Below are 56925 nucleotides of genomic sequence, written 5' to 3' on the forward strand. Positions count from 1 at the left end.
TTCTTCATAAGCAACCTCAAAAGACTTGTTTTCAAAATCTATTTTGTGTTCTAGCTGCTCTTCCATATGGTCTTTTATTTCTACCAAGAGATCTAATGGGAGATTTTTTGCCAATAAATCGTAAATGATTTTTTGTTTTTGTTCTTTGGTAATCATGGTTGTTGTTTTTAAATATTAAAAATTGCATTCAGATTAAATAGGTAAGATTTCATTTCTTCTTCTTGTAAGGCTTGTTGTTTTTTGCCTTTTTCGGTCAGCAAATAATATTTTCTATCTCTACCATTTACTTGTTGCATTTCAGAATAAATAACTCCTTCATTTTCTAATTTGTGTAACAAAGGATAAAGCGCACCTTCTGTCATCTCTAGTTCACCTTTTGTCAGTTCTTTAGCACGTTGCGTCAACTGATAACCATACATTTTTACTTCTGAAGCGAGAAGTTTCAGAATAATATTTTGTAAAGTTCCTTTATATAATGCGTTTTTCTTCATACCTATATAAATTATGCATTACAAATATATACATAATTTTCTTATGTATGATAAATTTTTGAAAAATTTAAAACAAAAAAAACACCTCGAAAATCGAGGTGCTTCCTATGAAAAATATTTAGATTAGGTATAGTTATCTTTCCTTCTGAGAAGGAAATAGGCTACTTTAAAGGCAACTAATCTAAACGTATTCATTTTTTTCCTTTTTTACTTTGAAGCAAAATTAGGCTAAGACTGCCATTTAGTTTTTACAAAATTTTATAGTAACGTTATAGAATTTTCATAAAAAAACGCTCCAAAAAAATTGAAGCGTAATATTTTAAAAATTTACTGTGAATCAAAATTCATTTATTGATAATTCTTCACCAAGCCTTTTACAATTTTAATCACATTTGGCATTGCTTTATTGGCGGCTTGTAAAACTTCTTCATGAGAAACGGTGAAAGCGATTTCTGGTCCGCCAACATCCGTAATGATAGAAATTCCGAAACAATCCATTCCCATGTGTTTTGCTACAATCACTTCTGGAACAGTGCTCATTCCTACTGCATCGCCACCAATTGCTCTTACCATTCCGTATTCTGCAGGCGTTTCGAAAGTTGGACCTTGAAGTGCAAGGTAACAACCTTTGTGAACTTTAATTTCTAAATTTTTAGCCGTTTCTTCTGCTACTCCAATCATTTTTCGGTTGTAAGGTTCACTCATATCTACGAACCTTGGTCCTAATTCATCAATGTTTTTACCACGAAGCGGATGTTCTGGCATCATATTGATATGGTCTTCGATAATCATAATATCTGCAACTCTGAAATTAGGATTTACTCCTCCAGAAGCATTAGAAACGATTAAATTCTGAATTCCCAACAGTTTAAAAACTCTGAAAGGAAAAGTTACTGTTTCCATAGAATGACCTTCATAGTAATGAAATCTACCACTCATCATCAATACTTTTTTGCCTTCTAAAATCCCGTAAATGAGTTTTCCACCGTGTCCTACCACTGTAGTTTGCGGAAAATTAGGAATCTCATGATATTCTAAAGTGTGAATAGCCTCTACTTCTTCTTGTAATTTGCCTAAACCAGAACCCAAAACGATGGCGAAATCAGGAGTTTCTTGAATGATATTTTGGATGAATTCGGCGGTTTGTTTAATTTTTTCTAACATAATCTTGAATGATTTGATTAAATTCTTCTGCGCGGTCTATTTCTACATTAATCGGCCAATAATATAATTTTTCTCTTAAATAATCGAAGCCTTTTAAGCGAACATAATCTTTTTCTGTGGTTAAAATCAATTTATATTCTCCAAGTTTTTCGTATTCTTTTTTGATGAGAGAAATATCTTCTGTTGTGAAACTGTGATGGTCCTTGAATCGCAAGTGTTTTACATTTGAACTGTATCTTTTTACTTCTTCCACAAAGGTTTTTGGGTTGGCAATTCCTGTAATCAGGAGAATGTCATAATAACTCATGTTGTTATCTGGAAGTTTCAATTTTGGGTCAAAACAGAAAATTTCTTCATCATAATTGATGGTTGAGAAGAACACTTTTTGGTAATATCTAGGTTTAATTCTAGAAATATAGAATTGTTTTTTTTCTTCGGTAATATTTTCTGGACACTTGGTTACTACAATGATGTCAGCACGTTTTGCTCCACGTCTTGATTCTCTAAGATTTCCAGCAGGTAAAACAAAATCTTTAAAATAAGGGTCATTATAATCGGTCAAAAGAATATTAAAACCGGGTTTTATTCTGCGGTGTTGGTAGCTGTCATCTAATAGAAGTACATCTAAATCCATGTCTTCGATGATTTTTTTTGCTCCAAAAACACGGTCTTCACAAACGCCGATGACAAATCTGTTTTTAAATCTTTCGAAGAGTTGCATGGCTTCATCACCCACCATTTTAAAATTACTGTCGTAATTTACAATACCATAACCTTTGGTTTTTCTTCCGTAACCACGAGAAAGAACGCCTGTTCTAAAATTTTTAGCAAGATAATCAGCCAAATACATTACCATAGGCGATTTTCCACTGCCACCTACAGATAAATTTCCTACGCCAATCATAGGAGTTTTAAATTTCGTAGAAGAAAAAATTCCCCAATCGTACATTCTGTTTCTGAGGGCAGTAACAAAATGATAAACCAAGGAAAAAGGGTAGAGATACCATCTTTTCATGCAATAAATTTTCTTTCTGACGACTGAAATTCGTCATTTAATAAAGGGGCAAATTTACAAAATTTTTAAGGATTTTTTTGGGACTATTTCATCTACTTATTAACAATAAGAAGTCTTAGCGGTTTTAAGTTTTAAGAAAAAATTAACTTTCAGCATCTTTTCTTATCTTTGTGCTTACATATACACATTATGATTTTATCAATGACAGGCTTCGGAAGAGCCGAAGGTATTTTTGAAGGAAAAAAAATTAGCATCGAACTCAAATCGCTTAACAGTAAATCATTTGACTTGAATCTAAGAATTCCGCTTCGCTATAAAGAGAAAGAATTCGAAGTAAGAAAATTGTTAAATGACACCATTCTCAGAGGAAAAGTAGACTGCTATATCAATTGCGAAACCATCGATGACTGCAATGATGTAAAAATCAATCAAGATATTGTAAAAGCATATATGAATCAGCTTCGTGAGATTTCTCCCAATGCAGAAGAGTTTGAATATCTGAAAATGGCCATCAGAATGCCTGAAGCAATTAACGGAAAGCCTGCAGAATTAAATGAAGAAGAGTGGAAATCTTTGGAAAATTTGGTTAAAGAAGCTTTAGCAAAATTTGTAGATTTCAGAAAGACAGAAGGCGCAATTTTACACGAAGAACTGGCAAAAAATCTTAAAAATATTGAAGAAAATCTTCTCAAAGTCATTCCTTACGAAGACGACAGAATGGTAGCGGTAAAAGAACGTTATCAGAATACTTTGAAAGAATTTGAGAATGTAGACGAAACCAGATTCTATCAAGAACTGGCTTATTATACCGAAAAATTAGACATTTCCGAAGAAAAAGTACGTTTAACACAGCACTTGAAATATTACTTAGAAGTGATGCAAAACGAAACTTTCAACGGGAAAAAATTAGGATTTATCTCTCAAGAAATCGGCAGAGAGATCAATACATTAGGTTCTAAAGCCAATCACCACGAAATCCAAAAACTGGTAGTGATGATGAAAGACGATTTAGAAAAAATTAAAGAACAAACGTTAAACGTATTGTAATGATGAGTTATAAGTCTTGAGTTATAAGTTGTTTTTGTAGTCTTTAAATAACTCATCATTCATAATTCATCACTCATAACTATTAAAAATGAACAAAGTAATTATATTTTCAGCACCTTCAGGAAGTGGAAAAACCACTTTGGTAAAATATTGTTTAGGTGTTTTTTCTGAACTTCAATTTTCCATTTCTGCTACAACCAGAGCATTGAGAGGTGAGGAAATTCATGGGAAAGACTATTTTTTTCTTTCGGTAGAAGAATTTAAAAAACTGATTGCAGAAAATGCTTTTGTAGAATACGAAGAAGTTTATCAAGATAAATTCTACGGAACCTTAAAATCTGAAGTGGAAAGAATTTGGCAAGAAGGAAAAGTAGTCATCTTCGATGTAGATGTAAAAGGTGGCGTAAATCTGAAGAAGATTTTCGGAGAAAATGCCCTTTCTATTTTTATTGCACCACCTTCTATAGACGAATTGGAACGAAGATTGATATCTAGAGCTACAGATGATTTAGAAACCATCAAAACCAGAGTGGCAAAAGCCAAAGAAGAAATGACTTATGCTGAAGAATTTGACCAAATTATCATTAATGATGATTTAGAAACCGCTCAGAAAGAAATTGAGCGAATTGTAAGAAATTTTATTGAAGAATAAAACCAACACCAAATACGATTACCAAATGGAACAAGCATTAGATATAGCAAAAAATAACCTTCCTGTAAAAGGATTTTTGGATTTGAAAGATATTCAAATTCCGCAAGGTCAAGATTTAATTGATGCGATTTTAAAGCTCAAAAAAGAAAAAAATGCCGTGATTTTGGCACATTATTATCAGCCAGGAGAAATTCAAGATATTGCAGATTACTTAGGAGATTCCTTACAATTAGCAAGAGCTGCAAAAGATACAGATGCAGATATGATTGCTTTTTGTGGGGTACATTTTATGGCTGAAGCTGCAAAAATCCTTAATCCTACAAAAAAAGTAGTTCTTCCAGATACTTTGGCTGGTTGTTCACTTGCAGATGGTTGCAGTGGAGAAGGTCTTAGAAAAATGCGTGAACAGCATCCTGGAGCTTTGGTGGCAACTTATATTAATTGTAATGCAGAAACCAAGGCAGAATCTGATATTATTGTTACCAGTTCTAATGCGGAAACCATTATCAATGCATTGCCAAAAGATCAACCGATTATTTTCGCACCAGATAAAAATTTGGGAAGATATTTGATGAAAAAAACGGGAAGAGACATGATTTTGTGGGACGGAAGTTGCATTGTTCACGAAGCATTTTCTATGGAAAGAATTGCAAAACAATTGGCAGAAAATCCTGATGCCAAATTAATTGCACACCCAGAATCTGAAACTCCAGTACTAGAATTGGCGCATTTTATTGGTTCTACTTCAGCTTTGCTGAATTATGTGGAAAAAGATGATTGTCAGAAGTTTATCATCGCTACAGAAGAAGGAATTCTTCACGAAATGAAAAAGCGTGCTCCTCATAAAGAATTGATTCCGGCTTTGGTTTTTGACGAAAGTTGCAACTGTTCAGAATGTTTCTTCATGAAGAGAAATACACTAGAAAAGTTGTATTTGTGCATGAAATACGAATTGCCAGAGATTACTATGGACGAAGAACTTCGTTTAAAAGCTTTAAAACCAATCGAAGCGATGCTGGAGTTGAGTAAAACTATTAAGTAATTTAAAAAATAATAGAGCGTTCGGAGATTTTCTGAACGCTTTTTTTATATCTAATTACATTTTTTCAATTGTTTGCAATTAATTAACACGATTTTTCGCAAAAAAGTTTTCGTTTTTAAAATAAATTTATACATTTGTCTTGCAAAAGATGGAATACTCTCAAAACATACCTGTTTTTTTAACTTCTGAAATCAATTTTTCAGGAGCATTTTCTTGCATTATTTCTACAATTACTACAACTACAATTATTACCCCGTAATTGGGGTTCATTACTACATATCAACATTCGCAATGTTGCTCTTGGATGAAGAGCAAGAACAATCAGTTATTTAAATTTCCTTAAAAAAATACATTATGAAAGTCCTAAAATTTGGAGGAACTTCGGTGGCAAACGCCCAAAACATACTTTTAGTAGAAAAAATAGTTAAAAAAGAATCGTTAGAAAATAGAGTAGTAGTGGTAGTTTCCGCTTTGTCTGGCGTTACCGATGGTTTAATTTCTGCCGCAGAATTGGCTTCTACTAAAAATGAAAAGTACACCGAAACCATTAAATCTCTAGAAGAAAAGCATTTAGAATTTGTTAAAAATCTACTGCCAATTACAGAACAAAGTTCTTGGTTGAGCTTCGTGAAAAAGAATTTCAATGATATCGAAGATATTTGCAACGGAATTTACGTTTTAGGTGAATTTACGCCAAGAATTAAAGATAAAATTACAGCTTACGGAGAATTTTTGTCTTCAAATATTATCGCTGCGAAGTTGAAATCAGATGGTTTAGATTGCGTTTGGTTAGATTCTAGAAATTACATCAAAACCAACAGCAATTTTACAGATGCAAAGGTAGATTTCGAAAAAACAAATGCTAATTTTCAAAATTATTTTAAGGAAAACAAACAACAAGTTACGCTTGCTCCGGGCTTCATCGCTTCGGATGTTGATGGTAATATTACCACTTTAGGACGTGGTGGTTCAGATTATACGGCTTCTATTATTGCAGCTGCTGTAAATGCTAAAGAATTACAAATCTGGACTGACGTTTCCGGAATGATGACGGCAGATCCTAGATTGGTTTCTAATGCCAAAATTATTCACAAAATTTCTTACCAAGAAGCGATGGAATTGTCGCATTTTGGCGCGAAAGTGATTTATCCGCCTACAATTCAGCCTATTATGGATAAAAATATTGATTTGTGGATTAAAAATACTTTTGCAGCCGATGATTTTGGAACGCTAATTTCTCATACAAAAACTGAAAATGACAACAACGTAGCAGTTGGAATTTCAAATCTAAGCAAAGTAGCACTTCTTACTTTAGAAGGCAGCGGAATGATTGGTATTCCAGGTGTTTCTGCGAAATTATTTCAATGTTTGAGCCAAGAAAAAATCAATGTTATTTTAATTACTCAGAGTTCTTCAGAGCATTCTATTACCGTTGCAATCAACGAAAGTGATGTGGAAAAAGCTCAAAAAGCTTTGAATTACGCTTTCGAAGATGATTTAAAATTACACAAAATTGATCCTGTAAAAGTGGAAAAATCTTTGGCAATCATCGCTTTGGTTGGAGAAAATATGAAGAGCAGAAGCGGTGTAAGTGCGAAACTTTTTGGCGGTTTAGGAAATAACGGTGTGAATGTGAGAGCTATTGCGCAAGGTTCTTCGGAGAAGAATATAAGTGTGGTAATTTCTGATAAAGATGTAAAAAAAGCGGTAAATGTTCTTCACGAAGAGTTTTTTGAATCAGAAATTAAGCAAGTTCACCTTTATATTTGTGGTGTCGGAAATGTAGGTTCTAAACTGATACAACAAATTTATTCTCAAAACAAATATTTGAACGAAAATCTTTTAATGAATCTTAGAGTTGCTGGTTTAACGAATAGTACCAAAATGGTTTTCAATGATCAAGGCATTCAAGAAGAGGATTTTAAAGACGCTTTACACAATGGCGAACCTTCTACTCCGCATAAATTTGCAGAAGAAATTATCAATAGAAATTTAAGAAATTCAGTATTTGTAGATGTTACGGCTAATGCAAAAGTGGTGGATATTTATGAAGATTTATTGAAAAAAAGCGTAAGTGTAGTTGCTTGTAATAAAATTGCTGCTTCTTCAAACTACGAAAATTATAAAAATTTAAAAAATTCTGCAAAAAATCATAACTGTAATTTCTTCTTCGAAACCAATGTAGGTGCAGGTTTGCCAATTATCGGAACGATTAATGATTTGATGAGAAGTGGTGATAAAATTACATCAATTCAAGCGGTTTTAAGTGGAACTTTGAACTTTGTTTTCAATAATTATGACGGAAGCAGAACATTCTCGGAAGTGGTGAGACAAGCTCAAAAAGAAGGTTTTACAGAACCAGATCCAAGATTAGATTTAGCAGGAACAGACGTTGCGCGTAAAATTTTGATTTTAGCACGTGAAGCTGGCTATCAGTTACAATTTGATGAAATAGAAAACGAAGCGTTCTTGCCAGCGAAATGTATGGAAGGAAGCGTGGAAGATTTCTATCAATCGATGACGGAATACGAAGAGCATTTCAAAAAATTATTAGAAGAAGCAAAAGCAGAAGGTAAAATCTTGAAATACGTTGCTGATTTCAAAGATGGAAAAGCTAAAGTGGGCTTGCAAAAAATATCTCCTGAAAGCGATTTGTATCACTTGTACGGAAAAGATAATATTGTGATATTCAAAACATTAAGATATTCTGAGCAACCATTAGTGGTAAAAGGAGCAGGAGCAGGAGCAGAAGTTACTGCAAGTGGAGTTTTTGCAGATATTGTGCGTTCGGTATAAATTTTATTCAACCGCAAAAGAAACAAAAGATTTGTAATATTTTTAAGTTGTTCAAAAGAAAAAAAAGGATTTTACTTTTCTTTTTTGTGCTTTTGTAAATCTTCTTTCCAATCATTTCTTTTGTGTCTTTTGCGGTTAAAATAAATTATTTTCAAAAAATAAAAAATCTTAGCGCGATTTGCGTTTAAAAGAAATGAAAAATATAAAATTACAAGTTCCGGGAACGGTTGCCAATTTGGTTTGCGGGTTTGATATTCTCGGAATGGCGCTCAATGAACCGTTTGATGAAATGGAATTCAAATTGTTGGACGAAAGAAAAATCATCATTCGCCACGAAGATGAGTTCCATTTGCCAACCGAACCAGAGAAGAATGTAGCAGGAGTTGTTTTACAGAAAATTTTAGAAAAATTAGAAAATCAAAATATCGGTTTTGAGGTTACCATCAACAAGAAAATAAAACCTGGAAGTGGTTTAGGTTCTAGCGCTGCAAGTGCGGCAGGAGCTGCTTTCGGAGCAAATGAATTGTTGGGAAATATTTTTTCTAAAGAAGAGTTGGTGTATTTTGCGATGTTTGGCGAAGAATTGGCGTCTGGTTCTAGACACGCAGACAACATTGCACCGTGTCTTTTCGGTGGAATTACCTTGGTAAAATCTTCTGAACCAATGGATATTATTCCGCTTTCTTCACCAGATTTGTACGTTTCGGCGGTGCATCCTCAAGTTGAGGTGAAAACTTCTGATGCGAGACAAATTCTCAAAAAAAATATCCAAATGAAAGATGCGGTAAAACAATGGGGAAATGTTGCCGGTTTGGTAGCGGGAATTTTAAAAAACGACAATAAATTGATTTCCAGAAGCTTAGAAGATGTTTTGGTGGAGCCAGTTCGCAGTATTTTGATTCCAAAGTTTGATGAGGTAAAAAAGCAGAGTTTAGTTTTAGGAGCTTTGGGCGGTGGAATTTCGGGTTCTGGACCTTCGATTTTTATGTTGAGCGAAACCAAAGAAATTGCTGAAAAAGTGGCGGAAATTATGCAGAAAATATACAACGAAATCGGTATTGAAAACTATGTTTACGTTTCTAAAATTAATGACCAAGGAATAAGAATAGTCTAAAGACTGAAGTCCGAAGTCCGAAGAAATTTTGGCTTAATTGATTGAAATAAAAATCTAATTTGTAAGGTCTGAAAGACCGAAAATCAACAGGCAAGTGCAAAGCGCTTGGAAATAAATGAAGAAAAATAATGAGGTCTGAAAGACCGAAATCCTAATTTAAAAAAATGAATTTTTACAATTTAAAACATAAAGAAGAGCAGCTTAGCTTCAAAGAAGCAACGATAAAAGGACAAGGGAAAGATAAAGGTTTGTTTTTTCCAGAAGATATTTCAAAATTTAGTCCAGAATTTTTAAAAAATTTACCGAATCTTTCAGACGAGGAAATTGCGTATCAAGTGATGAAGGATTTTGCGGGAGACGAAATTCCAGAAGCTGAACTTAGAAAAATTGTTGCCGAAACTATCGCTTTCGATATTCCTTTGAAGAAAGTAACAGAAAATATTTCGGTTTTAGAACTTTTTCACGGGCCGACTTTGGCTTTTAAAGATGTTGGCGCAAGATTTATGAGCCGTTGTCTTGGTTATTTTCTAAAAAATGAAACTAGAAAGGTAACGGTTTTAGTGGCAACTTCTGGTGATACTGGTGGTGCTGTAGCGAACGGATTTTATGATGTGGAAGGAATAGAAGTGGTGATTTTATATCCAAAAAATAGAGTAAGTCCAGTTCAGGAAAAGCAATTGACGGCTCTTGGAAAAAATATTCACGCTTTGGAAGTAAATGGAAGTTTTGATGATTGTCAGGCTCTGGTAAAACAAGCGTTTTCTGATGATAGTTTAACCGAAAAATTACTGTTAACTTCGGCTAATTCTATTAATGTATCTCGTTGGTTGCCTCAACAAATTTATTATGTTTTGGCCTTGAAACAATGGCTGAAAAACAATTCAGAAAGCCCAGTAATCTGTGTTCCGAGTGGAAATTTTGGGAATATTTGTGCTGGAATTTTGGCGCATCATCGTGGTTTGCCTGTTAAGCATTTTATTGCCGCTTGTAACGTAAATGATGTAGTGCCAGAATATCTTAGAACTGAAATTCTAAAGCCAAAAGAAACCGTTGCTACCATTTCAAACGCAATGGATGTAGGTGATCCAAGCAATTTTGTGAGAATTTTAGAATTATTCGACAAAGAATTTAATCAAGTTAAAAACAAACTTTCGGGTTATACAATTGATGATGAGGAAACGCTTAAAACCATCAAAAGAGTAGAAAAAGATTATGGTTATGTTCTAGATCCTCACGGCGCAGTAGCATTTGTAGCTTTAGAAAAATATTTGGCAGAAAACGGAGGGAAAGGATTTTTCTTAGAAACGGCACATCCTGTAAAATTCCCAGATTCTGTAGAAAAGGCAACGGGAAAATCGGTAGAAATCCCAAAATCATTAGAAGAATTAATGAAACAGGAGAAATTTACAACAGAAATTAATCCTCAATATGAAGAATTGAAAGAGTTTTTGTTGAAAAAATAATACTTATTTAAAACGGATTTTTAGTCCGTTTTTTTTTATTTTTGTTAAAAACTTTAACTAGAAAAATTATAAAAAAATTGTCTAAAATGTCCTCAAAAATTATACTAGAAAATATTAAAATTTATGCCTATCACGGTGTTTTGCCAGAAGAGAAAATTTTGGGAACTTATTACATTGTGAACGCAGAGATTGTAGCAGATATTACCAAAGCTGCAGAGACCGATGACTTGAATGATACCATTAACTATGCTTTAATCAACGATATTATTCATGCTGAGATGAAAATTTCTTCAGAATTATTAGAACATGTAGCAGGAAGAATTATTAGAAAAATAAAATCAGAATTTGCTCAAGTTCAGAAGGTTAAAGTAAAAATAACCAAAACCAAACCGCCAATGAAAGGCGAAATGAAAGGAGTAAGTGTAGAATTTGAAGAAAATTTTTAAAAAATCTATTTCTAAAATTTTTAAAAATCTGAAAAATCCCTATATTTGCACTCCGAAACACATGGTACTTTGGCCGAGCGGCTAGGCAGTGGTCTGCAACACCATCTACAGCGGTTCGAATCCGCTAGGTACCTCAAAATCCTGAAATTTTAAAATTTCAGGATTTTTTTATGAAATAATTCTAAAATTATACACTTTTTTCTTTTTACTTTTTCCTTGGCTCTTAAAAAGTATTATCTTTACTTTAATGTTAATCATTATACTTTCCATAATCATTATTATTCCTGTTTTAGCAGGTTTTGGCGAAATTTTTCAAAGAATTTTTGGGAAAATTTGGTCAGGACTTTCTGCTCAGTTGTTTTCAGGGGTATTTTTCTTGGCAATGATTTGGCAAGTTCTTGCTTTTTTTATTCCGCTGAATATTTGGGTAGAAAGTATAAGTTTAGGAATAGGAATTTTGGCATTTTTTTATTTTAAAAGCTACCAAAATTTTACTTCATTTACTAAAAATGAGATTTTTAAAATACTCTTACTTACCATAATTGTTGCTTTCGCAGGGAGTTATTATCCTTTTATTTTAGATCATTTTGGTTATTATGTTCCGAGTGTGAATTGGCTCCATGAATTTGGTTTAACCAAAGGTTTGGCTAATTTAAATTTGATTTATGCACAAATGTCGGTTTGGCATATTTTTCAGGCTGGGTTTTCTAATATTTTGGATGTTCTTCTAAGAATAAACGTTGTTTTTCTGGTGATTTATCTGCTCTATATTTTTGAAAAAAAAGCATGGAGTTTACTTTTTATTTCACCTATTTTTCTGCTTTTTCTTCAATCTCCTAGTCCAGATTTACCAGCAATTGCGCTTTCGCTCATTATTTTAAATGAAATTCTCAAAGGAAATCAAAATGCTAAACTACTTTTTGCGTTTTCGGTTTTTGTTTTCAGTATAAAACCTACGATGGTGTGGTTGCCTATTTTTGTTTTTTTATATTTTTTAAAAAGAGAGCACTTCAAATTTTTGGGATTAGGACTTGTAGTTTTAGGAATTTATATTTTCAAAAATATTTGGGTTTTTGGCTATCCTTTTTTTCCAGTTCAGCTGTTTGATATAGGAGTTTCTTGGTTGCCTAATGCAGAGATTTTGAAACAATCTTCAGAAGTGGCTATTTTGAAAACCTATGATTTGAAATTTACCATTTCAGAGATTCAACAATTCACGATTTGGGATTACATTTACCATTGGTTCACACTCCATTCATACAAAAAATATATACATATTGCCTTTGTTTTATTGATGGTGATTTACACAATTTTTACTTTTGTGAAAAAACAGAAAACCCTTTATTTATTGTGGATTGCAATGCTTTTGAAAACGATTTTTGTGCTCTATTTTTCAGCACAATTCAGATTTTTTATTGATGTTTTTTTTGTGGCATTTGTAGTGATGGTTGGTTCAAAAGTAAAAGAGAAAATATCATTATTGAGTTTCAGTTTGGGCGCTGTAATTATTTTGTTTTTGATGAGTTTTCCTAAAATTTTGCAATCTCAAGTCCGTAGTTTCAAACTTGGACATTATATGCAAGGTTTTACCGTTACGCAATTGTATAAACCAGCGGTTTTTGAACTGAATTCTTATCAAACTTTCAAAATTGGAAATTTGGACTTCAATGTTCCGAATTACGATTTGAGTTTTGATACGCCTCAACCTTCAATTTCTCCTTATTCTGTAAAAAAATACTACGAAGCAGAAATTTTTCCTCAAAAAATCTCAGAGAATGTACAAGATGGTTTCGTTTGGAAAAAACTTTCGCCCGAAGAAAAAGAAAAATTGAAAAAGATTATCTCTAAATTTTGATACGTGTTACGTGATACGAGTTCTTACGTTACAAAAATCTCGCAACTCGCAACTCACAACTCGAACCTTTTCACTAACTTTGCTTTTATGAACAATTTAGGAAATTTTCTCACGCTTTCTACCTTTGGCGAAAGTCACGGAATAGCTTATGGTGGAATTATCACCAATTTTCCAGCAGGAATTGAAATTAATTTTGAAGAAATTCAGCATCAACTTGACCGCAGAAAGCCTGGTCAAAGTTCCATCGTTACCCAAAGAAAAGAAAGTGATACCGTACAATTTCTTTCGGGAACTTTTGAGGGGAAATCTACAGGAACTCCGATTGGATTTGTGATTTATAATGAAAATCAAAAATCGAAAGATTACGAACATATTGCCGCTGCCTACAGACCTTCTCATGCAGATTTTACCTACGACCAAAAATTTGGAATTCGTGATTACAGAGGTGGCGGGAAATCTTCAGCGCGAGAAACCATCAATTGGGTTGCAGCAGGCGCTTTGGCGAAACATATTTTACCCTCAACTATAGAAATTCACGCTTATGTTTCTTCGGTGGGAGATATTTTTTGCATGAAACCTTATCAGGATTTAGATTTTTCTAAAATTGAAAGCAATGATGTTCGTTGTCCAGACGAAGAAACCGCTGAAAAGATGATTTCTAAAATCAAAGAAATCAAAAAAGAAGGAAATACCATTGGCGGAACCATTACTTGTGTTATCAAAAATCTTCCTATAGGAATTGGCGAACCAGTTTTTCTAAAATTACAGGCAGAATTGGCAAAAGCCATGCTGAATATCAATGCTGCAAAAGGTTTTGAGTACGGAAGCGGATTTTGTGGAGCAACCATGACTGGAAAAGAGCATAATGATTTGTTCAATGAAGATTTTACTACGAAAACCAATCTTTCTGGAGGAATTCAAGGTGGAATTTCAAACGGAATGGACGTTTATTTCCGTGTCGCTTTTAAACCAATTGCTACGATTCTTAGACCTCAAGAAAGTGTAGATAAAGACGGAAATTTAGTTATTGTAGAAGGAAAAGGAAGACATGATCCTTGTGTTTTGCCAAGAGCAGTTCCCGTAGTGGAAAATTTGGCAGCATTTGTTCTTGCGGACTTGTTTTTGATGAATCAGATTAGAAAAATTTGATAAGAGTCGCGAGACACGAGTTTTTTACGTACAGTTTGTCATTCTGAAATAATCTAAATTTGGATAAAAATGAATAGAGTGTTTGATAAAAATCTTTTTATTCTTGAAGAACTTTTTGGTAAAGAAGAAGTTTCAGTGAAGTTGGATAGATTAAAATATATTTTTGAAAATACAGAAGAAAAATGGGCGGAAAATTTGAAGTTGTTGAAAAATTCCGAAATAAGATATTTGTTAATTTGTGAAGCACCACCTTTTAGCGAAATAGAACCTCCAAAATATTTTTACAACTATCATAATAAAAATTTTAATAAAGAAATATGGAAGACCTTTTATCCAAATGAAATATTTCCAAATGATAAAGAATATTATTTTAATAAATTAGTAGAAGTAGGTTTTTTAATTATTGATACTCTACCTTTTTCAATGTTTTTTCAAAATAAGAGGAAGAATAAAAATTATTATAACTTATTAAAAAATTCTTTTGAATGGTTTATTGAAAAATTAAATCAAGAAGAATTGAAGTTGTCGAAAAATTTAAAAATTGCTTTTGGATTTAAAGTAAATGCTGAAAGATTCATTGAAATTACTAAAGGAAATCTGAAATTAAAAAATAATATAACTTTAAATTTTAATAAAGATAACATTGCTTATGATGGTTCAGGAGTTCCTCATGCTAAAGTTCTAAGAAAGATTTTTTTCAGTGAGAGTGAGTATTCAATTTATAAATATTTCAATGGTGAGGAAGAAAACCCTTATAAATTGGAAAATGATTTTGAGTTGAGTTTTCTAAATCCAAAATCTCTTTTTTGGCATTATGAAAAAAATCATTTTGTAGGTGAAAGAAATGGTGATAATGAAGATTATAAAAATTTTATTGAAAATTTAATACATAATAAATTAAGTGAATATCATAGAAGTGATTATGAATTATGGCAAATGTATTTTGAAAATGCCGTAAAATAATCTCTGTCAAAAAAAACAATCTATATTTAAAATGAAAAATTACTGGCAAAACGCAGTCACTTTTGACGAATATATCAAAGAAACGGAACGCAGAATTGAGGTTCAAAATCCTGAAGACGACCATAATGAATATTATGAATTGGGGCTTCAGAGAATGAACAGAACTTTGAAAACTTATAAAGCAGATGAAGAGCAATTAAAAACGCTTAAATCTAAAAACTTCAATGGTAAAATCCTTATCATCACAGAACCTTGGTGTGGAGATGCAAGCGCAACCGTTCCTGCGGTTTCTAAATTTTTTGAAGGACATAATGATGTGAGAATTTTCTATCGTGATTCTGATACTTCTTTAATTGACCAATTCCTAACGAACGGAACCCAATCTATTCCTAAAATTTTAATCTTGAATGAAGATTTTTCGCTGAAAAATGTTTGGGGACCAAGACCGCAATATGGAACAGAATTGTTGAAAAAATTCAAGGAAAATCCAGAAACATATCCTCGTGAAAAGTTTTATAATGATTTACAAGTGTATTACGCTAAAAATAAAGGTAAAGACGCAATTCAAGAAATTTTAGAACTACTGTAGTTAGAATAGTTTCCCTCTTTTAGAGGGGTGGCTTCGCAAAGCGAAGTCGGGGTGTCAAAATAAATATTATCACATCAACAAATTATCACATCAACACATCAATTTATGAACTTTTTAAGAAAAAACTGGCTCACGTTATTGCTTTCGGTGTTTCTGGTTTCTATGTTTCTGTTTCCAGATTTTAGAGCGTTTGTTCAGCGACAAATTTTGATGAAACCTTCTTTAGAAAAAGTAGAAAAAGACGTCACTTTTTCAGCTGAGGAAATGAATATTCAACTTAAAGGAGTGAATGTTCCTGATGCGAATTTGGCAGATTTTAAGGACAAAGTTGTTTTCTTAAATTTTTGGGGAAGTTGGTGTCCACCTTGTAGAGCAGAATATCCGAGTATTCAAAAATTGTACGATGCCAAAAAAGATAAAGTGGCTTTCGTACTGATTGCTATGCAGGATGAGGAAGAAAAGGTGAAAAAATTCTTAGCAGATAACAATTATACTACGCCGGTTTATTTTGCGACATCGCCACTTTCTGAAAAAATGCTGCCAAAAGTATTTCCTACGACTTTTATTTTGGGCAAAAATGGAAGGATTTTGATGAAAGAAGATGCTGCAAAAGATTGGAATTCTGAGTCTGTGCATCAGTTTTTGGATTCTGTAAATCCTTAAGAATTATTAAATAAAGTTAAAATCTATTAAAATAAAATATTGTGAGCGTTTTTAATTTAAATTGGCAAAGATTTTGAAATCTAAATTACAACACACCTAAAAAACTCAAAATATAAAAATGAAAAAAATAACATTGTTGTTTCAAGCATTTAAAAAAGACGGATTGCTTTCTAAGTTTCCGAAAATTTTAAAAATGTTTAAAGCGTACAAAAAAGGCGAATTTCAAATGGACCTTAAGAATGTAATCATTCCACTGGCAGCATTTGTATATATCATTTCGCCATTAGATTTTTTACCGGGAATTTTCTTAGATGATTTAGGAATTCTAGCATTGGTTTTACCGATGGTTTTAAAAGAAGTAGACCGATTTATCATTTGGGAAAACGAAAAAAATGCGGTAAAGAAAGATAATAAAGTTATCGATGCAGAAATAATAGAGTAAATAAAATAATTTCATTTGTGTTTTTTTAAATCGTTCCGAGATTTTCTTGGGACGATTTTTTTTGAATAAATTTGCACTATGCAGAAAACACTCATTTCTATCATTGGCTCTACAGGAATTGGCAAGACAAAACTGGCCATAGAAATGGCAAAACATTTCGGTACAGAGATTATTTCTTGTGATTCTAGACAGTTTTTCAAAGAAATGAAAATAGGAACTGCAACTCCTACAGATGAAGAATTAGCACAAGCTAAACATCATTTTATTGGTCATCTTTCGGTTCAAGATTACTATTCCATAGGTCAATATGAAGAAGATGCTTTGGGAAAAATTGAAGAAATTTTTGAAGAAAAAGATTTCGCAGTTTTGGTTGGAGGAAGTATGATGTACGAAAAAGCAGTTGTAGAAGGACTGAACGATTTGCCTGAAGCTAATGCGGAAAATCAAGAAAAGTTACAGAAAATTTGGGATGAAGAAGGTCTGGAAAAACTCCAAGAGATTCTCAAAAAGCTAGACGAAGAATATTATAATGTAGTTCATAAAGAAAATCCCAGAAGATTATTACGAGCCATTGATGTGATTTGGCAAACAGGCAGAAAATATTCTGAAATTATTGCAGAACCTAAGCATAAAAGAGATTTTAAAGTAATAAGAATAGGAGTTACCGCACCCAGAGAAATCATGTACGAAAGAATTAATCTTCGAGTAGATAAAATGCTGGAAAAAGGTTTGATAGATGAGGTAAAATCTTTGACGGAATATCAAAAACTTGTTCCGCTACAAACCGTAGGTTACACCGAAATTTTTAAATATTTAGAAGGAACTTGGGACTTAGATTTTGCTATTGAAGAAATCAAGAAAAACTCTCGCAGATATGCAAAAAGACAAGAAACTTGGAATAGAAAAGTAGAAAATGTAACTTGGCTTCCGTATGATTATTCAGAAGAGCAGCTTCATGAGATTTTATCGAAGATAGAAAAATAAATTCCGTAATTTTGCAGTCAATAAATTAATGATAAATCCATAGTTATGGCAAATACACCTTCAAATATGCTCGCTTTAGGAACTAGAGCTCCTTTTTTTGAGCTCCCAAATCCTTCTCATAGCAACGAAATTCAATCTTTAGAAGATTTAAAAGGAGAAAAAGGAACATTGGTGATTTTCATGTGCAATCACTGTCCGTTTGTGTTACACGTTATCGATAAATTGACGGAATTATACGAAGATTATCATACGCAAGGAATAGAATTTATCGCTATTAACGCAAATGATATAGAGAAATATCCAGCAGATTCTCCAGAAAAAATGATAGAATTTCAAATCGAAAAAAAATTTGAATTCCCTTATTTGTTTGACGAAAGTCAAGCAGTGGCAAAAGCTTATGACGCAGCTTGTACACCAGATTTTTATTTCTTTGACGAAAAGTTAGATTTGGTTTACCGTGGTCAAATGGATGATTCTAGACCAGGAAATCAAAAAGAAATTACAGGTGAAGACTTAATTATCGCTTTCGAAAATCTATTGTCAGGAAATCCACAAGAAGAATTACAAAAACCAAGCATGGGTTGTAATATCAAATGGAAATAATTAAAATTACCTCATAAAAAGTAAAAGAGTCAAGCATTAAACTTGACTCTTTTTTTATTTTTTAGAAAAACGGATTGTGTTTTTTCTCAAAGCATATTTGTGTTGCGTTTCCGTGACCGCTATACACTTCTGTTTCTTCGGGTAAAGTGAAAAGTTTCGTGCGAATGCTTTCTAGCAATTGCTCATGATTTCCTCTGTATAAATCTGTTCTGCCAATGCTTCCTTGAAAAAGCGCATCGCCAGAAATTACAAATTTCTGCGCTTCATTGTAGAAAGCCAAACTTCCCGGCGAATGTCCTGGAACATGGAAAATTTCAAAACAATCTTCGTCTATAAAATACTTTTCGCCTTCGTTTAAAAGTTCTATGTCGCCAACAAAAGGTTTGAAATCAAATCCATAATTTCTGGCAGACATTGGGTTTCTGTCGAGTACATCTTTTTCTTCTTCGTGCATTTTTATGGCAACTTTATACATGTCAAAAGCCCATTGTAAGCCTAAAACATGGTCTATGTGAGCATGAGTCAGTAAAATATTTTTGATAGAAATCTCTTTTTCTTTGATGAAATTTTCTAGAATTTCATTTTCTTTTTCGTTCCAATTTCCTGGGTCTATAATGACGCCATTTTTTTGGTCATTAAACAAAACATAAGTGTTTTCTGAAAAAGGATTGAATCGAAAAATATGAATATGGAGCATGTTTTGAAGTTTAGATTTTAAGATTTCAAATTTAATCATTTCAGCGTTTTAATTTTCAATATTTTGGCTCGATTTTCGTTATCTTCGTGATATGAAATTTCTAAAATTTACTTTTTTATTGCTTTCTGTTTTGGTTTTTGGTCAAAAAATTAAAAGTATTCAGCTTTTTAATCCTCAGACCAATGATGAAACACCTGTAATCAAATTTGGGGAGCAATTGGTTTTGAATTTTGATGATTTAGAAAATAAATCTACCGTTTATCGATATACATTTAAACATTTTGATAGAAATTGGAAAGACGACGGTTTGTTTTTTACGGAATATGCAAAAGGTCCTGTGAATTCTTATATTCAAGATTTTAGATACTCTTTTAATACGGTTCAAAAGTATACACACTACACTTTAAAATTCCCGAATGAAAAAACGCAACTGAAAATATCTGGAAATTATGAAATCATCGTTTTTGATGAATCGGTGAATAAACCGCTTTTTAAGAAAAGGTTTTGTGTAGTAGAAAATGGTGCGAATTTAGGGATTAATGTAACCAGATTTGCAGATAGTAAAGCGCAAAATCTTAATCAAAGAATAGAAGTTTCTGCGATTTCTAATCAAGCAAGTTTGTTTTCTAACCTCAATTCTATTAGCTTGAATGTGATTCAAAATAATAATTTTGGACTGGGGATTTATAATCAGAAACCCAATGCTGCGATGGGAAATAAATTGCTTTTTCAGCAGATGAATTTGGTTTTTCCGGGAAATAATGAGTTCTATTATTTTGATAATAAAAACATGAGTCAACCTTTTGATATGGTAGCTGCAATTAATAATAATGACGAAGGAAATCATACCTATTTGCATTCGGTTTGGGCTTTTCCGCTTAACTATCAATATCAGCCAGATGTAAACGGAGCGTTTTATTTCAGAAGAAATGATTTAGGAATTGAAAGAAATGCAGATACAGAAGCGGATTATTCTTGGGTGTATTTTTCTTTGGATTCAGAAAAAACAGAAAAGGAAATTTATGTTTTAGGCGCTTTTAATGATTTCATTCCTTCAGAAGAAAATAGAATGTCTTATGATGAAAATGCTAAAAAATACATTGCCAGAATTTATTTGAAACAAGGTTTTTACAATTATATTTTGGCTACCAAAGATGCGACAGGCTTTATTGATTTAGGTGAAATTAATGGTAATTTTTGGCAAACCGAAAACTTGTATCAAGCATTTTTATATTACGCTCCTTTTGATAGAAATTATGATGGTTTAATTGGTTACGGCGAAACCAGAAAAAGATAAATTTGTTTATTGTCTCGAAATAAGTGCGAAAAATGTAAAATCCTTGCGAAAGGATTTTTTTTGTTTTAAAAAATTTAAAATTTTTCTAAATATTTGTTAAAATTTTTTATTGGTCGTTGTTTTGGTTTGTTTTTAATAATCATTATTGGGGTGAAAATAAAAATAAATTAAATAATTGTTAAATAAAAATTAATTTATTTGTGAAATATTTCTATATTCGTACTGTTAATTAAAAATATAGAAATATGAAGTCTAAAATTACTCTTGCGGCTAGCTTTCTAGCTGTCTCTTTTGCGTTTGCGCAAAACACTCCTTCAAAACTAATTTCTGGTAAGTCAGACATGTTTGCAGAACATGTAAGATTTGATGCTTCAAAAGCTCCCGATTTCAAAGGTAAGCCAATGGTTTATGATGAAACGGCTAAACAAATGAAAGAAGTTTCAGGTCTTAAATTAAGTTCTGATAAAGATGCTTTGGGTTTTGAAAATCACAAATTTCAACAAACAGTTAATGGGATTCCTGTAGAGTATGGAATGATTAATATGTTGGTAAAGAAAGGGAAGGTGGTTAGTCAGAATGGAGTTTGGTTTAAAAATGTTCCAGCTACTGTTGAGAAAAGAGCGGGTATTTCTGAAGCTAATGCATTAAACAGTGCTTTAGCTTATGTAGGAGCAACTTCTTATAAATGGCAGAATGCTGATGAAGAAGCGTTCTTAAAAAGCGATACAAAAGATGCAAATGCTACTTTTTATCCAAAAGGAAAATTGGTGTATTATAATGATCCAGCGGATGTAAATGCGAAAAAACTTACGCTGGCTTATAAGTTTGATGTTTATGCTTCTGAACCAGTAAGTAGACAAGAGGTTTATGTAGATGCTAAAACTGGGAAAGTTTTGGGAACAAATGCTTTAATTTTAGAAACAAATGCTCCAGGAACAGCAGTTACGGCTTACAGTGGGAATCAAGCAATTGTGGCAGATCAAGTAAGTGCTACTTCTTATAGATTAAGAGAAACCGGTAGAAATGGTGGTACTGCTGTTGAAACTTATAACTTAAAGCAAGGAACCAATTATTCTAGAGCAACTGATTTTACAGATACGGATAATACTTGGAATAATGTAAATACTTCATTGGATCAATATGCTACAGATGCACATTGGGGAGCTGAAAAAACAGTGGATTATCTTAAAGCACAATTCAATAGAAATAGTATAGACAATAATCATTTTGCAATTAAATCTTACGTACATTATTCTAGAAATTATTTCAATGCGTTTTGGGATGGGTCTAGAATGACTTATGGAGATGGAAGTTCTACTAATGGAAATAAACCATTAACAGCTTTAGATGTTTGTGCTCACGAAATTGGTCACGGTATGACTACTAAAACGGCTAATTTGGTTTATCAGAAAGAATCTGGAGCATTAAACGAAGCGTTTTCTGATATCTTAGGAAATTCTGTGGAGTTTTGGGCAAGACCTACAAAAGCTTCTTGGAAGTTAGGAGAAGATTTCAATTACGTAATTAGAGACATGGCAAATCCTAACGCTTATGGAGATCCAGATACTTATGGTGGAACATATTGGGTAAATCCTAACTGTACGCCATCTTCTACTAATGATTACTGTGGAGTTCATACCAATTCTGGAGTTCTTAACTTCTGGTATTATTTGTTGGTAAATGGAGGTTCTGGTACTAATGATAAAGGCTTTGCGTATAATGTAACTGGAGTTGGTTTAGATAAAGCGGCTCAAATTGCATACAGAACACTTACCACTTATTTAACTTCTACTTCTACTTATGCGAATGCTAGAACGTATTCGCTTCAAGCTGCTGCAGATTTATATGGAGCTGGAAGTGCAGAGGTTACTCAAACAACCAATGCTTGGAATGCTGTAGGTGTAGGTGGTGGAACTTCTCCTGCTGGAAGAGTTGCTGCAGATGCTACTACTGCGCCAGTGTATAAAGTTGCTGCGAATGTAGATAGAGTTTATATAAATTTTGAAAGTGAAAATGCAGAAATGAGAAATGTAGAATTGGTAAGCATTACAGGTAAGAAAGTTGCTGCTAAATCTGCAAAAGTGGTTCAAGGTGCTAATAATGTAGAAGTAAATATTCCAGCACAAGTTCATCCAGGAGTGTATTACGTATTAGTAAATGGACAAAAAGTTGGTTCTTTTATCAAGAAATAAACCCCAAAATAGCTTTTTGAAAGCCTTTTTATATTGCCTCGAAATTTATTTCGGGGCGATATTTTTTTTGAAAACAGCGGTGATGAAAATAGTCTCTGTTTCTTTTTCGAAAGTGTAATGCAAATTAATAGGGAAGCTGTCGAGTGCTATGATTCTGATGTTTTCGTAGATGATTTCAGATTGTTCTGGATTTTCAGAAATTTGGATGGCTTTTAGTTTTATTTCTTCCAGAAATTTTTGACCTAATGAAGAATCATCAGATTTATATTTTCTGGCGTAAAGTAAAATGTCGTTTTTAGCGATAGATGAAAGTTGTATTTTCATAATGAAGCGTAAAGAGAATGTTCTAGTTCTTTTATGTTTTCAAAAAAATCTAGTCTACTTTTAGGGTTTTCTCTATGAAATTCTAACCTTTCTTTTACTTCGTCTATTTGGTAAGTGCAAATGCCTGTATTTTTTTTAGGTTCTAGGTTTTCAAAGTAATTTGAAATCATTTCTAAAAACTCAGCAGGAAGTGAGTTGATTTTGCTTTTTAAAGAATCTAAATTATTTTCCATTTTTATTAATTTTTTTTATTACCCCTTATTTTTTTTGTCAAAATTAGGAATAAAAAATGTAATAAAATAAAAATACCCCTATTTTTTTTAGGGGTATTTGTTGAAAAATGTATTTATTTTTATAATTCTTCTTCGCAAAGTTGTTTTACGACTTCTATCCATCTGTCTTCGTCGTTAAGACAAGGAACGTAATGGAAGTTTTCTCCACCTGCATGTAAAAACTCTTCTTTTCCTTCTACGGAAATCTCTTCTAGTGTTTCCAAACAATCACTTACAAAAGCTGGACAAACAATTGCTAGATTTTTTACGCCATTTTTAGGTAGATTTTCTAAAGTTTCATCTGTGTAAGGCTCTATCCATTTGTCTTTTCCTAATCTAGACTGGAAAGTAGATTTCACTTGACTGTCTTCCAAACCTAATTTTTGTCTTACCAATTCGGTAGTTTTCAGACATTGGTGTCTATAACAATATTGATGTGAAGGATGATCTTCTTTGAAGCAACAATCGCCTATTTTACAAGTTTTGGTAGGGTCTGTTTTGTAAATATGTCTTTCTGGAACTCCATGATACGAAAACTGAAGCAAATCAAAATTTTCTGGCAATTTTTCTTTAATGCTTTCAGCCAAACAATTGATGTAAAGGTCTCTATTATAGAAAGGTTTTACATAATTGATTTTGATATTTGGGAAAAATTTCGCTTGAACTTCTTTCGCTTTTTCTACTACGGTTTCTGTAGTACTCATCGCATATTGCGGATAAAGTGGGAAAAGTACAATTTCTTCTACGCCTTTTTCTACCAAGTTTCTGATTCCGGTTTCAATGCTTGGTTCAGCGTATCTCATTCCGATTTCTACAGGAATATCCACTAATTTCTGCAATTTTTGTTGAATCTGTTTCGTGATGACAATCAATGGCGAACCTTCATCTGTCCAAACGGTTTTGTAAGCTGCTGCAGACTTTTTAGGACGAGTATTAAGGATAATTCCTTTTACTAAAAGCGCTCTAAAGAACCATGGATAGTCTATCACACGTTCGTCCATCAAGAATTCATCTAGATATTCTTTTACGTCTTCTACTTTTGTAGATTTCGGCGAACCAAGATTTACGAGTAAAATTCCCTTTTTCGAGTTTTTAGCGATATTATTTTCCAAAATTTTTAATTTTTTTAATTTTTTAAACGAAGTTCAATTTTTTTCGAATTTCGCAATTCTTTTTATCCGTTTACAGCTTCTACTTTTTCTACTAAATCTGGCAAGAAATTTTTAAGCACTTGTTCTATTCCTCCTTTTAACGTAGCTGTAGAACTTGGACAACCGCTACAAGCACCTTGTAAAAGCATTTTTGCGGTTTTATTTTCTGCATCATACTCTAAAAGTGAAATTTTCCCACCATCGTTTTCTACAGCCGGTGAAACGTATTCAGTTAAAATATCAGAAATTTTTTGCTCAACATCTGTATACTCTCTATTGATGATTTTTTCTACAGGACTTTCGTGTTTCTGAGGTTCTTTATTGGTGATTTTGTGGCCATTTTGTAAAAACTCGGCAATAACATTTCTCACTACAGTCATCACTTCATGCCATTGTACAGAATCATCTTTGGTTACTGCTACGAAATTTTCTGAGACAAAAACTTCTTTTACAAATTTAAATTCATCATAAAGTACTTTTGCTAAAGGAACTTCATCTGCTTCTTCTCTAGATTTTACTTCTACGAAACCGTCTAATAATAATCTGTTTCCACCGAATTTCATCACAGCAGGATTCGGAGTCATTTCAGCGAAAATTTCATATCTCTGTTGAGGTTTTTGTCTATAAATTCTAGGATTTGCTAGAAGCTCGTCTTCGATGACGTTTTTAAGACTTTCTGCAATATGCTCCCATTCTACGTGGTCTTCTTTAGCAACTGCTACAAAATTAGCAGAGATAAAAACCTTAGAAACAAAAGGATAATTGAAAAGTTCTTGAGCCAATGGAATTTCAGAAATATCAGAAGTTCTATCAAGTTCTAATGAACCTGGAATCAGTGTATAATCAGCCACAAACTTCATTACATTTGGGTTTGCAGTAGGTTCTATAATAATTGTATGCATTTTTTACTTAAATTTGAGAGTACAAAAATAGGGATTAGGTTTTAGGTTTTAAGAATCAGATGTTAGATTTTCTCTATCTATGGAATTTTTTAAATACATTTTCAATTTTCAACTTTTAATTTTCAATTAAAATATGGCTTTAGTAAGAGAACTTTTAGGAAAAACTCCCAAAATCGGGGAAAATACTTTTTTAGCAGAAACAGCAGTAATCATCGGTGATGTAGAAATGGGAAAAGAGTGTAGTATTTGGTATAATGCGGTTATCAGAGGAGATGTACATTATATAAAATTAGGAAACAAAGTAAATGTGCAGGATAATGTTATGCTGCATTGTACGTATGAAAAATTTCCTTTAGTGATTGGCAATAATGTTTCTATTGGGCATAACGCTTGTGTTCATGGTTGCACGATTCATGATAATGTATTGATTGGGATGAGTTCTGTAGTAATGGATAATTGTGTTATAGAAAGCAATTCTATTGTGGCTGCTGGTTCTGTAGTTACCCAAGGAACTCACATTAGAGCAGGTGAATTATGGGGAGGTGTTCCTGCAAAAAAAATAAAAGACGTTTCACAGGAACTGATTTCTGGTGAAATAGACAGAATTGCAAATAATTACGTGAAATATTCTTCTTGGTATATAGAGGAGAAATAGAGTGGTAGAGCTGGAGAGTGATAGAAAAATAGAGAATCTTCATCATGCTACAATTTGTTAAAATATTAAAAAATATCGGAACTCGGAACTAAAATGCAAAATTTCCCCACGTTTTCCACAGTCAGATTAGTGCTTTCTTTGCCTACGATTTCAGATTTGGAGGATATTATTATTCATGCCAATTCTACTTCGGAAATTGCAGGAAACACCATTACTTTTCCTTATCCTTATGAAGAAAAGCATGCTCATTTTTGGCTAAAAATGACTGAAGAGGGTTTTGCTAAAAAAGATGCAAACATTTTTGCTATTCGTGAAAAAGAAAATTTAAAATTAATAGGTGCGATTGGTCTTCATGTAGATTTGGCAAATCGAAAAGCAGAAGTTGGATATTGGCTCGGGAAATCTTTTTGGAACAAAGGCTATGTTTCTGAAGCATTACAAAGAATTCTACAATTTGGTTTCGAAGAGTTACATCTAAATAAAATCTATGCTTCTCATTTTCCGCACAATCCTGCTTCGGGAAAAGTTTTGCAGAAAAACGGTTTTGAATTTGAAGGAATTTTGAAGCAAGAAGTTCTTAAAAATGGTCAATTTTTAGATTTACACCGATATGCTATTTTTCAAGAAAAATATTTAAATTCAGAAAAATAAAATCAAAAGCCTGACTCGTGGAGAATCAGGCTTTTTTTACTGTATTTTCTTTGTCACAGAGTGCCAACTAAATTTGAACAAAGGATAGAGTAGCGCTATCAGTGCCAAAAGAAGTACAGCGCCGGAACTGGTGAAAATTTTGAAATAAATGCTTAAGGCGTTAATCATGTCATAAAAACTCTTGTTTTGCAATTTTTCAGAAATTTTTTGTAGTCCCATTCCGACTAAACAAACCCAAAATATAACCAATGATAAATTGAAGACTAAAAGACTCCAATTGTATCTTTTCCAATTTAAAAAATGCGGCGCCACATCATCTACAATTAAAGTGATTGAAGCTAATAACAGTAAAGTATTGATGCCAATTGTAGAACCCATTGCATGCGCCACTGTAATATGTGTTCCGTGCGTATAGAAATTTATAGCAGGGATAGATATAGAAATAGAAAGAACCAAGTTGAGTAAAATCCAGATTTCTGCATAAGTAAGAATCTTAAACGAAAGCTTGTGATTTTGGTGGTTCGCTTTTAGATAAGTTTTTCTAAAAGAGTAAATAATATTCGCCAAAATAAGCAATTCCGTCATACTAATGCTGTAAGCAATCAGTTTCACCGTTGGCGAAGCAGGAACAATGTAAGTATGGTGTCCCCAGTTGAACATAAGATTCGTTAAGCCAAGAAAATAAAAGAAAAATGCAATTTTAGATTGATTGATTTTTTGGTCTCCAGAAATTTTTTCCATTGCAAACATAGCAGTTCCGTACACCAGCATATTCCAAGAACCTACCATAGAACCCATAGCTTTCCACTGAATGGTTACATCTCGAATGATATTGTTATTAAAAAATGATAATTGCCAAAGTTGAGCTTCTACAGTAGTAATCAAAAAGAAAATTAAACCCGTGCTCCAACTCCAGATATAGACAGGAACAGTTTTGTAATTGGGTTTTACCGTCATGAAGAAATTATACATGAAAATCAACCAAGAACTCACAATCAAAATCACGATATATGGCGGGAATTCTAAATATTCTCTTCCTCCGAATTTTCCTAGTACAAAGAAAACCGTTACCAAAACTAGTATTAAAATTTGTAAAGCGATTTGTAATTTCGCCAGTTTCTCAGAATAAATTTTTCTACCCGAAACTTCTGGTAAATAATAATAAATAATTCCTGTAGCTGCTGTAAAAATCCAGTTGATAGAAAGATAAGTATGAAGCGGTCTCATTTTTTGGAAAGACAAAGTATCTTTCAATAAATCAGGATAAAGATGTTGCAATCCTCCTAAAACTCCAAAAACAAGTCCTAAGAAAAGCGAAAAAATGGCAATGATAATGAACCAACTTCCGATGATGTTATTTTTCAGTTTCATTTGGTGTAGTGTTTTTATAAGAAAAAGCGTTTGCGTCTACATATTTTAAATAATCTACCAATGCTTCTGTTTGTTCTTTACTGAAATGAAAATTAGGCATTCTGGTTCCGCCACCATTTTCTATAAAAGCTTTTACGTAGGCTTCTCCACGAGTTTTATCTGAAATAGCAGTAGTAAGTTCTGGACCTAAATAACCTCCTAAACCAAAAATCTGATGGCAAGATTGACAATTGTACTCTTGATATATTTTTTTACCCAATTGTTGTCGGGTAGTCATTACGGTTCCGTAGTCTGTTGCGCCTGTATAAATCCAAGAAGAATAAGTGGTAAACGCAAAAAAGAGCGTCAAAAAAATCCATATCTTTTTCATATGTAGATATTTATTGTTTTTTTAGAGGTCGTATGCAATCGCTTAATCATGATTAGCATTGGTGTTTTCTAATCATGGCGATTTCATAAGATTTTTCTTAAAAATTCTGGTGCAAAGTTAATTTCTTAGTCAATATCTTTTTTATGATTTGTGTCATCTATTGACTTGATAGTTTTTGTTTATCATTAAATCTTTCTCCATTTTTTACATCAATAATTTTAAAAAATTAGATTTAAAATCTTCAGAATGCTAAATTTTCAAATCATCACATCTTGATTTTTTTTCACTATTTTTGAACCTAGAATGAATAACCAACTTTTTGACCTTGTAGAAAACACTTCACGAAATATTTTCCTCACAGGGAAAGCAGGAACTGGTAAAACCACTTTTCTGAATAATTTCGTTAAAAAAACACGTAAAAAACACATTGTAGTAGCGCCAACTGGTATTGCTGCTATCAATGCTGGTGGCGTAACCATTCATTCTATGTTCGGGTTTCCTCTCAGAACTTTTATCCCAACTTTAGAACGAATTAATGAAAATCTGGCGATGAATATTCCAGATTTAATGCAGCATTTTAAGTACAGAAAAGATAAACTAAAATTGCTCAGAGAAGTAGAAGTCATCATTGTAGATGAGGTTTCTATGCTAAGAGCAGATGTACTGGATATGATGGATTTTTCGCTGCGCCATATTCGCAGGAATCAAGAAAAATTCGGAGGTGTTCAGATGCTTTTTATTGGGGATTTGTACCAACTTCCGCCTGTTGTGAGAGACGAAAATGAATACATCATGAAGCAATTTTATGCTTCGCCATTTTTTTTCGACGCTTTTGTTTTAAAAAACACCAATCTTCTCACGGTAGAACTGACTGAAGTTTTCAGGCAAAAAGATGAAGATTTTCTTGAAATTTTAAATGAAATAAGAGACGGAAATCTTTCACGAGAACATTACGAAAAGCTTCACGAAAGATACATTCCAGAATTTGAACCAAAAGAGGAAGCCTACGTTTATCTCACTTCTCATAATAGAATTGCAGATGATATTAATACAAAAAAACTCAATGAATTAGGAGGGAAAACGTATCAGTTTAAAGCTAAAATTGTTGGTGATTTTAAGGAATCTCAATTTCCAAATGAAGAAGTTCTAGAGCTCAAAGTAGGCGCGCAAGTCATGTTCATCAGAAATGATGCTACTCAAGAAAAAAAATATTTCAACGGAAAATTAGCAGAAGTGGTGGACTTGTCTGCAGATGAAATTTGGGTAAGAATAGATGGTGATGATGAAGATTATAAACTGAAAAAAGAAAACTGGGAACAGAAAAAATACTCTCTCGATGCAGAAAAAAACATAGAAGAAGAAGTATTGGGAAGTTTCGAGCAATATCCTATTCGTTTGGCTTGGGCGGTGACGATTCATAAATCTCAGGGGCTTACTTTTGATCGATTAATTGTAGATGCTGGGAAATCTTTCGCTTCTGGTCAGGTTTACGTGGCGCTTTCGCGTTGTAGAACTTTAGAAGGAATTGTTTTGAAATCTAAAATTTCTAGCGATGTGATTTTCAGCGACAGAAGAGTGGCGGAATTTCAGGATGCTACTCATGCAAATGACCGATTAGAAGAAATTTTGCATGCCGAAAAATACGATTACAGCATCAGAAAAGTGCTTCGTTATTTAGATATTTCTTGGACTAAAGAATCTTTGGAAACTTGGAATAAAGCTTCTAAAGAAAGCAAATTTGTAGACAAAGAAAAAACGCAGAATTTATATTATCTCATCAAAAAATCGGTGGAAAATCTCACGGATATTTACTTGAAATTTGAAAAAATCATTTGGCAAAAAACCAAAAAATTCATTCAAAATCAAGAAAATTGGCAAGAAATAGAATCTAAAGCTGAAGGTGCAGTTAATTTCTTTTTTGGGAAGGTAAAAGAAGAGGTTTTCAAACCTTTTAAAGATTTTTACGCAGAAACCAAAGGTGTAAAAGGAATGAAACAATACAATGATGACACCAGAACTTTTCTAGACGATTTAGAAGAATATCTCAATGATTTAAAAAACGTACATTTGTTAGAAAAACCACTTTTTGACCAAAAAAACGACGAAAAAATTTCGGTAAAAGTAGTTAAAATTCCTACCCAAAATATTACGTTTCAACTCTTCGAAGAGGGTAAATCTATTGGCGAAATTGCAAAAGAGAGAGGCATTTTGGTGCAAACTGTTTTTGGGCATTTAGGGAAATTTGTAGAAAATGGACAATTAGAAATAGAAAGAATTATTGCCAAAGAATATATACAAGATTTTGAGATTTTCTACAAAACTAAATTCATAGAGAATCCAGAACAATATGAAAGCCTTAATGAATTAAAACGCGAATTGCCTCATATGGAATTTCACGAATTAAGGGTTTTGAGAGATTATTTTAAAAATAATAGTTAGAAATTAGACGCTTATACTTCGTTCAGCGTGAAAAAAAATAGAATAAAACACGAATAAAAAATTTAAAAATTATGAAAATTGCCATTTTAGGAGCCGGAAACATGGGAGTAGCTTTTTCTCGTTCATTTTTAAAATATGAATTGGTGAAACCTCATCATTTACAATTGATTATAAGAGGCGAAAAAAAAGTTGGGAAAATAAAAAAAGAGTTTCCCGAAGTGCAAATTTCTAATTTTGAAGAAGCTAATGTAGAAGATGCAGATTTAATTGTTGTTTCGGTGAAACCGCAAGATTTTCAGTATGTTGCGGATAATCTTCCGTTTCAGTTAAAAGACCATCAAATGGTACTTTCTATAATGGCAGGTGTAAAAATTGAAAAAATTCAAAAAGCTTTGAATCATAAAAATGTAGTGAGAGCAATGCCAAATTCTCCTACTTTAATTGGAATGGGAATTACGGGTTACACCGCTGCAGAAGGCATTACATTTAACCAAATTTTACAAATTGAAAGATTGCTCAACAGTACTGGTAGAGCTGTTTATCTGGAAGAAGAAGATTTGCTAGATTCTGTTACAGCGCTCAGCGGAAGCGGTCCTGCTTATTTCTATTATTTTGTAGATGCAATGATAAAAGCAGGTACAAAAATGGGAATTAACGAAAATCTTTCGAAGCTTTTTGTGAAACAAACCATGGTTGGCGCTTATCACCTCATCAATAATTCTGATAAAAATCTAGACGAATTGATAAAAGAAGTTGCCTCAAAAGGCGGAACTACAGAAGCAGCTCTAAAAGTTTTTAATGAAAATTCATTAAAAGAAATTGTAGAAAACGGAATCTTTGCTGCCGAAAATCGTGCTAAAGAATTGAATGGGTAAAAAAAATAATATATTAAACCGCAAAAGAGACAAAAGCTTTTTGTTGTAAAATATAAAAAAGCAAAAAAAGTAAAATATCTAGCTTTTTTTACTTTTGAAAAACTATTTTTTAGGTATTTCTTTTGTCTCTTTTGCGGTTTAATTAAGTGTCGCCTGAAATTTAAGAAATTTTAATAAAAACCGATAAACCCAAAAACCAATAGCAACACCCATTGTATTCAGAATTACATCGTCTATTTCTGCATAACCTCTTTTGGTAATAAATTGTAAAAACTCTAAAGTACTAATTCATAAAATAAAAATAGGGAAAAGAAACCTTGCTTTTTTTAACTTTTCAAATACAATTCCTAAAAACCCAAATGGAATAAAAACAACAATATTACCAATAATATTGACGCTATAATACTTAAAATCATCTATTTGAGTAAACATTTTGTAAATAGTAGTAAAAGGAACAAATTGTACCGTTTTTTCTACGTTTGGAGTTCTTCCAAATCCAAAAAACAACCAATATAAAAGCAAAGATGTGTATAAAATAATGAAAATAAAGTACAGTTTTTTAGTCATTTTAGCTCATCATTTCTTGCAATTCTAACCAGCGCATTTCGTGTTCTTCTAGTTGTTCAGAAATTTTTTCTAAATCGGCAGAAAGTGCTGCAATCTTCTCATAATCAGCTTCATTATTAAGTTTTTCTAAAATTTCGGCACGCTTTTTTTCTAATTCTGGCATTTCTTTTTCTATGGTTTCCAGTTCGCGTTGTTCTTTGAAACTTAATTTTTTCTTGGTTGAGTTTGAAGGAGTTTGATTCTGTTTGAAATCATTTGAATTTGTTTGAGTAGTTTCTTTTTTGGGCTCGGAACTCGTACCTCGTACCTCAGAACTCGCTCGATATTCCGAAAAAATCCCTACAAAATCTTTGATTTTTCCATCACCTTCAAACGCCAAAACATGGTCTACAATTCTATCCATAAAATAACGGTCGTGAGAAACAATGATGAGACAACCTGCGAAATTCTGTAAAAAGTTTTCCAAAACCGTCAATGTTGGCAAGTCTAAATCATTGGTAGGTTCATCAAAAATCAAGAAGTTAGGATTTTGATACAACACATACATTAAGTGCAATCTTCGTTTTTCGCCACCAGAAAGTTTAGAAATCGGCGAATATTGCGTTTGGTCGTCAAACAAGAAAATTCTTAAAAACTGCGATGCAGAAATGGTTCTTCCGTTGGCTAAAGGGAAATTTTCAGAAATATTTTTGATAAAATCAATCACTCTTTCTTCTTCATTATATTGCAGCCCTTTTTGCGAAAAATAACCAAATTTTATAGTTTCTCCCGTTTCTATTTCGCCAGAATTTTTGGGTTCTAAACCTTGAATAATATTGAGAAGTGTAGATTTTCCTGCTCCGTTTTTTCCTACAATTCCTACTTTTTCGCCTCGTTGAAATGAATATGAAAAATCTTTGAGCAAAACCAAATCTCCATAACTTTTATTAATATTTTTGAGTTCCAAAATCTTTTTTCCCAATCTTTTCATCTCAAAATCGAGTTCCAGAGATTGCTTTTTGGTATTGGTTTTCGCAACTTTTTCGGTGTCGTAGAACGCATCAATTCTAGATTTTGATTTGGTGGTTCTCGCTTTTGGTTGACGGCGCATCCATTCTAATTCTTTTCGGTAAAGGTTGTTGGCTTTGTCAATCGTAGCGTTCAAATTATCTTCACGAATCATTTTGTTTTCCAGATAAGTCGCATAACTTCCGTTATGAACATACAGATTTTGGTCTTCCATTTCCCAAACGGTGTCGCAGACAGAATCCAGAAAATAACGGTCGTGCGTTACCAAAAGCAACGTAATCATGGCTTTAGAAAGGTAATTTTCTAACCATTCTACCATTTCTACGTCTAGGTGATTGGTAGGTTCGTCCATAATCAGCAAGACGTGTCTATGTTCTGCTCTGGTTTCGGTAAGGAGTTTTGCAAGGGCAACTCTTTTGATTTGTCCTCCAGAAAGCGTTCCCATTTTCGCCTCTAAATTGGTGATTTTTAGTTGCGAAAGAATTTGTTTCATTTCGGTTTCTAAATCCCAAGCTTTGTGAATTTCCATTTCTGCCAAAGCTTTCTCTATGAATTTTTGGTCAGTAGAATGAAGCGACTGATGATAGTTTTTAAGCGCTTGAATAGGCTTAGAATCTAGTGTCATCATGAATTCTTCCACAGAAAGTTGAGAGTCAAACTCAATTTCTTGGTCGAATAAAACTACCTGAACATCTTTATTAATCACTACTTCGCCAGAATCTGCAATTTCTTTACCCAAAATAATTTTAAGAAGGGTGGATTTTCCAGTGCCGTTTTTGGCGACAATCGCAATTTTGTCTCCTTCATTGATGTGGAAAGAAATATTCTTAAAAAGCGTTTTGATGCCGTAAGATTTGGTCAGATTTTCTGCGGAAACGTAGTTCATGTTAGGTTGAGGAAAAGGTTAAGGTTGAGATTGCGAAAGTACAAAAAATGAAATGGGAATAAATTTTATTGTGGAAAGATTTATTTTTTCTTCAAAGCTTCTCCTTCGAAAACAATTCCTTCCCAGCCAAATTTCATGAAATTTCTAATATTTTGATGGTCTGTTCCTTCTGAATTTTTCAAAACATCTTCTCTGTAAAACTCGCTAAATAATAAAAGCGTCTCTTTTGGAGAAAGTTGGTTCATTTTAGCAAAACTGAAAACCTTGCAAGAGCCATTATTTTGATTGGCTTCGTTTACCGTATTTCCATTGGTGAATTTGGTGGGTGTGAATTCGTAATGTTCATCTATATAAGCAATTACGTTGCTGAAAACCAATTCTTCTGGTGTGTTTTTTAATTGTTCTATTATCATTTTATTTTTCTTTAATCAAGTTTTAATTCGCTGAAACTCCATGAGTTTCCGTTGTAAATATTAAGGTCTACTTTTACATTAATTCCTTTTACGATGCCTTTTTCCGTGAATTGCCACATTTTCCATGAATCTTCTTCCGAAGGAACTAAAACATCATTGTAATTGGCTAACCAAAGTGGATAATCGTCAAACTCGCCTCGCAAATAATCTTTGTAATAATGGTAATAAGTATAAATAATGGGTTTTTCACCGTATTTTTCTTCTATAATTTTACACCAAACCTTCAGGTCTTCTATCAGTTTTTCCTTAGATTTTCTTCTGGGAATTCTTTCGATGTCTAAAACAGGTCGTAAATCTCCGCTTTCTAGATTTACACTTTCTAAGAAATTATTGGCTTGTAAAATAGGGTCTTCGTCTGCACGATAAAAATGATAAGCACCTCTTGTAAGATTATTTTCTTTGGCTAATTCCCAAAAATCATCAAAATGTTTATCCTTTTTTCGGTTTCCCATAGTCGCTCTCATAATCACAAATTCTAACGGGATAGAACCATTTGCAATGGTAAGGCTGTCCCATTTTATGTCTCGTTTGTGCTGATAATGAGAAATATCGAAACCGAAAATTTTGTCATTATATTCAGTGACTATTTTATTGATTCTAGCGGTTTCTTCTTCTGAATTTTTTAAGTTTTTATGTGCAAATTTCTCAAAATACATGGCGTAATAAAATGCCACTTTGTCTCTGAGGTAAAGCCCAGTTCCGAGCAAGGTCAATCCTAAAATGCCCAACAAAATATATCGGCGAAAAAGATAATTTTTTCGTCTGGTTTTATGGATTTTTTTTCTTTTGGTAGATTTTGGATTGGTTTTTGACATAAGTTTTGCAAAAGTAAAATTTTTAGAAAATAAATTCAGTAATTTTGCCAGAATCTTATGGAAATTAGAGATAAAATAATCGTCATCGGTGGTGGTTTTGCAGGATTGCAATTCGCTAAAAAACTTAATGGCAATCGTACCAAGAAATTGGTGATGATTGACAAAGCGAATCATCATATGTTTCAACCGTTATTTTATCAAGTAGCTTGCGGAAGAATTGAGCCTTCTAATATTTCGTTTCCTTTTAGAAAGATTTTTCAGCGTTCTAAAAATATTCAATTTAGAATGACGGAAGTGAAACAGATTATTCCTTCGGAAAATAAAATTATTACAGAAGACCATGTTTTTCACTATGATAAATTGGTGATTGCAACTGGCTGTAAAACGAATTTCTTTGGAAATCAAAAAATGGAAAATTTGGCTTTTGGGATGAAAAATACTCAGGAAGCGATTTCTATAAGAAACCATGTTTTGCTCACTTTCGAAAAGCTCATCATTGAAAAAAGCAGAAGTGATGATGGCAATTGGAACATCGTAATCGTAGGTTCTGGACCAACTGGTGTGGAATTGGCGGGAGCTTTTGCGGAAATGAAAAGAGAAATCTTGCCGAGAGATTATCCTAGAATGAATTTTGATGATTTAGAAATTATTTTGGTGAGTTCTACCGAAAAACCTTTGGCGGTAATGAGCGAAGAATCTCAAGAAAAATCAGAAAAATATTTGAAAGATTTGGGCGTGAGATTTATCTCAAACGATAGGGTGACAGATTATGATGGCGATAGAGTTTATCTAAGTTCTGGGAATATCATTCCGAGTAATAATGTGATTTGGGCAGCAGGTGTTACTGGAAATATTATTGAAGGATTAACCGAAAATTCCATTAAAAACAACAGGTACATTGTAGACCGATATAATAAAATAGTAGGATTTGATGATATTTATGCGATAGGAGATATTGCGTATATGGAAACCCCGAAATATCCAAATGGTCATCCTCAAGTGGCGAATGTAGCGATTAATCAAGGAAAAAATTTGGCTAAAAATTTCTTGAAAAAATCAGAGAATGAGTGGCAACCTTACGAATATGATGACAAAGGAAGCATGGCAACCATCGGGAAACATAGAGCGGTAGTAGATTTACCGAAATTTAAATTTCAAGGGATTTTTGCGTGGTATTTTTGGATGTTTCTTCATTTAATGTTGATTTTAAGTGTGAGAAATAAACTTGCCATTTTCTTCAATTGGATGTGGAGTTACATTAATAGAGATTCTTCGCTTCGCTTAATCATCATCCCGAATAAAAAAAATAAAACCGAACAATGAGAATAGATATTATAAGTGCAGTTCCTGATTTATTAGAAAGTCCTTTCAAAACTTCCATTCTGAAAAGAGCAATGGAAAAAGGTTTGGCAGAAGTTCATTTTCATAATGTTCGTGATTTTGCATTTAACAAACATCGTCAAATAGATGATACTGTTTATGGTGGTGGCGCTGGAATGGTGATGATGTGTGAACCATTAGATTTATGTATTTCTCAATTAAAAGCTGAGAGAGAGTATGATGATGTTATTTACTTAACTCCTGATGGAGAAACTTTTAACCAAAAAATAGCGAATTCTTACTCGCTGAAGAAAAATTTAATTCTGCTTTGTGGTCATTATAAAGGAATAGACCAAAGAATTAGAGATTTACACATTACCAGAGAAATTTCGATTGGTGATTTTGTGCTAACTGGTGGCGAACTGGCCGCTTGTGTAGTTGCTGATGCGATTATTCGTCTTTTGCCAGGAGTCTTAAATGATGAACAATCTGCTTTGACGGATAGTTTTCAAGATGATTTGCTTTCTCCGCCTATTTATACAAAACCAGAAGTTTACAAAGGGATGAGAGTTCCAGAAATACTTTTAAGCGGTAATTTTGGGAAAATTGAAGAATGGAGACATCAGAAAGCAATAGAAATTACCCAGCAGAAAAGACCAGATTTATTAAAAGATTTCTAATCATAATAAATTATTTTTACTAAATTTACAATCCAAAAAATTGAGGCAAGGCTATGGAGAATTTTTTGAAAAAAGAACTTGTCATGTTCTATAATGTAGAAAACTTGTTTTCTCCAGACCCAAAACCAAAACATTTTTTAGATCCTACCATTTCTGGATTAAGGAATTGGGACGAAAGAAAGTATCAGAATAAACTTCGAAAAATTGCTAATGTTTTTAGGCTTATCGAAGAAAAAGAAGAGGTGCTTCCGATGATTGTAGGTTTATGTGAAGTGAATAATGAAGAGGTTTTACAAGATTTGATTCAACAAGAACCCCTTCAAAATTATGATTTTGTTCATTATAATTCTTTAGATGAAAGAGGCGTAGATACAGCGCTTCTGTATGATAAGAGAAAAATAGAATTAGTAGATTCTGAAGCTATTTCTTTTATTTTCGAGGGAGTGAATGAAGAGCAAGATGAGTATTATGATACCACCAGAGATGTTCTTTTTTGTAAATTGAAATACAATGATGAATTGCTCAATGTTTTTGTGGCGCATCTTCCTTCAAAAAGAGAAAAAGATGTAAACAAACCCAAAAGAGATTACATTCTTCATTCAATTAAAGAAAGAGTTCTCACGTTATTAGAAAAAGAAGAACCCGTAATAATTTGTGGAGATTTTAACGATGACCCGATTGAAGAAAATCTAAATAATTTATTATATGACAATGGAGTTGATAAAATCTTAGTGAATCCATACATAGAATTATACAATAATAAAATCTATTCTACGTTTCACTACAACCAAGGACTGTTGTTCGATCAGATTCTATTTTCTAATCATTTCTTTTTGCCTATTTCCTCATTAGCATTTAAAAGTGCTGTAGTCTTTAATTCAGAAAAATTAAGTAATTGGGACAAAAAGTTTAAAGGAAGGCCTTTTAGAACTTTTGCAGGGACCAGATATCTTGGTGGGTATAGTGATCATTATCCCGTTTATACAATTTTAGAAACAAAAGACAATTAAATTAAAAATGAAAAGCGTTACAGAAGTAGGTTACAAGCTAGATGCAATAGATAAAAAAATAATCTATATGCTCATGGACAATGCCAAAACATCTTTGGCTCAAATTTCTAAAAACATTGGTATTTCTACCACTGCTGTACATCAGAGAATAAAAAAACTAGAAACCGCAGGCGTAATAGAAAATTCTGTATCTTTTCTCAATCCAAGAAAAATAGGTTACAAAGTAGTTTCTTACATCGGCGTTTACATGGATCAACCAAGTCATTTCCAAGAACTGATTAAATCTCTGAACGAAATTAATGAAATCGTAGAAGCTCATTATACTACAGGAAACTGGACGGTTTTCCTTAAAGTACTTTGTATTGATAATGATCATCTCATGCAAATTTTAAGCAAAATACAAAAGCTAAAAGGCGTTACAAGAACAGAAACTTTCATATCTTTGGAGCAAAGTATTAACAGACAATTAAAAGTGTAACGTTATGAAAATCAACACTTATTTAGATTCTACTTATCTAAAAACTCCAGCTCAATCTGGTCTTACCGAAGAACAAACGCTAGAAACGGTAATTAATCTTGCCAAAGAAGCCATCGAAAATGACATTTTTGCAGTAATGATAAGACCTGATTATGTTAAAAAAATGAAGCAATTCCTTACAGAACAAAATTCTAATGTAATCATCGGTACTGTAATCGGTTTCCACGAAGGAACTTATTCTAAAGAACATAAATTAGCTGAAGCTCAAAAAGCAATCGAAGACGGAGTAGATGAATTAGATTTCGTAATCAATTATGAAGCGTACAAAAATGGTGAAGTAGATGCTGTGAAATCAGAATTTGTAGATTGTACAAAACTTTGTTTAGATAACGGTAAAATTGCAAAATGGATTATTGAAATCGCAGCGCTTACCGATGAGCAAATTGCAGATATTACCAAAAAAATCTCAACTTGGGCGGAAGAAAACTTCAAAGCTGAAGATTTACACAGAATATTTGTGAAATCATCTACTGGTTTCTACCAAACAGAAGGCGGAAAACCAAATGGCGCAACTGTAGAAGGAATTAAAATCATGCTAGAAAATGCAGGCTCACTTCCTGTAAAAGCTGCAGGTGGTGTAAGAACGCCAGAAGAAGCAGAATATATGATTAACCTAGGCGTAAAAAGAATAGGAACATCTTCTGCAAAAGCTTTAATTAAAAACGAAGAAGTTTCTGGAGGTTACTAATCTTTAAGAAATTTCCAAAAATAAAAAACCATCGAACTTCGATGGTTTTTCTTTTTTATGATTTAAAAAATTATTGCTGTTTTACCACTTGCGTTACCTTTTGGGTATTGTCTGACAAAGTGTATTTCATTAAATATTTGCCAGGTTTCAGTTTGTCTAATCTAATTTCGGCGGTGTTCATGTTCACTATTGTTTCTGAAACTTGAGTCCCGATAATAGAGTAGAAGGTAACAGATTTTACCTTTAGCATTGGGTTTTTAGCCTTTACAATGATAAAGTCTCTTGTAGGATTAGGATAAGCGACTAAAACTCCGTCATCAGATTTTTGAGAATCAGAAAGCGGTTCTCTTAATGTTTGTTGAGCTTTTGCTTCGCCCGAAAACATTAATAAACCTACCGAAAATAATATAAAATATAAAGTTCTTTTCATTTTACTTAATTCATTCTTATCTCAAAGAATATACAAATTTATTTAAACGAATTGATATACACAATAGTTATAAATAACTAAATTTGCAGAGTATAAAACAAACTTTGTTCCAAAAATGATAATTTTTTCAAGAAATAGAAGATTACGTACTAACGAAAGCATCAGAAGTCTTGTGAGAGAAACAGTACTCACTACCAATGATTTTGTAATGCCAATGTTCGTAATGGAAGGCGAAAACGCACAGGAAGCTATTCCATCAATGCCGGGAATTTTCCGCAGAACAGTAGACTTAACGGTGAAAGAATGTAAAGAACTTTTTTCACTGGGAGTGAAAGCGGTGAATATCTACATGAAAGTTCCAGAAAATTTAAAAGACAATCTCGGAACCGAAGCTTGGAATCCGCATGGTTTGATGCAAAGAACCATCAGAGAAATTAAAAATGCCATTCCAGAAATGATTGTAATGCCAGATGTTGCATTAGACCCTTATTCAATCTATGGTCACGACGGAATTATCACCAACGGACAAGTAGACAATGATGCGACTAATGATGCTTTGGCAAGAATGTCTGTTTCTCACGCAGAAGCAGGTGCAGATGTTGTAGCGCCAAGTGATATGATGGATGGTAGAGTTGCTGCAATTCGTCAAGCTTTAGAAGAAACAGGTCATACCAACGTAGGAATTTTGAGCTATGCAGCAAAATACGCAAGTTCATTCTACGGACCTTTCAGAAGTGCATTAGATTCTGCTCCGAAAGATTTTCAGGAAATTCCAAAAGATAAAAAGACTTACCAAATGGATTTTCATAATTCTAGAGAGGCCTTAAATGAAGTTTACAAAGACATCGAAGAAGGTGCAGACATTATTATGATAAAACCGGGACTTCCGTATTTGGATATTGTAGCAAAAGTTCGTCAGGAAATAGATTTACCCATCGCCGTTTATAATGTAAGCGGAGAATACGCAATGCTGAAAGCGGCTGCTCAAAACGGTTGGTTAGATAATGACAAAGCTATAATAGAAAGCCTTACTTGTATTAAAAGAGCTGGTGCAGATATGATTTTCACCTATGCTGCCAAAGAAGCTGCCATTTTATTAAATAATTAGGCGCCAAATTCCAGCTTTCGCTACTCGCTTTTTTTCTGCGGCGGCTTCGCCGCCGCAGAAAAAAGAGCTCAAACATGCCGCTCAATCTGGGGCGCAAGTTCAGGATTTTTAGAACCTATTTTTCTAAAAATAACTTACAGTAAAAAAATATAACCAACCCTTTCTGCGTTTTTTGTATGTGCATAAAACGCAGAAAGGGTTTTGCAATAAAAACATCCAACATCTAACATCCAACATTTTTCATATCTTTGTCTCTATGATTTTACGTGGCGAAAATTTAATTAAAGAATACGGACCTAAAAAAGTAGTAAAAGGAGTTTCCGTAGAAGTAAAAAAAGGAGAAATTGTAGGTTTACTCGGACCAAATGGTGCGGGAAAAACCACTACTTTCTATATGATTGTAGGCTTGGTAAAACCTACTTCTGGCAAAATTACGCTTGACGGAAAAGATATTACCAATGATGCCATGTATAAACGTGCGCAAAAAGGAATTGGTTATTTGGCTCAGGAAGCTTCTGTTTTTAGAAAGCTGTCAGTAGAAGATAATATTTTGGGAGTTTTACAACTCACCAATAAATCTAAAGAAGAACAAATCCGCAGAACCAACGAACTGATTGAAGAATTTTCACTAGAGCACGTTCGTAAAAACCGTGGAGATTTACTTTCTGGTGGTGAAAGACGTAGAACCGAAATCGCGCGTTGTCTCGCTACAGACCCAGATTTTATTCTTTTGGATGAACCTTTTGCAGGAGTAGACCCAATTGCTGTGGAGGATATTCAGAAAATTATCAGAAGTTTGGTGAAAAAAGATATCGGCGTTCTGATAACCGACCACAACGTACAACAAACTTTGGCGATTACCAATAAAACTTACATTATGTTCGAAGGAAACATCTTAAAAGAAGGTGTTCCAGAAGATTTAGCCAATGATCCACAAGTAAGACAAGCTTATTTGGGTGAGAATTTTAGATTTGAAAAATTCTAAACATCCATCATCTAACTTCCAACATCCATCAATTTTATGAAAATTTACACCAAAACTGGCGATAAAGGCGAAACCTCATTGTACGGAGGAACCAGAGTTTCTAAAGCAGCTGCAAGAGTAGAATCTTACGGAACTTTAGACGAACTCAATGCGTTTATTGGTTTGGCAAAAGCCGAAATTTCTGATGAAAAAGTTTTAAGTCAATTACAAAAAATTCAATTTGATTTATTTACGGTAGGTTCAGAAGCGGCAACTCCTACAGATAAACTGATTTTAGCCAATGGTAAAAATCGTCTAGATTTAATGATTTCCGAAAAGGAAATATCAGAATTAGAAATTTGGATGGATGATTTAGATGCATCTTTAGAACCTTTACAATTCTTTATTTTACCAAGCGGTGGAAAAGCTGCTGCATCTATTCACGTTTGTAGAACGGTTTGCAGAAGAGCAGAACGCGCTATGGTTCATCTCAATGAAACCGAAGAAGTAAGACCAGAACTCATCAAATATCTCAATAGATTGTCTGATTATCTGTTTATTTTGGCAAGATATATCTCTAAAATTTCTGGAGAAAAAGAAGATTACTGGAATCCTTCAGAAAGATAATCCCGCAGATTACGCAGATTTTTATTTTGCTTTTTATGATCTGCTTAATTTGCCAAATCAGCGAGAAAATATGAATGCACTCCTTTTCATCAACGGAACTCCACCTAATGAACTTCCTCATTTGGAAGGTTATGATATGATTGCTTGTAGTGATGGGGCTTTTCATTATTTAAAGGATAAAAATTTCCCTCTGGATAAACTTGATTTTATTTCAGGAGATTTTGATTCTCATGAAGGCAGTGACGAAAATATTTACCACGAAAAATTCATTCATACTCCGGATCAAGATTTTACCGATTTTCAAAAAGCTTTAGATATTCTCAAAAATCATGGTGTACAAAAAGTAGACGTTTACGGAGGAAGCGGTGGTGAACAAGACCATTTTTTAGGAAATCTTCACGTAGCTTTTCTCTTTAAAAATGAAATGGAAATCACTTTTTTTGACGAGTTTTCCAGATACTTTTTCATCCCAAAAAATTTTAAAATTCACGAAGTAGAAGGAAAGATGATTTCGCTTTTACCATTTCCTTTTGTAGAAAAAATTTCGACTAAAGGGCTTAACTGGGAGCTCTTTAACGAAGAATTGAGCTTAACCAAAAGAGTAGGAACTCGAAATTTTGCCCGAGAAAACACTGTAGAAATCACGTATGAAAACGGTGATGTATTGATTTTTATCGGAAACTAAATTTGTGATTTTTTAACAAAAAAAATTCAATCTTTTTTCGCATTTTTGTAATCTTAAATTTTTGCAATAAATGAAGATAAAATATGCTGAACTTATTGACCAAACACTTTATTTTCCGCAAGAGGAATTTAAGTATGAGGATCAACAGTTGTACTTTCATGATATTCCTTTGATGGACTTGGTAGAAAAATTCGGAACTCCTTTGAAGTTCAGTTATTTACCTAAGATTTCGCAAAACATTCAGCGTGCAAAAACGTGGTTTAAAGATGCCATCAAAAAGAATGAATATAAAAATTCTTACAGATACTGTTACTGTACCAAATCTTCGCACTTTTCTTTCGTATTAGAAGAAGCGCTAAAGAATGATATTTCTATCGAAACGTCTTCTGCTTTTGACATGAATATTGTTAAAAATCTATTCGAAACAGGGAAAATTGACAAGACGATAGAAGTGGTTTGTAATGGTTTCAAAACCGATGATTATTTGGCTAAAATTTCAGATTTAATCAATAATGGTTTTGAAAATGTGATTCCTGTTTTAGATAATTACAGAGAATTAGATAAACTGACCGAAAGTATAGATACTACCTTTGACATTGGGATTAGAATTGCTTCGGAAGAAGAGCCGAAATTTGAATTTTATACCAGCAGATTAGGAATTGGGTACAAAGATATTATCCCTTATTACAGCCAAAAAATTGCAGAACACCCGAATGCAAGGTTGAAAATGCTTCATTTTTTCATCAATACCGGAATTAAAGATACTGCGTATTATTGGAACGAACTTTTCAAATGTTTAAGGGTTTATGCGAGATTGAAAAAAATTGCTCCAGAAGTAGATTCTCTTAATATTGGTGGTGGTTTCCCAATTAAAAATTCTCTTCAATTTGATTATGATTATGAATACATGGTCAATGAAATCGTATATCAAATCAAAAAATTCTGCGAAGAAGAAGGTGTAGAAGAACCAAACATTTATACTGAATTTGGTAGTTTTACCGTAGGTGAAAGTGCTGGAAATTTATACAAAATCATTTCTCAAAAACGCCAAAACGATAGAGAAAAATGGAATATGATAGACTCTTCTTTCATGACTACACTTCCAGATTCTTGGGCGATTTCTAAAAGATTTATCATGCTTCCGTTAAACAGATGGGAAGATTCTTATGAAAGAGTTTTCTTGGGCGGTTTAACGTGTGATTCTGATGATTATTACAACTCTGAACAACATGCAAATGCTATTTATTTGCCTGTTTTCAGCGATACAAAACCTTTGTACATTGGTTTCTTTAATACTGGAGCATATCAAGAAAGCATTTCAGGTTTCGGTGGTGTTCATCACTGTTTGTTGCCTCAACCAAAACATATTTTAATTTCAAAAGCCAAAAACGGAAAACTGCAATACGAAGTATTTTCGGAAGAACAAAAACCTGAAGATGTATTGCATCTTTTAGGGTATAAATAATTGGTAAACAGAGTTTTGATGTTGTTAAATCAATGGATTCTCCTTACGTGAAACCTACTGCGTTTTTAGCAGCTAAGTTGTACTATAAAATGTTAGCTTACTATCATTTAAACCAAAAATAAAAAAATTGATTTATTCAAAATAAATTTAAAAAGCATCAGAATTCTGGTGCTTTTTTGTTGGAATCTCATTTGAATTTTTAAAAATTTAATAAAACTTTATAAAAATTGTGTAAAAATGGGATGGTTTTAATTACTAACTTTGGAAAACAACAATTAAATCATTATTACTATGAAAAAAACTATCAAAATTGCTGCTTTAGCGCTTTTATTTTCTGTGGCAGCATTTTCTTGCAAAAAAAATGTTTCTGATGCAGAACTTACCACACAATCTACTACTGTAGTTGCTGCTTATCCTGGAACTTCTGTGGAAGTGAAAGAAGGAGTGGCACATTTAAGTGGTACATTTGCTTCTCAGGAAGAAAAAGATGCAGCTATTGCAGCTCTTAAAAATGTAAAAGGAGTAAAAGATGTAATGGATATGGCTACCGTAGAAGCAGCAGCTTCTGTAGTAGAAACTGTATCTGCAGTTGCTCCAGAAGTTCAACAAAAAGTAACAGATGCGGTTAAAGATTTTCCTGCTGTAAAAGTAGATGTAGTAAACGGTGAGCTTACCTTAACAGGAGAAGTTACGGCAGAGCAAGCCAGAAAAATAAAAATGTCTGTAGATGCTCTAAAAGTGGGTAAAGTAAACTATAATTATAACGTTAAAAAATAATTACCATGTCATTACAAGAAAAATATTCAAGTGTAGTTTCAGCAGCTCAGTCTGCAGGAATTTCTGATTTAAAGGTTCAAGAACAAGACGGAATTCTTTACATTTCAGGAACTACTTCTTCTAACGTTGCAAAAGATGCTGTTTGGAATGCTTTAGGAGCTATAGATGCCACTTATTCTGCTTCAGATATCAATATAGATGTACAAGTAGCTGGTTTAGCTGTAGGTACTTCACTTACTGTAGATACAGAAAGTTCTAACCTAAACATTAGACAGGAGCCTTCTACAGAAGGCGTAATTTTAGGAAAAGCGGCAAAAGGTGAGGTGGTAACTTTAGTAGAACAATCTTCAGACGAGTGGTGGAAAATTAAAACCAAAGACGGAGAAGAAGGTTATGCTTATTCTAGATATTTAAGAGCTTAATTCAAGTCTCGAATATAAATTTATAATCCCGAATTTTGGACTGCCCCCAAAAAGTTAGACACTTTTTAGGGGTATTTTTTATGGGAAAAAGTAAATATTCAGTAGACTTTAAATTAAAAGCTATAAAGAGATATCACAAAGGGGACATTGGAACAGACGATTTAGGAAAACGCATTGGAGTTTGTGGTTCCTTGGTTCGTAAATGGATAAAATTTTATGAACTTTATGGAGTTTCAGGACTTGTTCGGCTTTCCAATACGCATTACACAAAAGATTTTAAATTAAAGATTTTATCAGTAATTGAGAAAGAGAATTTAAGTTTAAAAGAAGCGTCGAGAAGGTTTAATATTCCTGCGGAGTCCAGTATTCTTAGTTGGCAGCGTAATTACAAAAAAAATGGTATTTTAGGTTTAGAAAACAGACCCAGAGGAAGACCTAAAACCATGAGTAATTACAAGCGAAAAAAAAAGAAAACAGGCAAACCCTTAACAAGGGAGGAAAAACTGTTGGAGAGGATTTATTATTTAGAAGCCGAGAACGCCATTTTAAAAAAGTTAGACGCCTTAATTCAGGAAAGGAAAAATCCAAAGCCATCGAAGAGTTAAGGCAGGACTTTGATTTAGCAGTACTGCTGCATTGTACATCGATGGCAAGAAGCAGTTTTTATTACTATCAAAAACGCTTTCAAATGAAAGATAAATATGCGGAAATAAAAGAAATGATTAATCAGATTTATCATCGTCACAAAGGAAGGTTGGGCTATAGAAGAATTACTTTGCTTTTGAAAGAAAAAGGAATTTTGATTAATCACAAAACTGTTTTACGACTTATGAAAACATTAGGATTAAAGAGTATTATCCGAGTGAAGAAATATAAATCTTACAAGGGAGAGCAAGGGAAAATTGCGCCCAATGTTCTACAGAGGAATTTCAAATCGGACACTCCTAATCAGAAATGGGCAACCGATGTTACAGAGTTTAATGTATCGGGTAATAAACTTTACCTATCTCCAATCATCGATTTATTTAATGGTGAAATTGTCAGTTTTGACTTATCTGAAAGACCTGTGTTTAGCCAAATCATCAGAATGCTAAAGAAATCATTCAGAAAAGTAAAATCTACACAAAACATCATTCTACATTCTGATCAAGGTTGGCAATATCAAATGAAACATTACCAAAACTTGTTAAAAGAAAAAGGTATTATTCAAAGTATGTCCCGAAAAGGAAACTGTTTGGACAATGCGGTGATAGAAAACTTTTTTGGAACGATAAAATCAGAAATGTTTTATACCAGAAAGTTTGGTTCCATTCAGGAACTTAAGATCGAAATAGTGAAGTACATTCACTATTACAACAATGATAGAATAAGACTCAATCTCAAAGGAAAGAGTCCGGTACAGTACCGAACTCTTTCCTTTGAGAATATTGTTTAATTTTGTCTAAACTTTTGGGTGCAGTCTATTTTTTCGGGATTTTTTATTTTGGGCCCTCCCGAAAATTTTCCCAAAGCTTTTGCCATTCAAGAAATTTCGGAACCGCGCTATTCGTTACAATCTTTTTCGGTGGCGGCAGCTTTGCTGCCGCCACCGAAAAAGGATTTCCACTGCTATCGCTTGTCCAGAAATACAGCTTCAAAACAATTACCAATATTTCATTAAAAAAACTATATTTGTATTCTATAGAAAATCAATATATGAAAGGACAAAACAAACTTTTCTTTGCAATTATCATTGCTTTAGTTTTAGGGGTAATTATTGGTGGAGTAGTACACACTCAGTTTCCAGAAAATACAGAATCTTTTTCTAAAAATATAAAACTTCTCGGCACCATTTTCATTAGATTAGTACAGATGATTATCGCACCATTGGTTTTCACCACATTGGTTGTGGGAATCGCAAAAATGGGAGATACTGCAATGATTGGCAGAGTTGGTGGTAAAGCGATGCTTTGGTTTATTACCGCTTCTTTGGTTTCGCTCATGTTAGGTTTGGTTTTGGTAAATTGGTTAGAACCTGGTCATGTTACGAAATTACCTATTCAAGATGCTAATTCTGCTAAAGAAATCTTGGATAATTCTAAAGGATTTTCTCTGGAAGATTTTGTGAAACACGTAGTGCCAAAAAGCGTTTTCGAAGCTTTTGCTACCAATGAAGTTTTACAAATTGTATTATTTTCTATTATGTTTGGTACTGCCCTTTCTCATTTGGGTGATGAATATTCTAAACCTGTAATCAAATTTTTAGATGTTTGCGCACATGCTATTCTGAAAATGGTAGGTTATATCATGTGGTTCGCACCACTTGGTGTTTTAGGTGCTATTGCAGCAGTTGTGGCAACCAATGGTTTTGAAATTTTCAAAGTTTATGCGATTTATCTTCGAGATTTCTTCTTTGCACTTGGAATCTTATGGTTGATTTTATGTATTGTAGGTTATCTCATTTTAGGAAATAGATTGTTCGAATTATTAAGAAGAATCAAAGAACCTTTGCTTATTGCATTTTCTACAACCAGTTCAGAAGCGGTTTTCCCGAAATTGGTAACAGAATTAGAGCGTTTCGGGTGTAACAATAGAATTGTATCATTTATTTTACCATTAGGATATTCTTTCAATTTAGATGGAAGCATGATGTACATGACTTTTGCCTCTATTTTCATTGCTCAGATTTATGGAATCGACATGACAGTTGGTCAACAAATCACTATGCTTTTGGTGTTAATGTTGACTTCAAAAGGAATTGCAGGAGTTCCAAGAGCGAGTTTGGTGATTATTGTAGCGACTTGTTCTATGTTCGGAATTCCACCAGAAGGAATTGCACTCATTTTACCGATTGACCATTTCTGCGATATGGGAAGAAGCATGACCAATGTTTTAGGAAATGCACTTGCAACTTCTGCCGTTTCTAAATGGGAAGGGCAGCTCGATAATCACGGTGGTGAGTTATAAAAATTTAAAAAATATAAAATTAAAAACTTCGGAACTATCTGAAGTTTTTTTTATTGTAAATCAATTCTATCAATTACCATTATTGTTATTTTTATTCATTCCAAATTAATTATTTTTATGTAAATTTGTATCTCAAAAAATCTCAAAAAATTATGTTGACGAAAACCAGAGTTCAGGAGTTTCTGAAAGAAATAGAAGTAGATGATTTAGTACAAAACTTCCAAGTAATGGGTGATGATGTGTACATTGATATGATTGCACATTCTCCAGCAATGCACGAAAAAAAGAAGCTAGAAGCGGCCATGAAGCAGGCTTTTGCTACGGAATTTGGTGACCAAGTAGTGCTGAAACTTAAAATTACTTCGCCTGAACCTTCACAAGTTCAACAAAACCAAATCAAAGGAAAAGAAATCCCAGGAATTCAAAATATCATCGCCATTGCTTCTGGTAAAGGTGGTGTAGGAAAATCTACGGTTACTGCAAACTTAGCCGTGACTTTACAAAAAATGGGATTCTCTGTAGGTGTTCTAGATGCTGATATTTACGGACCATCTGTTCCTACCATGTTTGACACCGAAGCAGAAAAACCAATTTCTGTAGAAGTAGATGGTAAAAATATGATGAAACCTATCGAAAATTACGGCGTGAAAATGCTTTCCATTGGTTATTTCTCTGGAGCGAATCAAGCAGTAGTGTGGAGAGGACCTATGGCAAGTAAAGCTTTGAATCAAATGCTTCGTGATGCAGCTTGGGGAAATCTAGATTTCTTATTGATTGACCTTCCTCCAGGAACAGGAGATATTCACCTTTCGATTATTCAAGAAGTTCCTGTAACGGGTGCTGTAATTGTTTCTACACCGCAACATGTAGCTTTAGCAGACGTGAAAAAAGGAATCGCTATGTTTACGATGGAAAGCATTAATATTCCAGTTTTAGGGTTGATAGAAAATATGGCGTATTTTACACCAGAAGAATTGCCAGAAAATAAATATTACATCTTCGGAAAACAAGGCGCTCAGTTTATGGCGGAAGATTTAGGAATTCCAGTTTTAGGTGAAATTCCTTTAATTCAAAGCATCAGAGAAGCTGGGGATGTTGGTAGACCAGTAGCATTGCAAGAAGGTTCTAAAATTGCAGAAATCTATAAAGAAACTGCACAAAAAATGATAGAAAGTTTAGTGGAAAGAAATAAAAATCTTCCACCAACTGAAGCGGTGAAAATTACAACAATGGCAGGTTGCTCCACCAAAAAATAAGTAATTAGTAATAAGCAATAAGTAATTTTAAAATTTAGAAAATTTAAACTATGAGCTGAATGCAGATTGCTGAAAGCTTAAAGCAATTAAAATATGAATAAAGATAAACTCACTCACGAAGAAATAGTAACCAAAGTAATGGAAGCTTTGGAAAGTATTCGTCCGTTTCTAAATAATGATGGTGGTGATATAGAATTGGTAGATGTTATTGACAATAGAGTAATGGTAAAACTGCAAGGAAACTGTTCTGGTTGTCCTATGAGTTTTTCTACCATGAAACTAGGTGTAGAAAATACCATCAAACAATTTGTACCAAGCATCAAAGAAGTGGTGAGTGTAGACTAAATTTTTTCTGAAAAACATTATATATAGGAGCGGACTTTAGTCCGCTTTTTTTATTGTAAAATCCTTTTGACTTTAGTCAAAACTTACTATTTTAGTAAAAAACTTATAATGAAAAATCCTAGTAATCTAGCTATTTTAGAAAAAGCAGAAGAAATTTTTGAATTAGTAAGAACCATCACAGATTTGATTCCAGAAGATAATGAACATTTGCAGTCATATAAAGGTCAAATTTTAGGAGATGCCATGATGATTTGTGTGAAAATTTCTTCAGCAGAAGCTGTAAAGTTGTATGACCTTAAAATGGAAAACGCTACAATTATTAGAAAAGCAGCAAGAGACTTAATGGTTGCTTATCATGGTCTGGAAATGTTTGGTTTTGAAGAAGCGAAATATTATTTGATGGTAAGAGAAAAAATAGAAGAATTTAGATTACTATTTGTAGATTGGGTTGCAAATTTCAATCCAAAACATTTCATTACAGATCATTGGGGATTATTTAATCCTCCAGGAATTTCCCATGATTATGAACAACGAGATGACGAACTTAATTTTCTAGATGAAGAAGATGCAGATTAAGTGTTTATATCATTTGTTTTTTATCTCTCAAATTCCTTACTTTTTCACTTTATCATAAATACTGTGAATTAATCCATCTGCAACAGAAATTTTAGGAACGAAAATTTGTGAAATTTCTGCCCAATTCAGTACTTTGTTGAAAATCTCTAGCGCTGGAACAATTACATCTGCTCTGTCTTCTCTTAAGTTGTGTTTCAGCATTCTTTCTTCTACCGAAAGTTCTTTTAAATCTTTATAAAATGTTTTGAGCATATTCGCAGACATTGGTTTTCCATCTTTGGTTTTGCTCATGCTAAAAATTTTATTGATATTTCCGCCAGAACCAATCGCAACCATAGGTTTTTTGCTCACAATTTTGGTTTTGATTTGGGTTTTCATTTCTTCCCAATTTTCTTTGGTGACTAGATTATTGAGCAATCTAATCGTACCAATATTGAAAGAATGTTCGTATTTCATTTTGCCATTTTCGTAGTATGTCAATTCTGTAGAACCACCACCTACGTCTATGTATAAATATCCAAAATTTTTGTCAAGTCCTTCTGCTACGTGATTTTCGTAGATAAGCGTAGCTTCTTCGTCTCCAGAAATAATTTCAATCTGTATTCCTGATTCCTTTTTGACCAAATCTATAATTTCTTTACCATTTTTAGCATCTCGCATTGCACTGGTAGCACAAGCTCGGTAATGTTCTACGCCATAAATTTCCATCAATTGAGAGAAAACTTTCATAGATTTAATGACCATTTCCTTTCTTTCTTTGCCAATTTCACCAGTGGTAAAAACGTCTATTCCCAATCTGAAAGGAATTCTCAGAAGATTCAGTTTTACGAATTCTGGCTTTCCTTTTTTAGGTTCTTTTACTTCATTGATGAGCAATCTTGCTGCATTACTCCCGATGTCTATTGCTGCAATTTTCATGTTTTATATTTCTTTTGGCTTGTGGAAGAATAAGAAATTTTTCTCTGCGTTTTTAAACTCTTTCCAACTTTCGGCAGAAATTTTAAAAGCTACCACAGAACAAGTTGGCATGTGTTCTATATTTTCATTGGTTAGAGAATTAGCAAAATAAGTAATCCCGTTATTATGAGAAAAAATGGCAACATGATCTAAAGAATCGTTAAGATGTTCTATCACTTCTAGAAATTCTGTAGGCGAAGCATTGTATAATTCTTCTATTTTTTGAATGTTTTTATTCTCGAACACTTCGGCAAAATATCTGCAAGTAGTCAATGCTCTTTTTGCAGGACTGGTCACAAATGCATCTATGGTTACAGAAATTTCTTTGAGGAATTTCGCCATTTTAGGGGCATCTTTGTGTCCGCGCTCATTCAGTGGTCGGTCAAAATCATCTATGTTCGTTGGCCAATCACTTTTGGCATGTCTTACTAAAAGAAGTGTTTTCATAGGTAGAAAAGTTTCTGAGTTTAAAATTAGCAAAAATTTGAATTTCTACAAGCTGAAAAATTTTAGTAAATTTGCAAACTATGAGTCAAGTAGTTGCTATTGATTACGGAAAAGTGCGTTGCGGAATTGCAGCTACAGATGATATGCAGTTGATTGCTAGTGCATTAACTACTGTAGAAACCAAAAATATTTTTTCTTTTTTAGAAAAATATTTTTCAGAAAATAAAGTTGAAACGCTGGTAATAGGTTTACCTACTGATTTGAAGGGGAATTTATCAGAAATTGAGACGGATATTTTAAAATTTATAGAAAAAGTGAAAAAACTTTTTCCCGAAGTAGAAATTCATCGGTTTGATGAACGTTTTACCTCAAAAATGGCTTCGTTTTTTATCTCTCAAAGTGGGAAAAATAAAAAACAGAGACAAGAAAAAGCGCTCATCGATAAAGTGAGTGCTACCATAATTTTACAGAATTTTTTAGAACAAAAACAAAGATGATTTTACCAATCAGAGCATACGGAGACACAGTTTTAAGAAAAAAAGCCCATGATATTTCGCCAGATTATCCTGAGCTTAAAGAACTTATAGACAATATGTTCGAAACCATGAACGCAGCACATGGAATAGGTCTTGCTGCGCCTCAAATTGGCTTAGACATTCGTCTTTTCATCGTAGATGTAACCCCATTAGCTGATGATGAAGACTATGAAGATATTGCAGATGAATTGAAAGATTTCAAAAAAGTGTTCATTAATGCTAGAATTCTAGAAGAAAGCGGTAATGAATGGAAATTTAATGAAGGTTGTCTTTCGATTCCTGATGTAAGAGAAGATGTAAGCAGAAAAGAAACGATTTTGATAGAATATTTTGACGAAAATTTCGTTAAACATACCGAAACTTTTTCAGACATTAGAGCCAGAGTAATTCAGCATGAGTATGACCATATTGAAGGCGTACTTTTTACGGATAAACTCAGTCCTCTAAAGAAAAAAATCATCAAAGGAAAATTAACTAAAATTACTTCAGGAGATATTCATGTAGGATATAAAATGAGATTTCCGAAATAAGCAATCTGCTGTCAGCAATTAGCAATCAGCAATTTTTAGAAAAAATTTAAACAATAATAAAAGTGGCAGAAAGCTAAAAGCTGATTGCCAAAAGCAAAAAAATAATACATTATGCAGTTAGAAAAAATAATTTCGATTTCTGGGAAACCAGGTTTGTTTACCCTAGTAACGCAATTAAGATCAGGTTTTATCGTAGAAGATATTTCTACAGGAAAAAAAGCAAGCATTTCTAATACTTCTCAAGTAAGTTTATTAGACAATATTGCGATTTATACTTTTGACCAAGAAGTTCCACTTTTTGAAGTAATGAAAAACATTGCTGAAAAATTTGACTATAAAGAAGCCATTAACCACAAATCTTCTGATAATGAACTAAAAGCATTCATGTCTTCAGTTTTACCAAACTATGACGTAGATAGAGTTTACGGTTCAGATATCAAGAAATTGGTACAATGGTATAATTTATTACAAAAAGCAGGATATATTAAGCCAGAAGCTTTTGTAAAAGCAGAAGAATCAGCAGTAGAAGACGCTGAAATAGTAGAAGAAAAATCTGTAGAAAAGAAAGCAGCAGCTAAAAAAGCGGCTCCAAAAGCAGAAAAACCAGCTGCGCCAAAAGCGAAGGCATCTTCATCTGCTAAAACTACCGTAAAATCTACGCAAAGAAAACAAGGATAACAATTTATATTTTCCCGCAGATTTCAAAGATTAAGACATTTAATTGGTGTTTTTCTAAGAAATCTGCGGGATTTTTTATGTTCAATCTTTACCTTTGCCTTAACCTTAAACTTATGTTATGAATTCCAAAGAACAAAAACTAGAAGCTTTCTCTAAATTACTCGATATCATGGACGATTTGCGAGAAAAATGTCCTTGGGATAAAAAGCAAGATTTGCAATCTTTGAGACATTTGACGCTAGAAGAAGTCTACGAACTTTCTGATGCTTTGCTCGAAGAAAATCTTACAGAAATTAAGAAAGAATTGGGCGATGTTTTGTTGCATTTGGTTTTTTATGCTAAAATTGGTTCCGAAAAGAAGAGTTTTGATATTGCAGATGTGATTAATTCACTTAACGAGAAACTCATTTTCCGTCATCCTCACATTTATGGAAATGTAGAAGTGAAAGACGAAGAAGAAGTGAAGCAAAATTGGGAAAAACTGAAGCTGAAAGAAGGAAACAAGTCTATTTTAGCAGGAGTTCCGAAAAGTTTGCCACCGATTATCAAAGCATACAGAATTCAGGAAAAAGTAAAAGGAATCGGTTTTGAATTTGCTTCTGCCGAAGATGCTTGGAAGAAAGTAGATGAAGAACTTGCCGAATTTCACGCCGAAACCAATCCCGAAAAAAAGGAACAAGAATTGGGAGATGTTTTCTTTTCGCTGATTAATTATGCTAGAATTTCTGGTCTTAATGCAGACTCTGCTCTGGAACGCACCAATCTTAAATTCATCAAACGTTTCCAAACGCTAGAAAAATTGGCTTTAGAAAAGAATCTTAACCTTGCAGAAATGTCTTTAGATGAAATGGATATTCTTTGGGAAGAAGCCAAGAAAACGGTTTAATTATTTCGCATAAGATTCTACGCTGGTAATCAAATACCAAATGAGAATTAAGGTGAAAACAATTAATATAATGGTTGAAAGCCCGATTAAAAAAGAATTGTTTTTAAACGAATCTTCATTAATCTGTTTTTCGGTTTTTTTATAACGGAAGTATCCAAAAATGGAAATTATAAGTCCAAAAACAACCAATAAAATCCCAATTTCTGCCGAATAACCTTTGCTATGAATGATGTTTTGGTTTCCAAATATCAGTGAAAATTGTTTCAAAAAAAGAGAGAATTTTACCACTACAAAACCGAACGCCATCACTCCAATTCCCGTTCTTAACCATGCTAAAAAAGTTCTTTCATTAGCAAGATGGTCATTAAGGTTTTTAGGTTTATCGGGTTGCATAACCAATTTTTCTTGACAAGTTAGCTATTATTTTTTGATTCAAAATAAATTGGCAGAAGATTTCTTCTGCCAATTTTATATTTTTCTTATTTTAAAACCTCCACTTCAATTACTGAGTTGTTGAAGATTTTTTGAAAAGCTTTAGTATAATCAGATTTTTCTGCTTTGTAAGGATTTTCTAAAAATTTCTGAGGATTTACAGCAAATAGAGGATAAGCCGTACTCTGCACTTGAATTTGGATTTTGTGACCTTTTTTGAAAGTGTGCAATACATCTTGAAGGTTAAAAATTACTTCTGTTTCTTGATTAGGAACCAATGCTTCTGGTTTTTCAAAAGAATTTCTAAATCTCGCAGGCATAATTTCGCTTCTTACCATTTGGTGATAATTTCCGTAGATAACGCCCGGTTTTTCTTTTATTCCTTTTTCGTCTGCAGGATAAATATCAATCAGTTTTACGAAGAAATCTGCATCTGTTCCTGTAGTCGCTATTTTTAATTTTACTTTAATTTCTCCAGCCAAAGTAAGGTCTTCTGCAAGGATTTCTGTGGTGAAAGAAGCTACATCTGGTCTATTTTCTGCAAATCTTTGGTCTTCACTCATGTAATTTCTAGGCGTAAAACCATTGAAGTCTTTCAAATTAGTACTGCTCGGAGCTGGTTTGTTTGGGTCAGAAAAATATTCTGTGAAAGAAGCAGAACTTGGAGATTCTGAGCTAAATTGTCCGTTTTCTCTTAAATAAAAAGCAGTTTTTTGTGCATTTTTCGGTGGCCATTCTGCAAATTGTTTCCATTCTTTTTTCCCAGTATCAAACATATAGGCTTCAGGAAGGTCAATTGCAGATTTAGTATTCTTTAAATGATGATTAAAGAACGGAGTTTCTATATTTTTTTGATAAAAAGTAGCAATGCTATCCCCGAAATATACTTCATTATGAAAATGTTTTCCCATTTCATAAGACCAACCACCATGAGAAAAAGGCCCCATTACAATAGAGTTTTTCGCTTTAGGATTATTTTTTTCGATGGTTTTGTAAATGTGAAGCGGACCTCTCAAATCTTCTGCATCAAACCAACCGCCAACTGTCATTACCGCGTGTTTTATGTTTTTGAGATGAGGTAAAAGGTCTCTTTTTTTCCAAAAATCATCATAATTAGGATGGTCTACAATTTCATTGATGAAAAAATTATCTCTTCCGTAATATTTGTCAATTCCTTCTTTTAAAGTTCCCATTTCATT

General features: G+C 33.1%; 61 protein-coding genes, 1 tRNA gene and 2 pseudogenes (2 of these 64 cut by a window edge). 44 read left to right on the top strand and 20 right to left on the bottom strand.

Going from position 1 to position 56925, the window contains the following annotated elements; translation table 11 throughout:
• From EB819_RS01105 to lpxK, 4 genes are all read right to left on the bottom strand, one after another.
• Positions 1–156: the beginning of a hypothetical protein gene (locus tag EB819_RS01105; RefSeq protein ID WP_069799542.1), read on the bottom strand. It extends 564 nt beyond the left edge of the window; the window shows 156 of its 720 coding nt (coding positions 1–156); the start codon lies at positions 154–156; its stop codon lies beyond the left edge, outside the window.
• Between the two features lie 11 nt (positions 157–167).
• Positions 168–491: a PadR family transcriptional regulator gene (locus EB819_RS01110; RefSeq protein ID WP_069799540.1), complete on the bottom strand. Its 324-nt coding sequence runs from the start codon at positions 489–491 to the stop codon at positions 168–170.
• 348 nt (positions 492–839) lie between these two features.
• The gene (locus EB819_RS01115; RefSeq protein WP_069799538.1) at positions 840–1655 is read right to left on the bottom strand and encodes a purine-nucleoside phosphorylase; all 816 of its coding nucleotides are present in this window, start codon (positions 1653–1655) and stop codon (positions 840–842) included.
• Positions 1639–2670, bottom strand: a complete 1032-nt coding sequence (lpxK, locus tag EB819_RS01120) for a tetraacyldisaccharide 4'-kinase (RefSeq protein WP_069799536.1) — start codon at positions 2668–2670, stop codon at positions 1639–1641. The genes EB819_RS01115 and lpxK overlap by 17 nt, the downstream gene beginning before the upstream one ends.
• A gap of 189 nt (positions 2671–2859) precedes the next feature.
• Between lpxK and EB819_RS01125 the strand changes: the two genes are divergently transcribed.
• The 16 genes from EB819_RS01125 to EB819_RS01200 all read left to right on the top strand — a co-directional run bounded on the left by EB819_RS01125 (position 2860) and on the right by EB819_RS01200 (position 18478).
• Positions 2860–3717, top strand: a complete 858-nt coding sequence (locus EB819_RS01125) for a YicC/YloC family endoribonuclease (protein WP_083250184.1) — start codon at positions 2860–2862, stop codon at positions 3715–3717.
• Positions 3718–3805: 88 nt separating this feature from the next.
• Positions 3806–4369: a guanylate kinase gene (gmk, locus tag EB819_RS01130; protein ID WP_069799532.1), complete on the top strand. Its 564-nt coding sequence runs from the start codon at positions 3806–3808 to the stop codon at positions 4367–4369.
• Positions 4370–4394: 25 nt separating this feature from the next.
• Positions 4395–5411: a quinolinate synthase NadA gene (gene nadA, locus EB819_RS01135; RefSeq protein ID WP_069799649.1), complete on the top strand. Its 1017-nt coding sequence runs from the start codon at positions 4395–4397 to the stop codon at positions 5409–5411.
• A gap of 354 nt (positions 5412–5765) precedes the next feature.
• Positions 5766–8207, top strand: a complete 2442-nt coding sequence (gene thrA / locus EB819_RS01140) for a bifunctional aspartate kinase/homoserine dehydrogenase I (RefSeq protein WP_069799530.1) — start codon at positions 5766–5768, stop codon at positions 8205–8207.
• Between the two features lie 193 nt (positions 8208–8400).
• Positions 8401–9321, top strand: a complete 921-nt coding sequence (locus tag EB819_RS01145; RefSeq protein ID WP_069799528.1) for a homoserine kinase — start codon at positions 8401–8403, stop codon at positions 9319–9321.
• A gap of 164 nt (positions 9322–9485) precedes the next feature.
• Positions 9486–10784 carry a threonine synthase gene (gene thrC / locus EB819_RS01150; RefSeq protein WP_069799526.1) on the top strand — a complete coding sequence of 433 codons (1299 nt, stop codon included), beginning with the start codon at positions 9486–9488 and terminating at the stop codon, positions 10782–10784.
• Positions 10785–10870: 86 nt separating this feature from the next.
• A complete protein-coding gene (gene folB / locus EB819_RS01155) occupies positions 10871–11230 on the top strand; it encodes a dihydroneopterin aldolase (RefSeq protein WP_069799647.1) in 360 nt (119 codons plus the stop codon).
• A 63-nt stretch (positions 11231–11293) separates the two neighbouring features.
• Positions 11294–11364: transfer RNA gene (locus tag EB819_RS01160), tRNA-Cys, on the top strand.
• A gap of 113 nt (positions 11365–11477) precedes the next feature.
• Positions 11478–13085, top strand: a complete 1608-nt coding sequence (locus EB819_RS01165; protein ID WP_069799524.1) for an LIC_10190 family membrane protein — start codon at positions 11478–11480, stop codon at positions 13083–13085.
• 87 nt (positions 13086–13172) lie between these two features.
• Entirely contained in the window at positions 13173–14234 is a 1062-nt protein-coding gene (aroC, locus tag EB819_RS01170; RefSeq protein ID WP_069799522.1) for a chorismate synthase, read from the top strand.
• A 69-nt stretch (positions 14235–14303) separates the two neighbouring features.
• The gene (locus EB819_RS01175) at positions 14304–15197 is read left to right on the top strand and encodes a hypothetical protein (RefSeq protein ID WP_069799520.1); all 894 of its coding nucleotides are present in this window, start codon (positions 14304–14306) and stop codon (positions 15195–15197) included.
• A 31-nt stretch (positions 15198–15228) separates the two neighbouring features.
• Positions 15229–15786, top strand: a complete 558-nt coding sequence (locus EB819_RS01180) for a thioredoxin family protein (protein WP_069799518.1) — start codon at positions 15229–15231, stop codon at positions 15784–15786.
• A 105-nt stretch (positions 15787–15891) separates the two neighbouring features.
• A complete protein-coding gene (locus EB819_RS01185; RefSeq protein WP_069799516.1) occupies positions 15892–16449 on the top strand; it encodes a TlpA family protein disulfide reductase in 558 nt (185 codons plus the stop codon).
• A 118-nt stretch (positions 16450–16567) separates the two neighbouring features.
• Positions 16568–16891 (top strand): YkvA family protein, encoded by a 324-nt coding sequence (locus EB819_RS01190; protein ID WP_069799514.1) that lies wholly within the window; start codon positions 16568–16570, stop codon positions 16889–16891.
• 78 nt (positions 16892–16969) lie between these two features.
• Positions 16970–17875 carry a tRNA (adenosine(37)-N6)-dimethylallyltransferase MiaA gene (gene miaA, locus EB819_RS01195; RefSeq protein WP_069799512.1) on the top strand — a complete coding sequence of 302 codons (906 nt, stop codon included), beginning with the start codon at positions 16970–16972 and terminating at the stop codon, positions 17873–17875.
• 45 nt (positions 17876–17920) lie between these two features.
• On the top strand, positions 17921–18478 hold the full coding sequence (locus EB819_RS01200; protein WP_069799510.1) for a thioredoxin family protein: 558 nt from the start codon (positions 17921–17923) through the stop codon (positions 18476–18478).
• A 61-nt stretch (positions 18479–18539) separates the two neighbouring features.
• On the opposite strand, the gene EB819_RS01205 is transcribed toward EB819_RS01200, so the two are convergent.
• Positions 18540–19175 carry an MBL fold metallo-hydrolase gene (locus EB819_RS01205; RefSeq protein ID WP_069799645.1) on the bottom strand — a complete coding sequence of 212 codons (636 nt, stop codon included), beginning with the start codon at positions 19173–19175 and terminating at the stop codon, positions 18540–18542.
• 91 nt (positions 19176–19266) lie between these two features.
• On the opposite strand from EB819_RS01205, the gene EB819_RS01210 reads away from it, so the two are divergent.
• On the top strand, positions 19267–20472 hold the full coding sequence (locus EB819_RS01210; RefSeq protein WP_069799508.1) for a type IX secretion system plug protein: 1206 nt from the start codon (positions 19267–19269) through the stop codon (positions 20470–20472).
• Between the two features lie 245 nt (positions 20473–20717).
• Positions 20718–22664 carry a M4 family metallopeptidase gene (locus EB819_RS01215; protein ID WP_069799506.1) on the top strand — a complete coding sequence of 649 codons (1947 nt, stop codon included), beginning with the start codon at positions 20718–20720 and terminating at the stop codon, positions 22662–22664.
• A 45-nt stretch (positions 22665–22709) separates the two neighbouring features.
• On the opposite strand, the gene EB819_RS01220 is transcribed toward EB819_RS01215, so the two are convergent.
• The 4 genes from EB819_RS01220 to EB819_RS01235 all read right to left on the bottom strand — a co-directional run bounded on the left by EB819_RS01220 (position 22710) and on the right by EB819_RS01235 (position 25313).
• Positions 22710–22988, bottom strand: coding sequence for a hypothetical protein (locus tag EB819_RS01220; protein WP_069799504.1), 279 nt, complete (start codon positions 22986–22988; stop codon positions 22710–22712).
• Positions 22985–23221: a hypothetical protein gene (locus EB819_RS01225; RefSeq protein ID WP_069799502.1), complete on the bottom strand. Its 237-nt coding sequence runs from the start codon at positions 23219–23221 to the stop codon at positions 22985–22987. Before EB819_RS01225 ends, EB819_RS01220 begins: the two co-directional genes overlap by 4 nt.
• A 119-nt stretch (positions 23222–23340) precedes the next feature.
• A complete protein-coding gene (gene hemH, locus EB819_RS01230) occupies positions 23341–24372 on the bottom strand; it encodes a ferrochelatase (protein ID WP_245993195.1) in 1032 nt (343 codons plus the stop codon).
• Between the two features lie 62 nt (positions 24373–24434).
• Entirely contained in the window at positions 24435–25313 is an 879-nt protein-coding gene (locus EB819_RS01235) for a NifU family protein (protein WP_069799500.1), read from the bottom strand.
• A 133-nt stretch (positions 25314–25446) separates the two neighbouring features.
• Here EB819_RS01235 and EB819_RS01240 point away from each other — a divergent pair, with 133 nt between their 5' ends.
• Complete coding sequence (locus EB819_RS01240; RefSeq protein WP_069799498.1) at positions 25447–25968, top strand: gamma carbonic anhydrase family protein; 522 nt, start codon at positions 25447–25449, stop codon at positions 25966–25968.
• Positions 25969–26061: 93 nt separating this feature from the next.
• On the top strand, positions 26062–26619 hold the full coding sequence (locus EB819_RS01245; protein WP_069799496.1) for a GNAT family N-acetyltransferase: 558 nt from the start codon (positions 26062–26064) through the stop codon (positions 26617–26619).
• A 36-nt stretch (positions 26620–26655) separates the two neighbouring features.
• Here EB819_RS01245 and EB819_RS01250 read toward each other — a convergent pair whose 3' ends face one another.
• Both EB819_RS01250 and EB819_RS01255 read right to left on the bottom strand, forming a co-directional pair.
• On the bottom strand, positions 26656–27990 hold the full coding sequence (locus tag EB819_RS01250; protein WP_069799494.1) for a cbb3-type cytochrome c oxidase subunit I: 1335 nt from the start codon (positions 27988–27990) through the stop codon (positions 26656–26658).
• The gene (locus tag EB819_RS01255; protein ID WP_069799492.1) at positions 27974–28360 is read right to left on the bottom strand and encodes a c-type cytochrome; all 387 of its coding nucleotides are present in this window, start codon (positions 28358–28360) and stop codon (positions 27974–27976) included. Before EB819_RS01255 ends, EB819_RS01250 begins: the two co-directional genes overlap by 17 nt.
• Before the next feature lie 303 nt (positions 28361–28663).
• Between EB819_RS01255 and EB819_RS01260 the strand changes: the two genes are divergently transcribed.
• Together EB819_RS01260 and proC are read left to right on the top strand one after the other, a co-directional pair.
• On the top strand, positions 28664–30799 hold the full coding sequence (locus EB819_RS01260; protein ID WP_069799490.1) for a helix-turn-helix domain-containing protein: 2136 nt from the start codon (positions 28664–28666) through the stop codon (positions 30797–30799).
• Between the two features lie 71 nt (positions 30800–30870).
• Positions 30871–31674: a pyrroline-5-carboxylate reductase gene (gene proC / locus EB819_RS01265; RefSeq protein WP_069799488.1), complete on the top strand. Its 804-nt coding sequence runs from the start codon at positions 30871–30873 to the stop codon at positions 31672–31674.
• A 138-nt stretch (positions 31675–31812) separates the two neighbouring features.
• On the opposite strand, the pseudogene EB819_RS12985 reads toward proC, so the two are convergent.
• The 4 genes and pseudogenes from EB819_RS12985 to EB819_RS01290 all read right to left on the bottom strand — a co-directional run bounded on the left by EB819_RS12985 (position 31813) and on the right by EB819_RS01290 (position 35423).
• Positions 31813–32241, bottom strand: a pseudogene (locus tag EB819_RS12985) (VanZ family protein).
• Position 32242: 1 nt separating this feature from the next.
• Positions 32243–34135: an ABC-F family ATP-binding cassette domain-containing protein gene (locus tag EB819_RS01280; RefSeq protein WP_069799486.1), complete on the bottom strand. Its 1893-nt coding sequence runs from the start codon at positions 34133–34135 to the stop codon at positions 32243–32245.
• Between the two features lie 80 nt (positions 34136–34215).
• Positions 34216–34548, bottom strand: a complete 333-nt coding sequence (locus EB819_RS01285) for a HopJ type III effector protein (protein WP_069799484.1) — start codon at positions 34546–34548, stop codon at positions 34216–34218.
• Positions 34549–34559: 11 nt separating this feature from the next.
• Complete coding sequence (locus tag EB819_RS01290; protein ID WP_069799482.1) at positions 34560–35423, bottom strand: GH25 family lysozyme; 864 nt, start codon at positions 35421–35423, stop codon at positions 34560–34562.
• A gap of 57 nt (positions 35424–35480) precedes the next feature.
• Here EB819_RS01290 and EB819_RS01295 point away from each other — a divergent pair, with 57 nt between their 5' ends.
• From EB819_RS01295 to deoC, 5 genes are read left to right on the top strand one after another with little or no spacing between them, the layout of a single operon-like run.
• Positions 35481–36746 carry an NAD(P)/FAD-dependent oxidoreductase gene (locus tag EB819_RS01295; RefSeq protein WP_069799480.1) on the top strand — a complete coding sequence of 422 codons (1266 nt, stop codon included), beginning with the start codon at positions 35481–35483 and terminating at the stop codon, positions 36744–36746.
• Complete coding sequence (trmD, locus tag EB819_RS01300) at positions 36743–37423, top strand: tRNA (guanosine(37)-N1)-methyltransferase TrmD (RefSeq protein WP_069799478.1); 681 nt, start codon at positions 36743–36745, stop codon at positions 37421–37423. The genes EB819_RS01295 and trmD overlap by 4 nt, the downstream gene beginning before the upstream one ends.
• Positions 37424–37476: 53 nt before the next feature.
• The gene (locus tag EB819_RS01305; protein ID WP_069799476.1) at positions 37477–38433 is read left to right on the top strand and encodes an endonuclease/exonuclease/phosphatase family protein; all 957 of its coding nucleotides are present in this window, start codon (positions 37477–37479) and stop codon (positions 38431–38433) included.
• A 7-nt stretch (positions 38434–38440) separates the two neighbouring features.
• Positions 38441–38911, top strand: coding sequence for an Lrp/AsnC family transcriptional regulator (locus tag EB819_RS01310; RefSeq protein WP_069799474.1), 471 nt, complete (start codon positions 38441–38443; stop codon positions 38909–38911).
• A 4-nt stretch (positions 38912–38915) separates the two neighbouring features.
• Entirely contained in the window at positions 38916–39659 is a 744-nt protein-coding gene (gene deoC / locus EB819_RS01315; protein ID WP_069799472.1) for a deoxyribose-phosphate aldolase, read from the top strand.
• A 70-nt stretch (positions 39660–39729) separates the two neighbouring features.
• On the opposite strand, the gene EB819_RS01320 is transcribed toward deoC, so the two are convergent.
• Positions 39730–40089, bottom strand: a complete 360-nt coding sequence (locus tag EB819_RS01320) for a T9SS type A sorting domain-containing protein (RefSeq protein WP_069799470.1) — start codon at positions 40087–40089, stop codon at positions 39730–39732.
• Between the two features lie 115 nt (positions 40090–40204).
• On the opposite strand from EB819_RS01320, the gene hemB reads away from it, so the two are divergent.
• The 13 genes and pseudogenes from hemB to EB819_RS01390 all read left to right on the top strand — a co-directional run bounded on the left by hemB (position 40205) and on the right by EB819_RS01390 (position 51260).
• Positions 40205–41197: a porphobilinogen synthase gene (gene hemB / locus EB819_RS01325; protein ID WP_069799468.1), complete on the top strand. Its 993-nt coding sequence runs from the start codon at positions 40205–40207 to the stop codon at positions 41195–41197.
• A 256-nt stretch (positions 41198–41453) separates the two neighbouring features.
• Positions 41454–42182 carry an LPS export ABC transporter ATP-binding protein gene (lptB, locus tag EB819_RS01330; RefSeq protein WP_069799466.1) on the top strand — a complete coding sequence of 243 codons (729 nt, stop codon included), beginning with the start codon at positions 41454–41456 and terminating at the stop codon, positions 42180–42182.
• A gap of 36 nt (positions 42183–42218) precedes the next feature.
• On the top strand, positions 42219–42788 hold the full coding sequence (locus EB819_RS01335; RefSeq protein WP_069799464.1) for a cob(I)yrinic acid a,c-diamide adenosyltransferase: 570 nt from the start codon (positions 42219–42221) through the stop codon (positions 42786–42788).
• A 70-nt stretch (positions 42789–42858) separates the two neighbouring features.
• The gene (locus EB819_RS01340; RefSeq protein ID WP_069799462.1) at positions 42859–43473 is read left to right on the top strand and encodes a thiamine diphosphokinase; all 615 of its coding nucleotides are present in this window, start codon (positions 42859–42861) and stop codon (positions 43471–43473) included.
• Positions 43474–43543: 70 nt separating this feature from the next.
• The gene (locus EB819_RS01345) at positions 43544–44938 is read left to right on the top strand and encodes a type III PLP-dependent enzyme domain-containing protein (RefSeq protein WP_069799460.1); all 1395 of its coding nucleotides are present in this window, start codon (positions 43544–43546) and stop codon (positions 44936–44938) included.
• Between the two features lie 11 nt (positions 44939–44949).
• Positions 44950–45060 (top strand): annotated as a pseudogene (locus EB819_RS12810) (agmatinase); the annotation flags it as partial.
• Positions 45061–45229: 169 nt separating this feature from the next.
• Positions 45230–45715, top strand: a complete 486-nt coding sequence (locus EB819_RS01355; RefSeq protein ID WP_069799458.1) for a BON domain-containing protein — start codon at positions 45230–45232, stop codon at positions 45713–45715.
• Positions 45716–45720: 5 nt separating this feature from the next.
• Positions 45721–46137, top strand: coding sequence for an SH3 domain-containing protein (locus EB819_RS01360; RefSeq protein WP_069799456.1), 417 nt, complete (start codon positions 45721–45723; stop codon positions 46135–46137).
• Between the two features lie 80 nt (positions 46138–46217).
• Positions 46218–47572, top strand: a protein-coding gene (locus EB819_RS12990) for an IS3 family transposase (RefSeq protein ID WP_394337960.1) whose coding sequence is annotated in 2 segments (ribosomal slippage) — positions 46218–46692 and positions 46692–47572 — 1356 coding nt in all. Because the reading frame shifts where the segments join, the coding sequence is not laid out codon by codon here.
• Between the two features lie 260 nt (positions 47573–47832).
• Positions 47833–49083 carry a dicarboxylate/amino acid:cation symporter gene (locus EB819_RS01375; protein WP_069797223.1) on the top strand — a complete coding sequence of 417 codons (1251 nt, stop codon included), beginning with the start codon at positions 47833–47835 and terminating at the stop codon, positions 49081–49083.
• A gap of 152 nt (positions 49084–49235) precedes the next feature.
• Positions 49236–50339: an Mrp/NBP35 family ATP-binding protein gene (locus EB819_RS01380; RefSeq protein WP_069797211.1), complete on the top strand. Its 1104-nt coding sequence runs from the start codon at positions 49236–49238 to the stop codon at positions 50337–50339.
• Between the two features lie 93 nt (positions 50340–50432).
• Positions 50433–50684 carry a NifU family protein gene (locus EB819_RS01385; protein ID WP_069797210.1) on the top strand — a complete coding sequence of 84 codons (252 nt, stop codon included), beginning with the start codon at positions 50433–50435 and terminating at the stop codon, positions 50682–50684.
• 108 nt (positions 50685–50792) lie between these two features.
• Positions 50793–51260: a hypothetical protein gene (locus tag EB819_RS01390; RefSeq protein WP_069797209.1), complete on the top strand. Its 468-nt coding sequence runs from the start codon at positions 50793–50795 to the stop codon at positions 51258–51260.
• A 36-nt stretch (positions 51261–51296) separates the two neighbouring features.
• Here EB819_RS01390 and EB819_RS01395 read toward each other — a convergent pair whose 3' ends face one another.
• Together EB819_RS01395 and EB819_RS01400 are read right to left on the bottom strand one after the other, a co-directional pair.
• Entirely contained in the window at positions 51297–52178 is an 882-nt protein-coding gene (locus EB819_RS01395) for a Ppx/GppA phosphatase family protein (RefSeq protein ID WP_069797208.1), read from the bottom strand.
• Positions 52179–52181: 3 nt separating this feature from the next.
• Positions 52182–52664, bottom strand: coding sequence for a SixA phosphatase family protein (locus EB819_RS01400; protein ID WP_069797207.1), 483 nt, complete (start codon positions 52662–52664; stop codon positions 52182–52184).
• 80 nt (positions 52665–52744) lie between these two features.
• On the opposite strand from EB819_RS01400, the gene ruvX reads away from it, so the two are divergent.
• The 4 genes from ruvX to mazG all read left to right on the top strand — a co-directional run bounded on the left by ruvX (position 52745) and on the right by mazG (position 55294).
• The gene (gene ruvX, locus EB819_RS01405) at positions 52745–53161 is read left to right on the top strand and encodes a Holliday junction resolvase RuvX (RefSeq protein WP_069797206.1); all 417 of its coding nucleotides are present in this window, start codon (positions 52745–52747) and stop codon (positions 53159–53161) included.
• Complete coding sequence (gene def / locus EB819_RS01410) at positions 53158–53730, top strand: peptide deformylase (RefSeq protein WP_069797205.1); 573 nt, start codon at positions 53158–53160, stop codon at positions 53728–53730. The genes ruvX and def overlap by 4 nt, the downstream gene beginning before the upstream one ends.
• 111 nt (positions 53731–53841) lie before the next feature.
• Positions 53842–54408, top strand: coding sequence for a DUF5606 family protein (locus EB819_RS01415; RefSeq protein WP_069797204.1), 567 nt, complete (start codon positions 53842–53844; stop codon positions 54406–54408).
• Positions 54409–54526: 118 nt separating this feature from the next.
• Positions 54527–55294 (top strand): nucleoside triphosphate pyrophosphohydrolase, encoded by a 768-nt coding sequence (gene mazG, locus EB819_RS01420; protein WP_069797203.1) that lies wholly within the window; start codon positions 54527–54529, stop codon positions 55292–55294.
• Here mazG and EB819_RS01425 read toward each other — a convergent pair whose 3' ends face one another.
• Both EB819_RS01425 and EB819_RS01430 read right to left on the bottom strand, forming a co-directional pair.
• Positions 55295–55687: a YidH family protein gene (locus tag EB819_RS01425; RefSeq protein WP_069797222.1), complete on the bottom strand. Its 393-nt coding sequence runs from the start codon at positions 55685–55687 to the stop codon at positions 55295–55297. It abuts the gene before it with no gap.
• An 86-nt stretch (positions 55688–55773) separates the two neighbouring features.
• Positions 55774–56925, bottom strand: the 3' portion of a protein-coding gene (locus EB819_RS01430; RefSeq protein WP_069797202.1) for a CocE/NonD family hydrolase. It continues 708 nt past the right edge of the window; only the last 1152 of its 1860 coding nucleotides appear in the window; the start codon falls outside the window, past its right edge; it ends in the stop codon at positions 55774–55776.

It is taken from the genome of Cloacibacterium normanense, from assembly GCF_003860565.1.
Taxonomy (GTDB): domain Bacteria; phylum Bacteroidota; class Bacteroidia; order Flavobacteriales; family Weeksellaceae; genus Cloacibacterium; species Cloacibacterium normanense.

What these genes read in the sequence shown, in the direction of transcription:
- EB819_RS01400 (WP_069797207.1), bottom strand. Translation starts at nt 52,664, where the DNA reads ATGAAAACACTTCTTTTAGTAAGACATGCCAAAAGTGATTGGCCAACG.
- thrA (WP_069799530.1), top strand. Translation starts at nt 5,766, where the DNA reads ATGAAAGTCCTAAAATTTGGAGGAACTTCGGTGGCAAACGCCCAAAAC.
- miaA (WP_069799512.1), top strand. Translation starts at nt 16,970, where the DNA reads ATGCAGAAAACACTCATTTCTATCATTGGCTCTACAGGAATTGGCAAG.
- ruvX (WP_069797206.1), top strand. Translation starts at nt 52,745, where the DNA reads ATGAGTCAAGTAGTTGCTATTGATTACGGAAAAGTGCGTTGCGGAATT.
- EB819_RS01110 (WP_069799540.1), bottom strand. Translation starts at nt 491, where the DNA reads ATGAAGAAAAACGCATTATATAAAGGAACTTTACAAAATATTATTCTG.
- EB819_RS01340 (WP_069799462.1), top strand. Translation starts at nt 42,859, where the DNA reads ATGAATGCACTCCTTTTCATCAACGGAACTCCACCTAATGAACTTCCT.
- nadA (WP_069799649.1), top strand. Translation starts at nt 4,395, where the DNA reads ATGGAACAAGCATTAGATATAGCAAAAAATAACCTTCCTGTAAAAGGA.
- EB819_RS01305 (WP_069799476.1), top strand. Translation starts at nt 37,477, where the DNA reads ATGGAGAATTTTTTGAAAAAAGAACTTGTCATGTTCTATAATGTAGAA.
- EB819_RS01245 (WP_069799496.1), top strand. Translation starts at nt 26,062, where the DNA reads ATGCAAAATTTCCCCACGTTTTCCACAGTCAGATTAGTGCTTTCTTTG.
- trmD (WP_069799478.1), top strand. Translation starts at nt 36,743, where the DNA reads ATGAGAATAGATATTATAAGTGCAGTTCCTGATTTATTAGAAAGTCCT.
- EB819_RS01285 (WP_069799484.1), bottom strand. Translation starts at nt 34,548, where the DNA reads ATGATAATAGAACAATTAAAAAACACACCAGAAGAATTGGTTTTCAGC.
- EB819_RS01205 (WP_069799645.1), bottom strand. Translation starts at nt 19,175, where the DNA reads ATGCTCCATATTCATATTTTTCGATTCAATCCTTTTTCAGAAAACACT.
- EB819_RS01200 (WP_069799510.1), top strand. Translation starts at nt 17,921, where the DNA reads ATGGCAAATACACCTTCAAATATGCTCGCTTTAGGAACTAGAGCTCCT.
- EB819_RS01295 (WP_069799480.1), top strand. Translation starts at nt 35,481, where the DNA reads ATGGAAATTAGAGATAAAATAATCGTCATCGGTGGTGGTTTTGCAGGA.
- deoC (WP_069799472.1), top strand. Translation starts at nt 38,916, where the DNA reads ATGAAAATCAACACTTATTTAGATTCTACTTATCTAAAAACTCCAGCT.
- EB819_RS01360 (WP_069799456.1), top strand. Translation starts at nt 45,721, where the DNA reads ATGTCATTACAAGAAAAATATTCAAGTGTAGTTTCAGCAGCTCAGTCT.
- EB819_RS01190 (WP_069799514.1), top strand. Translation starts at nt 16,568, where the DNA reads ATGAAAAAAATAACATTGTTGTTTCAAGCATTTAAAAAAGACGGATTG.
- EB819_RS01320 (WP_069799470.1), bottom strand. Translation starts at nt 40,089, where the DNA reads ATGAAAAGAACTTTATATTTTATATTATTTTCGGTAGGTTTATTAATG.
- EB819_RS01115 (WP_069799538.1), bottom strand. Translation starts at nt 1,655, where the DNA reads ATGTTAGAAAAAATTAAACAAACCGCCGAATTCATCCAAAATATCATT.
- folB (WP_069799647.1), top strand. Translation starts at nt 10,871, where the DNA reads ATGTCCTCAAAAATTATACTAGAAAATATTAAAATTTATGCCTATCAC.
- EB819_RS01235 (WP_069799500.1), bottom strand. Translation starts at nt 25,313, where the DNA reads ATGCATACAATTATTATAGAACCTACTGCAAACCCAAATGTAATGAAG.
- EB819_RS01390 (WP_069797209.1), top strand. Translation starts at nt 50,793, where the DNA reads ATGAAAAATCCTAGTAATCTAGCTATTTTAGAAAAAGCAGAAGAAATT.
- EB819_RS01395 (WP_069797208.1), bottom strand. Translation starts at nt 52,178, where the DNA reads ATGAAAATTGCAGCAATAGACATCGGGAGTAATGCAGCAAGATTGCTC.
- EB819_RS01215 (WP_069799506.1), top strand. Translation starts at nt 20,718, where the DNA reads ATGAAGTCTAAAATTACTCTTGCGGCTAGCTTTCTAGCTGTCTCTTTT.
- EB819_RS01255 (WP_069799492.1), bottom strand. Translation starts at nt 28,360, where the DNA reads ATGAAAAAGATATGGATTTTTTTGACGCTCTTTTTTGCGTTTACCACT.
- EB819_RS01290 (WP_069799482.1), bottom strand. Translation starts at nt 35,423, where the DNA reads ATGTCAAAAACCAATCCAAAATCTACCAAAAGAAAAAAAATCCATAAA.
- lpxK (WP_069799536.1), bottom strand. Translation starts at nt 2,670, where the DNA reads ATGAAAAGATGGTATCTCTACCCTTTTTCCTTGGTTTATCATTTTGTT.
- EB819_RS01260 (WP_069799490.1), top strand. Translation starts at nt 28,664, where the DNA reads ATGAATAACCAACTTTTTGACCTTGTAGAAAACACTTCACGAAATATT.
- gmk (WP_069799532.1), top strand. Translation starts at nt 3,806, where the DNA reads ATGAACAAAGTAATTATATTTTCAGCACCTTCAGGAAGTGGAAAAACC.
- proC (WP_069799488.1), top strand. Translation starts at nt 30,871, where the DNA reads ATGAAAATTGCCATTTTAGGAGCCGGAAACATGGGAGTAGCTTTTTCT.
- EB819_RS01225 (WP_069799502.1), bottom strand. Translation starts at nt 23,221, where the DNA reads ATGGAAAATAATTTAGATTCTTTAAAAAGCAAAATCAACTCACTTCCT.
- EB819_RS01240 (WP_069799498.1), top strand. Translation starts at nt 25,447, where the DNA reads ATGGCTTTAGTAAGAGAACTTTTAGGAAAAACTCCCAAAATCGGGGAA.
- EB819_RS01425 (WP_069797222.1), bottom strand. Translation starts at nt 55,687, where the DNA reads ATGCAACCCGATAAACCTAAAAACCTTAATGACCATCTTGCTAATGAA.
- EB819_RS01375 (WP_069797223.1), top strand. Translation starts at nt 47,833, where the DNA reads ATGAAAGGACAAAACAAACTTTTCTTTGCAATTATCATTGCTTTAGTT.
- EB819_RS01175 (WP_069799520.1), top strand. Translation starts at nt 14,304, where the DNA reads ATGAATAGAGTGTTTGATAAAAATCTTTTTATTCTTGAAGAACTTTTT.
- EB819_RS01180 (WP_069799518.1), top strand. Translation starts at nt 15,229, where the DNA reads ATGAAAAATTACTGGCAAAACGCAGTCACTTTTGACGAATATATCAAA.
- EB819_RS01250 (WP_069799494.1), bottom strand. Translation starts at nt 27,990, where the DNA reads ATGAAACTGAAAAATAACATCATCGGAAGTTGGTTCATTATCATTGCC.
- EB819_RS01415 (WP_069797204.1), top strand. Translation starts at nt 53,842, where the DNA reads ATGCAGTTAGAAAAAATAATTTCGATTTCTGGGAAACCAGGTTTGTTT.
- EB819_RS01210 (WP_069799508.1), top strand. Translation starts at nt 19,267, where the DNA reads ATGAAATTTCTAAAATTTACTTTTTTATTGCTTTCTGTTTTGGTTTTT.
- hemB (WP_069799468.1), top strand. Translation starts at nt 40,205, where the DNA reads ATGATAATTTTTTCAAGAAATAGAAGATTACGTACTAACGAAAGCATC.
- EB819_RS01345 (WP_069799460.1), top strand. Translation starts at nt 43,544, where the DNA reads ATGAAGATAAAATATGCTGAACTTATTGACCAAACACTTTATTTTCCG.
- lptB (WP_069799466.1), top strand. Translation starts at nt 41,454, where the DNA reads ATGATTTTACGTGGCGAAAATTTAATTAAAGAATACGGACCTAAAAAA.
- EB819_RS01220 (WP_069799504.1), bottom strand. Translation starts at nt 22,988, where the DNA reads ATGAAAATACAACTTTCATCTATCGCTAAAAACGACATTTTACTTTAC.
- EB819_RS01310 (WP_069799474.1), top strand. Translation starts at nt 38,441, where the DNA reads ATGAAAAGCGTTACAGAAGTAGGTTACAAGCTAGATGCAATAGATAAA.
- EB819_RS01385 (WP_069797210.1), top strand. Translation starts at nt 50,433, where the DNA reads ATGAATAAAGATAAACTCACTCACGAAGAAATAGTAACCAAAGTAATG.
- EB819_RS01145 (WP_069799528.1), top strand. Translation starts at nt 8,401, where the DNA reads ATGAAAAATATAAAATTACAAGTTCCGGGAACGGTTGCCAATTTGGTT.
- EB819_RS01355 (WP_069799458.1), top strand. Translation starts at nt 45,230, where the DNA reads ATGAAAAAAACTATCAAAATTGCTGCTTTAGCGCTTTTATTTTCTGTG.
- def (WP_069797205.1), top strand. Translation starts at nt 53,158, where the DNA reads ATGATTTTACCAATCAGAGCATACGGAGACACAGTTTTAAGAAAAAAA.
- aroC (WP_069799522.1), top strand. Translation starts at nt 13,173, where the DNA reads ATGAACAATTTAGGAAATTTTCTCACGCTTTCTACCTTTGGCGAAAGT.
- EB819_RS01185 (WP_069799516.1), top strand. Translation starts at nt 15,892, where the DNA reads ATGAACTTTTTAAGAAAAAACTGGCTCACGTTATTGCTTTCGGTGTTT.
- EB819_RS01380 (WP_069797211.1), top strand. Translation starts at nt 49,236, where the DNA reads ATGTTGACGAAAACCAGAGTTCAGGAGTTTCTGAAAGAAATAGAAGTA.
- EB819_RS01165 (WP_069799524.1), top strand. Translation starts at nt 11,478, where the DNA reads ATGTTAATCATTATACTTTCCATAATCATTATTATTCCTGTTTTAGCA.
- mazG (WP_069797203.1), top strand. Translation starts at nt 54,527, where the DNA reads ATGAATTCCAAAGAACAAAAACTAGAAGCTTTCTCTAAATTACTCGAT.
- EB819_RS01280 (WP_069799486.1), bottom strand. Translation starts at nt 34,135, where the DNA reads ATGAACTACGTTTCCGCAGAAAATCTGACCAAATCTTACGGCATCAAA.
- EB819_RS01125 (WP_083250184.1), top strand. Translation starts at nt 2,860, where the DNA reads ATGATTTTATCAATGACAGGCTTCGGAAGAGCCGAAGGTATTTTTGAA.
- EB819_RS01335 (WP_069799464.1), top strand. Translation starts at nt 42,219, where the DNA reads ATGAAAATTTACACCAAAACTGGCGATAAAGGCGAAACCTCATTGTAC.
- thrC (WP_069799526.1), top strand. Translation starts at nt 9,486, where the DNA reads ATGAATTTTTACAATTTAAAACATAAAGAAGAGCAGCTTAGCTTCAAA.